Origin of the sequence: Streptomyces sp. NPDC059875 (assembly GCF_042731085.1) — a bacterium.
GTDB lineage: Bacteria > Actinomycetota > Actinomycetes > Streptomycetales > Streptomycetaceae > Streptomyces.
The window spans coordinates 115343-173013 of the sequence record NZ_JBHWJZ010000001.1; the positions used below are offsets into that span (position 1 = coordinate 115343).

General features: G+C 69.8%; 41 protein-coding genes (2 of these 41 running past the window's edge). 17 read left to right on the forward strand and 24 right to left on the reverse strand.

The annotated features are described in order from the left end of the window. Both ACFV9D_RS00455 and ACFV9D_RS00460 read left to right on the forward strand, forming a co-directional pair. Positions 1 to 404: the 3' end of a LacI family DNA-binding transcriptional regulator gene (locus tag ACFV9D_RS00455; protein WP_385138583.1), read on the forward strand. 613 nt of this gene lie to the left of the window's left edge; the window shows 404 of its 1017 coding nt (coding positions 614–1017); its start codon lies beyond the left edge, outside the window; its stop codon occupies positions 402 to 404. A gap of 76 nt (positions 405 to 480) precedes the next feature. Further along, a complete protein-coding gene (locus ACFV9D_RS00460) occupies positions 481 to 672 on the forward strand; it encodes a hypothetical protein (protein WP_385139441.1) in 192 nt (63 codons plus the stop codon). A gap of 35 nt (positions 673 to 707) precedes the next feature. Here the strand turns inward: ACFV9D_RS00460 and ACFV9D_RS00465 are convergent, their stop codons facing one another. The 7 genes from ACFV9D_RS00465 to ACFV9D_RS00495 all read right to left on the reverse strand — a co-directional run bounded on the left by ACFV9D_RS00465 (position 708) and on the right by ACFV9D_RS00495 (position 11664). Further along, positions 708 to 1424 (reverse strand): hypothetical protein, encoded by a 717-nt coding sequence (locus ACFV9D_RS00465; RefSeq protein WP_385138586.1) that lies wholly within the window; start codon positions 1422 to 1424, stop codon positions 708 to 710. A 37-nt stretch (positions 1425 to 1461) separates the two neighbouring features. Then, positions 1462 to 3666 (reverse strand): glycoside hydrolase N-terminal domain-containing protein, encoded by a 2205-nt coding sequence (locus ACFV9D_RS00470; protein WP_385138589.1) that lies wholly within the window; start codon positions 3664 to 3666, stop codon positions 1462 to 1464. Further along, on the reverse strand, positions 3663 to 5630 hold the full coding sequence (locus ACFV9D_RS00475) for a beta-galactosidase (RefSeq protein ID WP_385138592.1): 1968 nt from the start codon (positions 5628 to 5630) through the stop codon (positions 3663 to 3665). The genes ACFV9D_RS00470 and ACFV9D_RS00475 overlap by 4 nt, the downstream gene beginning before the upstream one ends. Beyond that, positions 5630 to 7852, reverse strand: coding sequence for a WD40/YVTN/BNR-like repeat-containing protein (locus tag ACFV9D_RS00480; RefSeq protein ID WP_385138595.1), 2223 nt, complete (start codon positions 7850 to 7852; stop codon positions 5630 to 5632). The genes ACFV9D_RS00475 and ACFV9D_RS00480 overlap by 1 nt, the downstream gene beginning before the upstream one ends. A 160-nt stretch (positions 7853 to 8012) precedes the next feature. Then, positions 8013 to 8939, reverse strand: a complete 927-nt coding sequence (locus ACFV9D_RS00485) for a carbohydrate ABC transporter permease (RefSeq protein ID WP_385138598.1) — start codon at positions 8937 to 8939, stop codon at positions 8013 to 8015. Then, complete coding sequence (locus ACFV9D_RS00490) at positions 8936 to 9988, reverse strand: ABC transporter permease (protein WP_385138601.1); 1053 nt, start codon at positions 9986 to 9988, stop codon at positions 8936 to 8938. Before ACFV9D_RS00490 ends, ACFV9D_RS00485 begins: the two co-directional genes overlap by 4 nt. Next, the gene (locus ACFV9D_RS00495; protein WP_385138604.1) at positions 9988 to 11664 is read right to left on the reverse strand and encodes an extracellular solute-binding protein; all 1677 of its coding nucleotides are present in this window, start codon (positions 11662 to 11664) and stop codon (positions 9988 to 9990) included. The genes ACFV9D_RS00490 and ACFV9D_RS00495 overlap by 1 nt, the downstream gene beginning before the upstream one ends. A gap of 323 nt (positions 11665 to 11987) precedes the next feature. On the opposite strand from ACFV9D_RS00495, the gene ACFV9D_RS00500 reads away from it, so the two are divergent. Next, positions 11988 to 14834, forward strand: a complete 2847-nt coding sequence (locus tag ACFV9D_RS00500) for a glycoside hydrolase family 3 C-terminal domain-containing protein (protein ID WP_385138606.1) — start codon at positions 11988 to 11990, stop codon at positions 14832 to 14834. Positions 14835 to 15038: 204 nt separating this feature from the next. Here ACFV9D_RS00500 and ACFV9D_RS00505 read toward each other — a convergent pair whose 3' ends face one another. Further along, the gene (locus ACFV9D_RS00505; RefSeq protein WP_385138609.1) at positions 15039 to 17180 is read right to left on the reverse strand and encodes a beta-galactosidase; all 2142 of its coding nucleotides are present in this window, start codon (positions 17178 to 17180) and stop codon (positions 15039 to 15041) included. Between the two features lie 390 nt (positions 17181 to 17570). Here ACFV9D_RS00505 and ACFV9D_RS00510 point away from each other — a divergent pair, with 390 nt between their 5' ends. Together ACFV9D_RS00510 and yicI are read left to right on the forward strand one after the other, a co-directional pair. Next, a complete protein-coding gene (locus tag ACFV9D_RS00510) occupies positions 17571 to 18989 on the forward strand; it encodes a GH1 family beta-glucosidase (protein ID WP_385138612.1) in 1419 nt (472 codons plus the stop codon). After that, positions 18986 to 21268 carry an alpha-xylosidase gene (gene yicI / locus ACFV9D_RS00515; RefSeq protein WP_385138615.1) on the forward strand — a complete coding sequence of 761 codons (2283 nt, stop codon included), beginning with the start codon at positions 18986 to 18988 and terminating at the stop codon, positions 21266 to 21268. The genes ACFV9D_RS00510 and yicI overlap by 4 nt, the downstream gene beginning before the upstream one ends. 555 nt (positions 21269 to 21823) lie before the next feature. Here yicI and ACFV9D_RS00520 read toward each other — a convergent pair. The 9 genes from ACFV9D_RS00520 to ACFV9D_RS00560 form a co-directional block, all read right to left on the reverse strand. Continuing rightward, a complete protein-coding gene (locus tag ACFV9D_RS00520) occupies positions 21824 to 23293 on the reverse strand; it encodes a non-reducing end alpha-L-arabinofuranosidase family hydrolase (RefSeq protein ID WP_385138618.1) in 1470 nt (489 codons plus the stop codon). After that, on the reverse strand, positions 23293 to 24042 hold the full coding sequence (locus ACFV9D_RS00525) for a cupin domain-containing protein (protein WP_385138621.1): 750 nt from the start codon (positions 24040 to 24042) through the stop codon (positions 23293 to 23295). The genes ACFV9D_RS00520 and ACFV9D_RS00525 overlap by 1 nt, the downstream gene beginning before the upstream one ends. Beyond that, positions 23994 to 24854 carry a PmoA family protein gene (locus ACFV9D_RS00530; protein WP_385138624.1) on the reverse strand — a complete coding sequence of 287 codons (861 nt, stop codon included), beginning with the start codon at positions 24852 to 24854 and terminating at the stop codon, positions 23994 to 23996. The genes ACFV9D_RS00525 and ACFV9D_RS00530 overlap by 49 nt, the downstream gene beginning before the upstream one ends. Then, positions 24851 to 25897, reverse strand: coding sequence for a Gfo/Idh/MocA family protein (locus ACFV9D_RS00535; protein WP_385138627.1), 1047 nt, complete (start codon positions 25895 to 25897; stop codon positions 24851 to 24853). Before ACFV9D_RS00535 ends, ACFV9D_RS00530 begins: the two co-directional genes overlap by 4 nt. Next, positions 25894 to 26934: an endo-1,4-beta-xylanase gene (locus ACFV9D_RS00540; protein WP_385138630.1), complete on the reverse strand. Its 1041-nt coding sequence runs from the start codon at positions 26932 to 26934 to the stop codon at positions 25894 to 25896. Before ACFV9D_RS00540 ends, ACFV9D_RS00535 begins: the two co-directional genes overlap by 4 nt. A gap of 30 nt (positions 26935 to 26964) precedes the next feature. Continuing rightward, a complete protein-coding gene (locus ACFV9D_RS00545) occupies positions 26965 to 28284 on the reverse strand; it encodes a glycoside hydrolase (protein ID WP_385138633.1) in 1320 nt (439 codons plus the stop codon). 93 nt (positions 28285 to 28377) lie between these two features. Continuing rightward, complete coding sequence (locus ACFV9D_RS00550; RefSeq protein WP_385138636.1) at positions 28378 to 29208, reverse strand: carbohydrate ABC transporter permease; 831 nt, start codon at positions 29206 to 29208, stop codon at positions 28378 to 28380. Further along, the gene (locus tag ACFV9D_RS00555) at positions 29205 to 30110 is read right to left on the reverse strand and encodes a carbohydrate ABC transporter permease (protein ID WP_385139403.1); all 906 of its coding nucleotides are present in this window, start codon (positions 30108 to 30110) and stop codon (positions 29205 to 29207) included. Before ACFV9D_RS00555 ends, ACFV9D_RS00550 begins: the two co-directional genes overlap by 4 nt. A gap of 76 nt (positions 30111 to 30186) precedes the next feature. Then, a complete protein-coding gene (locus tag ACFV9D_RS00560; protein WP_385138639.1) occupies positions 30187 to 31479 on the reverse strand; it encodes an extracellular solute-binding protein in 1293 nt (430 codons plus the stop codon). A 235-nt stretch (positions 31480 to 31714) separates the two neighbouring features. On the opposite strand from ACFV9D_RS00560, the gene ACFV9D_RS00565 reads away from it, so the two are divergent. The 4 genes from ACFV9D_RS00565 (at position 31715) to ACFV9D_RS00580 (ending at position 38081) form a co-directional block, all read left to right on the forward strand. Continuing rightward, complete coding sequence (locus ACFV9D_RS00565; RefSeq protein WP_385138642.1) at positions 31715 to 32728, forward strand: LacI family DNA-binding transcriptional regulator; 1014 nt, start codon at positions 31715 to 31717, stop codon at positions 32726 to 32728. A 514-nt stretch (positions 32729 to 33242) separates the two neighbouring features. Continuing rightward, complete coding sequence (locus tag ACFV9D_RS00570; protein ID WP_385138645.1) at positions 33243 to 34685, forward strand: endo-1,4-beta-xylanase; 1443 nt, start codon at positions 33243 to 33245, stop codon at positions 34683 to 34685. A 93-nt stretch (positions 34686 to 34778) separates the two neighbouring features. Then, complete coding sequence (locus tag ACFV9D_RS00575) at positions 34779 to 36077, forward strand: RICIN domain-containing protein (protein WP_385138648.1); 1299 nt, start codon at positions 34779 to 34781, stop codon at positions 36075 to 36077. A 252-nt stretch (positions 36078 to 36329) separates the two neighbouring features. After that, positions 36330 to 38081 carry an ABC transporter permease subunit gene (locus ACFV9D_RS00580; protein ID WP_385138652.1) on the forward strand — a complete coding sequence of 584 codons (1752 nt, stop codon included), beginning with the start codon at positions 36330 to 36332 and terminating at the stop codon, positions 38079 to 38081. A gap of 116 nt (positions 38082 to 38197) precedes the next feature. Here ACFV9D_RS00580 and ACFV9D_RS00585 read toward each other — a convergent pair whose 3' ends face one another. Then, on the reverse strand, positions 38198 to 39214 hold the full coding sequence (locus tag ACFV9D_RS00585) for a LacI family DNA-binding transcriptional regulator (RefSeq protein WP_385138655.1): 1017 nt from the start codon (positions 39212 to 39214) through the stop codon (positions 38198 to 38200). A 152-nt stretch (positions 39215 to 39366) separates the two neighbouring features. Here ACFV9D_RS00585 and ACFV9D_RS00590 point away from each other — a divergent pair, with 152 nt between their 5' ends. The 4 genes from ACFV9D_RS00590 (at position 39367) to ACFV9D_RS00605 (ending at position 44844) form a co-directional block, all read left to right on the forward strand. Beyond that, complete coding sequence (locus tag ACFV9D_RS00590; protein WP_385138658.1) at positions 39367 to 40674, forward strand: ABC transporter substrate-binding protein; 1308 nt, start codon at positions 39367 to 39369, stop codon at positions 40672 to 40674. Positions 40675 to 40691: 17 nt separating this feature from the next. After that, positions 40692 to 41639, forward strand: coding sequence for a carbohydrate ABC transporter permease (locus ACFV9D_RS00595; RefSeq protein WP_385138661.1), 948 nt, complete (start codon positions 40692 to 40694; stop codon positions 41637 to 41639). Continuing rightward, entirely contained in the window at positions 41639 to 42457 is an 819-nt protein-coding gene (locus tag ACFV9D_RS00600; protein ID WP_385138664.1) for a carbohydrate ABC transporter permease, read from the forward strand. Before ACFV9D_RS00595 ends, ACFV9D_RS00600 begins: the two co-directional genes overlap by 1 nt. A gap of 95 nt (positions 42458 to 42552) precedes the next feature. Then, positions 42553 to 44844 carry a beta-glucosidase gene (locus ACFV9D_RS00605; protein WP_385139406.1) on the forward strand — a complete coding sequence of 764 codons (2292 nt, stop codon included), beginning with the start codon at positions 42553 to 42555 and terminating at the stop codon, positions 44842 to 44844. A 145-nt stretch (positions 44845 to 44989) separates the two neighbouring features. On the opposite strand, the gene ACFV9D_RS00610 is transcribed toward ACFV9D_RS00605, so the two are convergent. From ACFV9D_RS00610 to ACFV9D_RS00630, 5 genes are all read right to left on the reverse strand, one after another. After that, a complete protein-coding gene (locus tag ACFV9D_RS00610) occupies positions 44990 to 46435 on the reverse strand; it encodes a GH1 family beta-glucosidase (protein WP_385138667.1) in 1446 nt (481 codons plus the stop codon). A 51-nt stretch (positions 46436 to 46486) separates the two neighbouring features. Continuing rightward, the gene (locus tag ACFV9D_RS00615) at positions 46487 to 47395 is read right to left on the reverse strand and encodes a carbohydrate ABC transporter permease (RefSeq protein ID WP_385138670.1); all 909 of its coding nucleotides are present in this window, start codon (positions 47393 to 47395) and stop codon (positions 46487 to 46489) included. A gap of 13 nt (positions 47396 to 47408) precedes the next feature. Beyond that, positions 47409 to 48413 (reverse strand): carbohydrate ABC transporter permease, encoded by a 1005-nt coding sequence (locus ACFV9D_RS00620; protein ID WP_385138673.1) that lies wholly within the window; start codon positions 48411 to 48413, stop codon positions 47409 to 47411. Between the two features lie 115 nt (positions 48414 to 48528). Next, positions 48529 to 49839 carry an extracellular solute-binding protein gene (locus ACFV9D_RS00625; protein ID WP_385138676.1) on the reverse strand — a complete coding sequence of 437 codons (1311 nt, stop codon included), beginning with the start codon at positions 49837 to 49839 and terminating at the stop codon, positions 48529 to 48531. Positions 49840 to 50190: 351 nt separating this feature from the next. Next, the gene (locus tag ACFV9D_RS00630) at positions 50191 to 51204 is read right to left on the reverse strand and encodes a LacI family DNA-binding transcriptional regulator (RefSeq protein WP_385138679.1); all 1014 of its coding nucleotides are present in this window, start codon (positions 51202 to 51204) and stop codon (positions 50191 to 50193) included. Positions 51205 to 51555: 351 nt separating this feature from the next. On the opposite strand from ACFV9D_RS00630, the gene ACFV9D_RS00635 reads away from it, so the two are divergent. Further along, positions 51556 to 52521 (forward strand): glycoside hydrolase family 6 protein, encoded by a 966-nt coding sequence (locus tag ACFV9D_RS00635; RefSeq protein WP_385138682.1) that lies wholly within the window; start codon positions 51556 to 51558, stop codon positions 52519 to 52521. A gap of 93 nt (positions 52522 to 52614) precedes the next feature. Next, positions 52615 to 53895, forward strand: a complete 1281-nt coding sequence (locus ACFV9D_RS00640) for a glycoside hydrolase family 6 protein (protein ID WP_385138685.1) — start codon at positions 52615 to 52617, stop codon at positions 53893 to 53895. Positions 53896 to 54042: 147 nt separating this feature from the next. On the opposite strand, the gene ACFV9D_RS00645 is transcribed toward ACFV9D_RS00640, so the two are convergent. Next, positions 54043 to 54165, reverse strand: a complete 123-nt coding sequence (locus ACFV9D_RS00645; protein WP_385138688.1) for a hypothetical protein — start codon at positions 54163 to 54165, stop codon at positions 54043 to 54045. A gap of 188 nt (positions 54166 to 54353) precedes the next feature. Here ACFV9D_RS00645 and ACFV9D_RS00650 point away from each other — a divergent pair, with 188 nt between their 5' ends. Then, positions 54354 to 56516 carry a glycoside hydrolase family 9 protein gene (locus ACFV9D_RS00650; RefSeq protein ID WP_385138691.1) on the forward strand — a complete coding sequence of 721 codons (2163 nt, stop codon included), beginning with the start codon at positions 54354 to 54356 and terminating at the stop codon, positions 56514 to 56516. 90 nt (positions 56517 to 56606) lie between these two features. Next, positions 56607 to 57671, forward strand: partial view of a jacalin-like lectin gene (locus ACFV9D_RS00655; RefSeq protein WP_385138694.1) — the 5' portion only. The gene runs 285 nt beyond the window's last position; 1065 of the gene's 1350 nt are visible here — the first part of the coding sequence; its start codon is at positions 56607 to 56609; the stop codon falls past the right edge of the window.

A 57671-nucleotide genomic window follows, 5' to 3' on the forward strand; every position in this document is an offset into this window, starting at 1 on the left:
CCCGGGCAGGTGAGTTGGGCGTCAGGGTGTTGCACCGGCCGTGCGGGGGCGGCTACGACGCGATGGCCGTCACCCTCGCCCGCATCCTCGACGAGCGCCCGGGCACCTCCGGATTCGTCGTGCAGAACGAGCAGGCGGTCGAACCGCTGCTCGTTCTGCTGCGCCAGCAGGGCCGCGCCGTGCCCGAGGACGTGTCGGTGGTCGCGATCTGCCCGGACCAGGTGGCCGTCCAGGCCTCGGTGCGGCTGACGTCGGTCTCCATCCCCGCGCAGGAGATGGGCCGGCACGCGGTGGAGCGTCTGGTCGCCAAGCTCGACGGCCGCGGCACCGACGAAGTCGTGCTCATCGCACCCGAGTTGACGGTACGGACGAGTACAGGGCGCGCACCCTCCGCCGCCTCCTGACCCCGACAGCTTTGTTCCGGCATCCCGTGGCGGAACACCGGCATCGCGCGAGCGGCTCAAGCCGTACGTTCTTCAGATGATGCGGGAGGCGCACGAGGAGGGCCTGCTGCCCATGCGGCCGCTGTTCCTGGAGTTCCCCAACGACCAGGCGGCCTGTCGGTGGACGACTCCTACCGCTTCGGCCGCGACCTGCCCGTCGCCCCGGTGCCGTCGGCGTGCCGCATTCGCGGACTACAACGCACTGCGGGCCGAGGTCGACCGCGCCTGAGGAGGACGCGGACCGACCTCGGCCCTGATGTCGGGTCAGCCGCCGCTGATGGTCAGGTTGTTGGTGTTGAAGTTGAGGCCGGCGGACGACGAGGTGATCTCATAGCCGAACTGGACGTCGCCGATGGTCTCGTTGCCGGGCATCCAGCCCTTGGTGTAGGCGATCCAGTGGAGGATCGGCTTGATGTCCACGGTGCCGGAGTTGGAGTCGGACGTCCGCAGGAACGAGAACACCTGGTTCGACCCGTTGGTGCCCTTGTAGACGTTCCAGTTGTGGCCGCCGAGCGTGACGTTGGCCTGCCAGGTGCCGATCGGGCCGACGGCTCCGTTGTCGTTGACCCAGAGCATGATCTCGTACTGGTGGTCGGTGTCCCAGATGTCGTACGACGTGTTGAACGCGCCGGACGACGGGACGCTGACGTTGTAGGAGCTGGTGAGCCAGCCGAGCGAGTCGATCGTCTTGTTGATCGGCTTCGTCGAGTTGGGGTAGGACTTGATGCCGCCCGTGTTGGGGTGGTCGGCCCAGACACCCCAGCCGGTCCCGGAGTTGGCCCAGACGCACTGACTGCCGGCGCCGGAGCCCCAGATGTTGTTGTAGAGCTTGTAGCCGTCCAGGCTGGTGTTGCCCCACTGATCGCAGGAATTCCAGACTGCTGCCGAAGCGGGGGCGGCTGCGAGGCCGACGGTGGCACCGAGAGCCAACGCCGGCGCCAGTACCGCCATGGTGGCCTTACGTATTGCGCTCTTGACCATGGTGTCCCTTCCACGGGTGGGGGGAATTGTGGGGGTACTACCACGCCTCAAGGCTGAGGACGTGGTCCTCTCCTGCGACGAGGTCGATCGACTCCGCGTCGCCGGAAGATGTCCTGACTTCGATACGGACGGTGCGAGTCGGCTTCAGGACCGCCCTCGCCCCGCCGGGCGCCCAGGTCAGTTCGACCTCGGCACCGAACCGCGTGCGTACCCCCGTGAGCCGGCCCGCCGGGAGAGCGTGCGGCAGCGCGGGCAGGAGGACCAGTCGGTGGGGGGTCGACTGGAGAAGCATCTCGATCAGCACGGCGGGCAGGGTGTGCGCGGCGTCGGCGTTGTAGACGTCGCGGTTCGGGTAATGGGCGCTCATCAGGGAGGCGTGGAAGAAGTCGCCGTCCAGGACCTGGCCGAGGACGTGGGCGACGCGGTCGCCGTCCCGGAGCCGGGCCGCGATGAGCGCGTGGTGCAGATGGCCGTGCGCGGAGTCGTTCTCGGCTCCGCGCAGTTCGAGGACGCGGTGGGCGGCGGCCGCCAGGTCGGGGGTGTCGTAGGGGGTGATCTCCTCGAGCGGCCAGACGCCGTAGAGGTGGCTGAGGTGGCGGTGGTCGTAGGAGTCCGCCAGGCCGGGCCAGGCCCATTCGGCCAGGGCCCCGTCCTCGTTGATCCGGTGCGGCGGGATCCGGTCGGCGAGGGCGCGCCAGCGGCCGGCGTCCGGGGTGTCCGGGTGGTAGTCGGCCGCGGTGCGCAGGGCGTGGCGGGCCGCCGAGAGGTCCATGGCGGCGTTGATCGTCACCCAGCTCGCGCCTGCGGGGCGGTTCTCGGGTGAGTAGGAGGGCACGACGACGAGCTGTCCGCTGTCGTCGGTGCGGGTGAGGAAGTCCTCGTAGAACACGGCGACTTCGGCGAGTGCGGCGGCGGTGCGCGGGTCGCGGACGCCGTGGGTCTCGTCGTGGTCGACGAGGGGCTTGAGCAGCCAGTCGGCGCCCGCGGTCCACAGGTGCAGTGGGTACTCGCGGCTGAAGTGGTACGAGTGGCCGGACTCGCCGTCGGTGTGGGCGGGGGCGACCACGCCCCGGGTGCCGAAGACCGCGCGGGCGTTGTCGCCCCAGTCGGGCAGCTGGCGTTGGATCAGCGCGGCGTGGGCCTCGGTGACCTCGGGCAGGTCGGCAGCCGCGGCGGAGGCGGTCTGGAGGTTGAGGTTGGCATCGTTGGTGAACGCCCCCGACCAGGCCGTGTTCCAGTCGCCGGTCCACAGGCCGGTCAGGCGGGGCGGGAAGAGGCCGCTGGCGGACAGCAGGTGGTAGCGGCCGGCCGCGAACAGCCGCTCCAGCAGGGCGGGGGCACGCGGGCGCTTCAGCAGCTCCGAGCCCGGCAGGGCCCGTTCGGCCGGGTCGGCGGCGAGGTCGAGGGTGACTCGCGCGTAGGCGGGGCGGTGGAGGGCAGCATGTCGGTCGAGTAGCTCGTCGTAGTCCATGGGCAGGTCGCGCAGAGCGCGGCCCTCCGCGGTCACGTCCAGTTCGCTGGTGTGCCGCCGGACGCGGGTGAGGAGCAGCAGGGACCGGGCTCCGTCGACGTGCGCGTGGGGCGGGGCGAGGGTCGTCGTGCCGCCGGTGACAACGACGAGCGTGACGCCGGTGAAGGCACGGTCACCCTCCGGGTAAGGGGCGCGCAGGCTCAGCAGGGCGCCCTCCGGGGCGACGACGGCGCCGTGGCCGACGGCCAGTCCGGCGGGGGCACCGGGGAGCCGGGGGTCGAGGGAGATGTCGAGGGTGAGGCCGGGCGCCGTCACATGCTGGACGATCACGTCGTCGGCGCGGGAGACGAAGACCCGGCTGGTCCAGCCGGCGCAGGTCGCCCGTACGACGCCCGTCGTGAAGTCGACGTCGCGGCGGTAGTCGCCACCGTCGCCGGCGGGCCGGACGAGGCTGACCTGGAAGGCGGGATGGAAGGGCTGCACCCATTGCAGCTCCCGGCCGTCCGTGAACCCTTCGGCGGCCGTGACATCCCCCGCGAGCAACCGGTCCTGAAGCGCGGGAAGCTCGGCGGCCAGCCGCGGCGGCCGTCGGTGCGCGCCGTCGCCGCTCGGCCGTACCAGGGTGTGATGCGTGACGACGACCCGCTCCGCGTTCGGGTCACCGAACACAAGTGCGCCGTGCCGGCCGTTGCCGCTCAGGAAGCCGTCCTCCCAGCGGGCGGCCGGGTGCGGCTCCCAGGTGCCGTGGACGGGGCCGGTGAGCGCGGTCATGACCGGAGCACCGCCGCCCCGTAGCGGCCGAGGGTCACCCGGTCGGTGACGGCCGTCCCCGCCAGCAGGTCGTGGTGGGTGCCGGGCACCTCGACGGTCACCGGCTCGAGGCTGTGGTTCAGCACGAACAGCACCTCGCCCCGCCGTACGGCCTCGACCTGCTCAGGGAGGCCGTCGAGCACCGGCCGGACCCCCGCGCCGTCCGCGATCCGGGCCAGCAGGTCGCGCAGCGCCCCGGGCTCCGGGAGCGTGGAGACGTACCAGGCCCGGCCCTTGCGCAGCACGGCGGGCAGTCCGTCGAGTTCACCGCCTTTGTACGGCACGGTCTCCTCGGCGGTGCCGTCGGCCTCCAGCTCCTCCGACCACAGCATGCCGGGGAACGCCTCGCAGGCGACGGTCTCCCCCGCGTCCAGCGGCCACCACTCGTGCAGTGTGCGGATGCCGAACAGGTCGCGCAGGCGGGCGTCCATGCCCCCGGGGCGCACGCGGTCGTCCTCGTCGGCGACGCCGGTGAGGAAGCCGCAGACGAGGGTGCCGCCCTGGCGGACGTAGGCGAGGAGGTTGTCGATCGCCGCGTCGGTGAGCGCGTACAGCTGCGGCACGACGACGACGGGGTACGGCGTCAGGTCGTGTTCGGGGTGGGCGAAGTCGGTGGTGAGGTGCGCCTGCCAGAGGGCTCGGTGCCAGGCGCGCAGGACGTCCGGGTAGTCCACCAGGGTGGACAGGCGCCCGTCCTGGGCGCCGGCCCACCAGGCGTGCCAGTCATGCAGGACCGCGATGTTCGCGGTGATGTTCCGGCCGCTCACCTCGGCGGCGATCCGCTCCAGCTCCGCGCCGAGGTGCCTGACCTCCTGGTAGGTCCGGCCCTCCTCCCCCGCATGGCTGACCATCCCGGAGTGGAACTTCTCCGCGCCCTGCCGGGACTGCCGCCACTGGAAGTAGCAGACGGCGTCGGCGCCCCGGGCCACGGCCTGGAGGGACCAGAGCCGGTTGAGGCCTCGTGGCTTGGGGTGGTTCACGCCCCGCCAGTTGACGGGCCCGGCCGCCTGCTCCATGAGCATCCACGGCCCGCGCGCCTGGGAGCGGGTCATGTCCTGGACGAGGGCGCCGCTCTGGGCGCCCAGCGGGTCGTGCGGGTCGGGGTAGATGTCGACGGAGACGACGTCCTCCTCCTCGGCCCAGCGCCAGGCGTCCTGGCCCATCCACAGCGGCATGAAGTTGCTGGTGACCGGCAGGTGCGGGGTGTGGCGGCGGACGATGTCCCGCTCGGCGACGTAGCACTCCAGGAGCATGTCGGAGGTGAAGCGCCGGAAGTCCAGTACCTGGGTGGGGTTGCGCATGTAGTGGGGCAGCCGTGGCGGCAGGATGCCGTCCCAGGTGTCGTAGCCCTGGCTCCAGAAGGCCGTGCCCCAGGCCTCGTTGAGGGCGTCGAGGGTGCCGTACTTCTCGCGCAGCCAGCGTCGGAAGGCGACCGCGGCCTCGTCGCCGTAGTCGACGGTGCAGTACTCGTTGTTGACGTGCCACATCGTCAGGGCCGGGTGGGCGCCATAACGGGCGGCGAGGTCCTCGGTGATGGCGGCGGCGTAACGCCGGTAGGCGGCGCTGGAGTGCGCGAAGTGCTGCCGGCCGCCCCACCACTCGGTGCGGCCGTCCTCGGTGACGGGCAGGGTGTCCGGGTGCAGTCGGCCCATCCAGGGCGGGGGCGAGGAGGTCGGGGTGGCGAGGACGACGCCGATGCCGTTGTCGTGCATCAGGTTCATCAGCCTGTCCAGCCAGCCGAACTCCCGTGCGCCCGGCTCCGGTTCCAGCTTCGCCCAGGAGAAGACGCCGAGGGTGACCGAGTTGACCCCGGCGTCCTTCATCAGCCGGACGTCCTCGTCCCAGGTCTCCTCGGGCCACTGCTCCGGGTTGTAGTCGCCGCCGAAGAGCAGACGGCCCCGGGTCGCGTCGCTCAGGTCGGGCATCAGACGAGGTCCCCGTACTGCACGCCGCGTCCATTGGTGCCGAGGTAGACCCGGCCGTACACGCGCGGATCGCCGGTGATGGCCCTGCCGGTCCAGCCCCACTGGTGCTGGTCATCGTTGATCCGCACCCAGGTCTTCGCCTCGTCGTCGGAGCGGTGGACGGCGTTGAAGCCCTCGGTCGCGCCGACCATGTAGATCGCCGGGTAGGAGGCGCCCTCGGCGGCCTTGCCGAAGCCCAGGGTGTGCGAGGCCCGGCAGCTGCCCACCTTGGTGAACGTGGCGCCGCCGTCGGTGGAGCGGTGCAGCCCGTTGTCCTTGGCGCTGAGCCACAGGTCGCCGGAGCGTCCTGGGGCCGCGTCCAGCTGGATCTGCGCGTCGCCCGAGGGCAGGCCGGTGGCCCTGGCGGTGAAGGTCAGGCCGCCGTCGGTGCTGGCGTGGAGCGCGCCGGCGGTCGTGTCGTAGGCGTAGAAGCACTTCGGGTCCACGGGGTCCGCGACCAGGACGGCGCCCTTCGGCAGGGAGCTGATCTCGGACCAGGTGGCGCCGTTGTCCGCCGAGCGCTGCGCCGGGTAGACGGTGCCGTCCCAGTGCGCGAGGGACCACAGCAGCACACTGCCGTCGGCGTTGGTGACGATCGGGCCGGGCGCGTCCTTGGCGACGGCGGGCTGCGAGGCGAAGGGCGCCCAGGTCTTTCCGCCGTCGTGCGACCAGGCGCCGTTGCCGTTCGAACCCCAGCCGGTGCGCACGACGTACGAGGGTCTGGCCGCGGCCTGGGCGAGTCCCGTCGCCGACCCGAACACGGGGTTCGATGCCATGCCGCGCGAGGGGGACGCCGTGAGCGACTCGTGGTACATCACGCCGATGTCCCCGTTGGCGCTGATCAGGTGCCCCTCTCCGACCGGCGGCGAGATCAGGTGGACGACGGCGGTCTCCTCCAGCCCGCGGATCTGCGGCGCCCAGCGCTTGAGGTCGCGCGTGCCGTACAGGGTCGCGCCGGTGCCGTAGACGATGTGCTCGGAGTCGAACGGGTCGAGGCCGAGGGCCTGGATCCACCAGCCGAACTTCGCCTCGTCCCCGCCCCACTTGAGGTAGGGGGTCTCGGACACGTCGAGGACGGCCTGGTCCTTCAGGGACGTCCAGGTGCGGCCGCCGTCGGTGGAACGGAAGACGGTGTCGGTCTCGGCCCAGCGGTTGTTGGTGGACACGACGAGCGTCCCGGGCCGGCGGGCGTCGACGGCGACACCGCCGTAGCCGAAGGAGTCGGTGGATCCGTCCGTCGCGGTTCCGCCCGGCTTCACCGGCGTGACGTCGGTCCACTTGCCGTTGACCGTAGGCAGTTTGTGCACGCTGCCGTCCGACTGCCCATTGGGGCCGGGGGCGTTGGCGTACGTCACGTACAGCTCGCCGGTCTGGTGATCGTAGGCCGCGCGGATCGGCACCTTGGCGGCGGCGCCGGTGGGCTGCCCGGGGACGGGCTCCCAGGTCTTTCCGTCGGACGTGCGGTACAGGTTGGGGCTGTCGGCGGTGCCGTCGGAGTCTCCCCAGCCGGCGTAGACGGTTCGGCCCGCGGCGACGAGGAGGGTGATGCCCTGGCCGGTGGCGCTCGGGGCGGCCGGGAAGCTCACGGCTGTCCAGGTGGCGCCCCGGTCGGTCGACTTGAGCAGGCCGTCGTGCCGGGTGCCGAGCCACAGCGTGTCGCAGTTCCGCGGGTCGACAAGGAGCCGTTCACCGCATCCACGCCCGTCCTCGTTGGCGCCGAGCTTCACGGTGAGGTCGGTGCGCTTCCAGGTGGCCCCCCGGTCCTCGGACCGCAGCACGGCCCCGTTGCCGGCCCAGGACTGGGTGTACGTGCCGAGGGCCAGGTACAGCCGGTTCGGGTGGCTCGGGTCGACGGCGATGGCCTCGACGCCGAGGAGGTTCCAGTCGTCCCACCCCAGGTGGTCGGTCAACGGGATCCAGCGGTCGGCCCGGTCGTCCCAGCGGTAGGCGCCCCCGATGTCGGTCCGGGCGTAGGCGAGCCCCCGCACCGACGGGTGGAACAGCACCCCGCTGATGAACCCGGTGCCGCCGATGGCGGCGTTGCGCCAGCGGTAGGCGGGGGCGGCGGTGGCGGCCGACTCGGCGGCCTGTGCCCGCCCGGGGAGGAAGGGGACAGTGGTGAGCGCGGCGGCGGCCGCGGTCCCGGCGAGAACGGCTCGTCTGCTCAGGTGGGACGCAGGCATGGACGTACCTCGTTCTGGAAGTTGGGGGGAGTGAAGCGCCTCGAAAGGGGCGCGGGGCTGTATCGATGTGCGGCTCCGCCGCGTGGGCGCGACCAGCCACGGCGCAGCCCGCAGGCAACAGACGACCGAGAGCCCTACGGCAGGTTTTCCGACTCGGGCGTCAGCCCTTGATGGCTCCGGTGAGCATGCCCTTCTTGAAGTGCCGCTGGACGAACGGGGAGGCGACCGCGACGGGGATCAGCGCGAGGACCATGACGGCCATCTGCAGCCCCAGAGCCGAGAGTTGACCGGTGCGGACCGCCTGCTGGAGGCCGGTCGGCGCCTCGGTGTTCTTCTGGACCAGTTGGATGAGCACGTTCTGCAGCGGCATCATCTCCTGGTCGGAGAGATAGATGGACGCGTTGAACCAGGCGCTCCAGTAACCGACCGCATAGAACAGCGAGATGACGGCCAGTACCGCGCGCGACAGCGGCATGATGATGGTCAGCAGGATGCGCAGGTCACTGGCCCCGTCGATACGGGCCGACTCGGTGAGTTCGGGCGAGATCCCCATGAAGAAGGCTCGGAGCACCAGGATGTTGAAGACACTGACCGCGCTCGGCAGGATCAGCGACAGATAGGTGTCGGTGAGCCCCAGCGTCTGCACGAGAAGGTAAGTCGGAATGAGGCCGGCCCCGAAGAACATGGTCGCCATCATGGTCATCAGGAAGAACCGGTGCCCCAGACTGCCCGGCCGGGACAGCCCGTAGGCCGCCAGCACCGACACCGTCATGGAGAACAGCGTGCCGAAGAGCGTGACACCGACCGAGACCATGATCGCCCGGCTGACCTGGCCACCGCTGAGCAGTTCGGTGTAGTTGACGAAGGTGATGCCTTGGGGGATCACGACGAGGCCGCCGACCCGGTCGATCACGGGTTTGGGAGAGAGGCTGGTGACGATCACGATCCACAGCGGACCGAGCACCCCCAGGCAGCAGAGCACGAGGAAGCCGCCCTTGGCGGTGAGTCCGGCTTTGCTCGGCGGCTCCTCCCACACGGGGCGGGCGGGCGCCTTCAGACTGCGGATGAGCTGCGTGTTGAGGCTCACTTCTTGTACACCCCCTGCTCGCCCAGCAGGTGCGCGAACTTGTTCGCGCCCAGGACGAGACACACTCCGATGACTCCCTTGACGACACCGACCGCGGCCGCATAGCTGAAGTCGCCGTTCTGGATACCCATGTTCCACACGTAGGTGTCGAGGACCTCGCTGGCCCCCGCACCGACCGCGTACCGCTGGAGCAGGAACTGCTCGAATCCGACGCTCAGCGCGTCGCCCACCCGCAGGACCAGCAGCAGGGCGATCACCGGGCGCAGCGCGGGCAGCGTGACGTGCCACATGCGTCGCCAGCGCCCCGCGCCGTCCATGGCGGCGGCCTCGTACAGGTCGGTGCTGACGGCGGACAGGGCCGCGAGGAAGACGATGATCCCCCAACCGGCGTCCTTCCACACGGCCTGCGCGGTGACCAGATACTTGAAGAGGTCCGCGTCGGTCATCAGGTCGAAACCGCTCCAGCCGTGCTGCTCCAGCGTCTGCGCGATGATGCCCGCGCCTCCGAGGATCTGCTGGAACACGGTGACCACGAGGACCCACGAGAAGAAGTGCGGCAGATACATGATCGCCTGCGCCACGGCCCGCACCCGGGGCCGGATCACGCTGTTGATGACCAGCGCGAGGACGATGGGGACCGGGAAGAACAGCACCAGTTGGAGCACGAACAGGACGAGGGTGTTCTGCGTGGCGCTCCAGAACAGCGGGTCGTCGAGCATCCGCGAGAACTGCTCCACGCCGACCCAGGGGCTGTGGAAGATCGCCGTGATGCCGTTGCCGGCGGCGTACGGATCGTAGTCCTGGAAGGCGACGACGTTACCGAGCAGCGGGACGTAGTTGAAGATCAGGAGCAGGACGATGACGGGCAGCGTCATCAGGATGAGCGTGCGGTCGCGGCGCAACCGGACCCGGAAGGGAACCTTGCCCGCTTTGCCGGCCCCGCGCGGCACGCTCTCCTTCACGGTGGCGGTGGCGACCGCGGCCGTCGGTTCCTCGACGGCCGCGGGGGGACGGGCCCGGTCCGGCCGGCTCCCGGCCGTGATGGACATCAGTTGCCACTGCCGTTCTTGTCGAGGAGCTCCTTGTACCAGTCGCGCAGCTGGTCGCCGCCGGAGGACTTCCAGGTGGAGATGGCCTGCTGTATGTCGGACAGCTTCTTGTTGCCGCGCACGAAGTCGATCTCCAGCTGCTCGAACTGGCTGGAGAGGGTGGCGTAGCGGGTCGGCTCGACGATGTTCATGCCGTAGGTGGACGTCTTCTTGATGAAGGCGCCCTGCCGCTGCTGCCACTCGACCTGCTTGCGGGCGATCTCGGGGAGGTCGGGGTGGGCGAGGTAGGGAGCCGGGGCCGCCAGCAGCACCCAGGCGTTGTTCACCTCCGAGTTGCCCAGGTCGTTCTTGACCGGGACGCCGTTCTTGACCGTGTAGTGGGTGCCCTCGACGCCGTAGTCGACGAACATCCGCTCCTTGGTGCCGTAGGGCGCGGCCGCGAAGTTGGCGGCGGCCAGCGCGTTCTCGATCGTCTCCTTCGAGGCGCCCTTGCGGATCATCGACCAGATACCGGCGGGCTGGGCGGCGTACAACGTCGGGTTGCCGCCGTCGGCGCCGAAGATGTCCATGCCCTCGATCTGGAACTCCGGGTTGGACTGGGCCTGTTCGGCGGTCTTGCCGTACCAGGCGGACATGTCGCCGTTGAAGACCAGGACCTGCCCGGCGGTGAACCGCTGGCTCACATCCCCCGTGTTCGCCTTGTCGTCGGGATGGACCACGCCCGCGTCGAACAGCTTGCGGACCCACTCCAGGGATTCGAGGTACTCGGGGTGTTCGATGCGGTAGGTCAGCTTGCCGTCGTCCCCGATGTTCCAGCCGAGCGGCCCGGCGGGGAGGACACCGAAGATGCTCGCCGCGATCCACCTCATGTCACCACAGGCCCACACCTTGGCCTTGGCGCTGGTGGCCTCCTTGGCCCAGCTGAAGAACTCGTCGGCCGACTTGGGAACGCTGTAGCCCTTCTTGTCGAAGATGTCCTTGCGGTAGAAGGGCACGATGCCGGGCGCGGCGGCGGCGGGCATCGGGATACCGCGCAGCGCGCCGCCGAAGATGCTCATGCGCCAGGAGTCGGAGGGGATCGCGGCCAGGTTCGGGTACTTCTTGACCTTGTCGCCCGCCAGGTAGGGGCCGAGGTCCATGAACTTCGCGGTCACCGCGCTCGAGATCTTGCCGACCAGCTCCCAGCTGGGCACGACCACCATGTCGGGTATGGAGCTGGAGGCGAGGACGGCGCCGAGCTTCTCGCCGTAGGTGTTGCCGTCCTGGTTCTGCCAGGTGACCTTGGTGCCCGCCGCCGCGTCGAGTGCCGTGTAGTACGCGCAGCCGGGCTTCGGCGGGGTGCCCCAGAGCGGGGACATGATCTTGAGGGGAGCGCCGGTACCGAGCTTGTCCGGGACCGAGGTGGCAAGGGCCGCGAGGTCGATCTTGCTGGTGTAGCCGGCGGCCGAACCGTTCTTCGACGGAAGGTCCGGCTTGGCGACCGTACTTGCGACGTACGTCGGAAGCAGCTTGTCGGCGGCCTTGCCCGCCGTGGCGCCCTCTCGCGACCCGCTGTCCGAACCGCTGCAGGCAGTGAGCAGCGGCATTCCCCCCGCCACCGCTGCGGTGGCGACCGCCGTGGAGACGAGAAAGCTTCTCCGGCTGGGTCCGGAGGTGGAGGCGGCGTTCGGCGTCATTGCGTCAACCCTTCATGGCGCACCTGGACATCCGGCGGTGGCCGTCGGCTGCGGTGTCGTGACTGGAACTGGCTGAGCTAAAGCGGACATCCAACCGCTGCGTCGCGAAGACTCGGTCGAAGCGCTTCGATGTTGCAGTGAGGTTAAGTGAACGCCCATAGACGCACAAGGGTCGCTTCCAAGATTCCTGTGCGGCGCTTGAGAGGACTCTCCATATGGCCTGCTTGATGCACCGGTGCTGATCCCTTGACACTCACCCTGGTGTTTGACGAGCATCGAAGCGCTTCGAAAATGCTTCTCCGCTCCACCTCAAGGGGTCCCACGTGTCCGCACACACGCCGCACACACCACCGCCTTTCCGTGATCCGCAACTGTCGTTCGCGAAGCGCGTCGACGACCTGCTGGCGCGGCTCACCCTCGACGAGAAGATCGGATTCCTGCACCAGTTCGCGCCCGCCGTGGAGCGGCTCGGCGTCGCCGCGTTCCGCACCGGCCAGGAGGCCCTGCACGGCGTGGCCTGGATGGGTCCGGCCACCGTCTTCCCGCAGGCGGTGGGCCTGGGAGCGACCTGGAACACGGATCTCGTCCGACGGGTCGGCGAGGCTGTGTCCAAGGAGGTCCGGGCGATGCGCGCCCGCGACGACCGCGTGGGCCTCAACGTCTGGGCCCCGACCGTGAACCTGCTGCGCCACCCTCTGTGGGGCCGCAACGAGGAGGGCTACTCGGAGGACCCGAAGCTCACCTCGGCCATCGCCACCGCCTACACCCGAGGCCTGCGCGGCGAGCACCCGAAGTACTGGCGCACCGCGCCCGTCCTCAAGCACTGGCTGGCCCACAACAACGAGACGGGCCGCGACATCACGTCCTCCTCGGTCCGCCCGCGCGTCCTGCACGAATACGACCTGCGCGCCTTCCGCGAGACGGTCGAGGCGGGCGCCGTGGCCGGTGTGATGCCGGCGTACAACCTGGTCAACGGCCGCCCGAACCATGTCTCGCCGTATCTGCGCGAGCATCTGCGCACCTGGACCGACGAGGATCTCCTTGTCTGCTCGGACGCGGGCGCGCCCTCCAACCTGGTCGACTCCGAGCACTACTTCGACACCCACGAGGAGGCGACGGCCGCCGCGCTGCTGGCCGGCGTCGACAGCTTCACCGACCACGGCACCGACAGCTCGAAGATCACCGCACGGGTCCGCGGCGCCCTGGAGCAGGGCCTGCTGACCGAGTCGGACGTCGACGCGGCGGTCCGCCGCCAGCTCTCGATCCGCTTCCGCCTCGGCGAGTTCGACCCGGAGTACGACCCGCACGCGCTCACCACGGCCTTCGACACCCCGGCCCACCGCGCCCTCGCCCAGGAGGCAGCCGAGCAAGCGGTCGTGCTGCTCAAGAACAGCGGTGGCCTGCTGCCACTCGCGCCCGGCACCCGGCTCGCGATGGTCGGCCTGCTCGCCGACGAGTGCAAGCTCGACTGGTACAGCGGCACGCTCCTGCACCGCTGCACGCCGCTGGCGGGCCTGTACGAGCGCTTCGGCTCGGACCGCGTGCAGTTCGCGGAGGGCGTGGACCGGATCCTGCTGAAGACCTCGGCCGGAACCTTCCTGCACGTCCCGGAGGCGGACGCCGACGACGAGGTGCGCGGCGCCGAAGGCGCCCTCGACCCGGCCCTGCTCGCCGGCCGGACGGACCTGCCCCCGCTCACCACCGACGCGATGACCGGCACCGAGTTCTCCCTCATCGACTGGGGCGAGGGCGTGCTGACCCTGCGCGCCCCCGACGGCCGCTATCTCTCCGTCGCCGAGGACGGCCATGTCCGAGCCTCCGCCGACCAGCCCGGAGGCTGGGTCGTCCAGGAGACGTTCCGCCTGGAACCGCACGAGAACGGGCACCTCCTTCGGCACATCGGTACGGGTCTCCCCATCTCTGTCGCCGCCGACGGCCTGAAGGTTGCCGACGGAAACGGGGAGATCTTCGAGGTCGTCGTCGTCGAACACGGCGAGGAGGCGGTGAACAAGGTCGCCTCGCAGGCGGACGTGGTCCTGGTGGTCGCGGGCAACGATCCGCACATCCACGGACGCGAGACCGAGGACCGTACGACCCTGGCCCTCCCCGCCCACCAGGAGCGCCTTCTGCGTGCGGCCCGCGCCGCCAACCCGAACACGGTGCTGGCGCTGGTGTCGGCGTACCCGTACGCGGTCGATCACGCGGAGGTGCCGACACTGCTGTGGACGGCCCACGGCGGCCAGGCGGCCGGCAGCGCCCTGGCCCGGATCCTGGCCGGCGACGTCTCCCCCGCCGGCCGCCTCCCGCAGACCTGGTACGCCGACGACTCCGACCTGCCCGACCTCCTCGACTACGACGTGATCGGCAGCCGCCAGACGTACCTCTACTTCGAGGGCACGCCTCTCTTCCCGTTCGGCCACGGCCTGTCGTACGCGACCTTCTCCTACGAAGGCCTCACGACTCGCGTCGAGGACGGGACACTCCACGTGTCCTTCACGGTCCGCAACACCGGTGACGTCACCGCGGACGAGGTCGCCCAGCTCTACACCCGGGCCGAGGAGCCGTCGGTGCCACGGCCCCGCCGGGAACTGGCCGCGCACCAGCGCGTGACGCTCGCACCCGGCCAGGCCACGGAGATCGCCTTCCGGGTGCCGGTGTCGGCCTTCGCGTTCTGGGACGTGGCGCAGGGACGTCAGCGGGTGGCACCGGGCCGCTACGAGATCCTCGTCGGAGCGTCCAGCGAGGACGTCCGCCTGGCCCGGACCCTCGACCTCGACGGCGAGCCGTCCCTCCCCCGGCAGGTCATGGCGCGCGGCCTGGACGCGGTGGACTTCGACGAGCAGAGCGACACGGAGATCGTGGACCGCACGAAGACGTCGGGTGACTCCGTCACCCCTGTGGCCGGCCGGCGCGGCGAGCTGGTGTTCCGTGACTGTGACTTCGGAGACGGGGCCGCCGGGATCACGGTGGAGGCCGCGGGCGAGGGCACGGTCGAACTCTCGCTGGGTGACGGTCCGGTACTGGCGGCGCTCGCGCTGTCCCCCGGTACGACGGGGCCCTACGACTACGCCACGGTGAGCGCCCCCGCCGTCGTGCCGGCCGGTGTGCACGACGTCCGACTCGGACTGCGTGGCCCGGTGCGGCTCGCGCGCGTCGCCTTCTCCGTCTGAGGTCCGCGTCGACCCCCTGTGCGTATGGGAGGCGCTACGCAGGAGTCCGGCACCGGAAGGCTTCGGTGCCGGACTCGGCTTCTTCAGGGCTGCGTTCGACATGGCCTTCGTCGCCCAGACCGTTCGGGCGCGGCTACCGTCCGGTGTCCACGGGCCCGACCGATCCGAGATGCGGTGGGACCAGAAGGTCCGCTGTGGCGGATGTCACCGGTCCTCCGCTGCAGCCCCCGGTGCGGCGACGAGGACGCGGACGTCCCAGGCGCCGAGCCGCACGGGCGTACCGGCCGGGAGCACGCTGCCGTCAAGGGCGTCGGTCAGGTCCACCGGGGCCTGGGCGGTGGCCGGCTGCCAGCTCCAGTTGTGGACGACATGGACGCGCCGACCGTCGGGGGCGGTGCCGGTGGCGACGGTGACCGAGTCCGGCAGGCCCTGCCAGCCGCTGCACGGGGAGGGCACGAGCCACGCGGCGAGCGCGCGGGCCGGCTCGCGGCCGGGCACGGTGCCCACGCACGTGACGCGGCCCGCGCCGTGGCGGCGGGTGGTGACGGCGGGCCAGCGCCCGAAGTGCGGGTGGTCGTACTCGGCCAGGACGTCGGCGTCCTCGACGGCCAGGCCCTCCACCCAACGGGTGGCCACCGCGTCGTCCGGCAGCTGGAGCGGGCTGTCCGGTGCGGTGCGCAGCGGCAGGTCGGCGTGCAGGTTGCTGAACTCGTCGTACCGGACGCCCGCGGCCTTCACCAGTCGCGCTGGTGTCACCTCGTGGCGTGCCCGCGCCTCGTGGTCGCCGTAGCCGGTGCGGGGACCGAGGACGAGGTGGCCCCCCGCCTCCGCGTAGGCGCCGAGCCAGTCGAGCATCCCGTCGTCCGCCACGTACAGCGCGGGAGCGATGAGCACAGGGTGCAGCTCGGCCGCCGACTCCGGTGCGAGCCCCGGGCGTTCGCCACGCGGGTCGTGCAGCTGACGGGCGTGCAGGATCCGTACCTGGCGTCCCGCCTCGAACGCGCCCCGGTAGAACGGCTCGAAGATGCCCTCGTACGCACCCGCGTCCGGACCGCCGTCGGGGCCGGCGAGCGGCGGGTGCTTGCGCATCAGCCACTTGCTCGGCGCCGAGTACACCATCGCGATGTCCGCGTCCGGTGTGATCCCGGCGACCAGGTCCCCGGCCCGCTCGAACTCGACTCCCAGCTGGGCGAGTTCATGGTAGGCGCGACCCGGTCGTCCGCTGTGCGGGAGGATCCCGCCCCAGTACGTCTCGGTGCCGAAGTGCAGCGTGTGCCAGTGCCAGTACTCGATCATGCGGGCCCCGCGCGCGACCAGCGCCCACGCTGCCTGCCGCCACTGCCCGTCGAAAGCGGGCCGGTTGTCCGAAGTGCCACCGATGGCCTGGGCGTTGGTCTCCGTGATCAGGAACGGCTCCTGACGCGAGGAGTAGATCCGGTCGGCGCTGTGGTGCAGCGCCCACGCCCCGTACGCCATCCACTGCTGCGGCAGCTTCTCGCGCGGCGGCTCGGGCATCGTGAGGCTGTCCTGCATGTCGTAGTACGGGTTGCCCGCGGTGACGTCCAGGCTGTCGGTGAGCTCGTCGTCCTCCAGGCCGGGAGAGCCGTAGGCGAGGCACGTGGTGACGAACTGGCCGGGCCTCGCGTACTCGCGCACGATGCCGGCCTGCCAGGCGATGAACTCGGTGGTCTGGCGCGCCTGGAACGCCTGCCAGGCCAGGTCGTACTGCGGCTGCGCGTTGCCCTCCGGGGTCCACAGGTCGGCCCAGGTGGACAGCCGGTGCGACCAGTACACCAGCCCCCACTCGCGGTTGAGGGTCTCCACGTCGCCGTACCGCTGCCGCAGGTCGTCCACGAACCGCTGGAAGACGCCGTGGTTGTGCGGCAGTCGCGGGCCGGACTCGTTGTCGACCTGGAAGCCGATGACCGCGGGGTGGTCGGCGTATCGGGCCCCGATCGCGCGGATCACCCGCTCCGCGTGGAATCGGAAGGCCGGGTGCGTGAAGTCGACCTCCTGCCGGGCGCCCCACCCGGCGCGGCGCCCGGTGGCGTCCTCGGCGGCGATCTCCGGGTACTGCCGGGCCAGCCACGGCGGCACCGCGTAGGTGGGAGTTCCGAGCACGACGGAGATGCCGCGCTCGTGGCCGCCGTCGAGGACGGGTTGCAGCCAGTCGAGTTCGAAGCGACCGTTCTCCGGTTCCCAGGTGGACCAGACCGACTCGCCGACGCGGATGACCGTGAACTTCGCCTCCGCCATAAGGTCGAGGTCGGTCTTGAGCCGCTCGTACGGCTGGTACTCGTGATAGTAGGCGGCGCCGAACAGCACGCGCGCGGGCAGATCGTTCATGCGGGGCCCTTCAGAGACATAGGGGTTCCGGCCGCCGTAGCCGAACCGGTCGAAGCGGATCACCGTGGAGCCCGCGGACGGAACAGCGGCTCATCCGGTGATTCATGGCGGCGGTCCCCTCGGGGGATCACGGATGGTCGAAGCGCTTCACCTAGGATGCAAGGTATTGAGGGTACTCATGGCGAAACAAGAGACCGTACGCAAGGGAACCTTCTTTCCTGCCAGGGGCATTGACATCACATCGTAGGCGGTGGGAGCGTCGAAGCGCTTCACCAATCGCTGTCTCTCCCGCTCGTTGAAGTGCCCCTCTCGTGGGTTCTGCTTTCGTACCCGCCCACCCGACTGGCCTGGCCGCACCGGCGCGGCCTGGCTCCGGAGCTCTGAAACACCGTGTCCGACGCATCCGTGCCCACCGTGCGCCCGTTCCCCGACCTGCCCGCCGGGTTCCGCTTCGGAGCCGCGACCGCCGCCTACCAGATCGAGGGTGCCCACGACGAGGACGGGCGCGGACCGTCCATCTGGGACACCTTCAGCCACACCCCTGGCCGCACCCTCGGCGGCGCCACTGGCGACACCGTCTGCGACCACTATCACCGCCACCGCGAGGACATCGCCCTGCTGCGCGGGCTCGGCGTCGACGGCTACCGCTTCTCGATCGCCTGGCCCCGCCTGCTGCCCCAGGGCGCAGGCCCGGTCAACGCCAAGGGCGTCGACTTCTACGACCGTCTGATCGACGACCTGCTGGCCGCCGGGATCGCGCCCGCCGTCACCCTCTACCACTGGGACCTGCCCCAGGCCCTGGAGGACCGCGGCGGCTGGCGCGTCAGGGAGACCGCCGAGGCGTTCGCGCAGTACGCGGCGCTCGCGGCCGAGCGCTACGGGGACCGGGTGGAGCGCTGGATCACCCTCAACGAGCCGTACTGCTCCGCCTTCGTCGGCTACGCCGAGGGCCGGCACGCGCCCGGCGCCCAGGAGGGCCGCGGAGCCCTGGCGGCCGCCCACCATCTGCTGGTCGCCCACGGCCTCGCGGTACGGGAGCTGCGCGCCGCGGGCGCCCAGGAGGTCGGGATCACCCTCAACCTCGACCGCATCCATCTCGCCTCCGCCCTCCCCGAGGACCGGGCAGCCCTGCGCCGTGCCAAGGTCCTCCACAACGAGGTCTGGACCGAGCCGCTCCTCGCCGGCCGCTACCCCGCGCACGAGGCCGAGACCTGGGCCGGCCTCGCCGACGGCCCCTGGCGGTTGCCGGGCGACCTGGAACTGATCGGCGCCCCGCTGGACTTCCTCGGCGTCAACTTCTACCGCCCCGTTACGTTCGCCGCCGCCCCCCACCGCGAGGCCGACCCCGAAGTGCGCACCGCCGTGGACATCGGCGTCATCGAGCTGGACCGGTACAGGGCCCGGCACACCACTCTGGGATGGCCCGTCGTCCCGGACGCGCTCACCGAGTTGCTCCGCGAACTCCACGCCGGCTACTCACGGCTTCCGCCGGTCTGGATCACCGAGAACGGCTCTGCCGAGGGCGACATCGTCGGCACCGACGGTCGGGTCCATGACACCGAGCGGATCAACTACCTCGCGGACCACCTCGTCGCCGTCGCCGACGCCATCTCCGCAGGGGTGGACGTGCGCGGCTACTACGTCTGGTCGCTGCTCGACAACTTCGAGTGGGCGCGCGGCTACGGCCAGCGCTTCGGCCTGGTCCACGTCGACTACGACACCCTGACCCGAACGCCCAAGGACAGCTACCACTGGTACCGGGGCCTGATCACCGCGCACCGCGCGCGGACGGAGGAATCCACCCCATGAAGTTCACCGACGGCTACTGGCTGATGCGTCCGGGCGTCACCGCCCGCTACGCCACCGAGGTCGCCGACGTCCGGGCCGACGAGCACCGGATGACCCTCTACGCGCCGGTGAAGCATGTGCGCAGTCGCGGCGGCATGCTCAACAGTCCGCTGCTGACGATCGAGTGCTGGTCGCCGGCCGAGGGCGTGATCGGGGTACGTGCCACCCACCACGCCGGTTCGGTGAACCGGGGGCCGGAGTTCGCGCTGCCCGGCGGGCAACCTGATGCCGGGAAGGTGCACCGGGACGGCACGGTGGTCGAGCTCAGTGCGGGTGAACTGTCACTGCGGGTGGACACCTCCGAGCCGTGGCGCCTGGAGTTCACCGCCGGTGGTCGGGTGCTGACCTCCGTGGGTGAGCGCGGGACCGGCTTCGCCACCGACTCCGAAGGCCGGCACTTCATGCTCGGACAACTCGCCCTGGGAGTCGGCGAGCTGGTCTACGGGCTGGGCGAACGGTTCACGCCGTTCACGCGGAACGGCCAGGTCGTGGACATCTGGCAGGCGGACGGCGGCACCAGCAGCGAGCAGGCGTACAAGAACGTCCCCTTCCACCTGACGAACCGTGGCTACGGCGTCTTCGTCAACCACTCCGGCAAGGTCAGTTACGAGGTCGGCTCCGAGTCGGTCGGCCAGGTCCAGTTCAGCGTCGAGGACCAGTCGCTGGAGTTCTTCGTCGTCCACGGCCCGACCCCGAAGCAGATCCTTGAGCGCTACACCGCGCTCACCGGCCGCCCCGCCCTGCCCCCGGCCTGGGCGCTGGGCCTGTGGCTGACCACCTCCTTCACCACCGACTACGACGAGGCCACCGTCAACCGGTTCGTCGACGGCATGGCCGAACGCGGCATCCCGCTGAGCGTCTTTCACTTCGACTGCTTCTGGATGCGCGGCTACCAGTGGAGCGACTTCGTCTGGGACTCCGACACCTTCCCCGACCCGGCCGGCATGCTGGCGCGCCTCAAGAAGCGGGGGCTGCGGGTCTCCGCCTGGATCAACCCCTACATCGCGCAGAAGTCGGCACTGTTCGAGGAGGGCATGCGAAACGGCTACCTGGTGCGGCGTCCGGACGGCAGCGTCTGGCAATGGGACCTCTGGCAGCCCGGCATGGCCCTGGTGGACTTCACCAACCCCGCCGCCCGCGACTGGTACACCGGCAGGCTGAAGACACTGCTCGACCAGGGCGTGGACTGCTTCAAGACCGACTTCGGCGAGCGCATTCCCACCGACGTCGTCTGGCACGACGGCTCCGACCCGGAACGGATGCACAACTACTACACCCACCTCTACAACCAGGCCGTCTTCGACCTCCTGCGCGCCGAGCGAGGCGAGGGCGAGGCGCTGCTCTTCGCCCGCTCCGCCACTACCGGAGGCCAGCAGTACCCGGTCCACTGGGGCGGCGACTGCGAGTCCCACTTCAACGCCATGGCCGAGTCGCTGCGTGGCGGCCTCTCCCTCGGCCTGTCCGGCTTCGGCTTCTGGAGCCACGACATCGGTGGCTTCGAGGGCACCCCGACTCCCACCGTCTTCAAGCGCTGGGTGCAGTTCGGGCTGCTCTCCTCGCACAGCCGCCTGCACGGCAGCAAGTCGTATCGCGTGCCCTGGGACTACGGCGAGGAGGCCGTCGAGGTCACCCGCGAGTTCACCCTGCTCAAGCACCGCCTCGCCCCCTACCTCCAGCGTGCCGCCCAGCAGGCGCACGCCACCGGCGTCCCGGTGATGCGCGCCATGGTGCTCGAGTTCCCCGACGACCCGGCCGCCGCCACCCTCGACCGGCAGTACATGCTCGGGGACGACCTGCTCGTCGCCCCGGTCTTCACCGACGACGGCACAGTCGAGTACTACGTACCGGAAGGCACATGGACCAATGTTCTGACGGGCGCCCAGGTCACCGGTCCCCGCTGGGCCCGTGAGCAGCACGGCTTCCACACCTTGCCGCTGCTGGCCCGCCCGGACTCGGTCATCGCGCTGGCCGCCGACGACCAGCACCCGGTCTCGGCCTGGGCGGACGGCGTCGAACTGCGGGTCCACGCCTTCGCCGACGGAGCCGAGCGCACCGTCCTGATCCCCAGCACCGACGGCACCGGTGAGACCGCCCGCTTCCACCTGCGCCGCCGGGGCGACCATCTGAACGTGACCACTGACAGCCCATACCCGTGGCGGCTGCGGATCGGCGGCCCGAACGCAACCGCGCACACCCAGCCGGCCGGCACCTCGGAGGCCGACCTGCCGTACCCGGCCTGAACCCGACAGTCAGGACGGGGCCCCGTGGGGCCCCGTCCTCGGCGCGGCGGGTCCGGCTCAACGACGGCCGCCCCGCCGTCGTCAAACTCGCCCCGCCGGACGGAGCCGCCGTACTGCGGTACGAACGAGGCATCCTCGGCCACGCCTCCGGAGACACGGCCTTGGCCGACCCACCTCAGCCCACGGTCCGCGGATACCGCTGGCCGAAGTGCGCCGGCACGCTCATCCCTCGCACCACGAGCACCGCCGGCCGGCCCATGGTGATCGCGGGCGGCTCGGGCACGGTACGGCGGGCGACCGGCGCCGACCTCTGGGGCTACAACCAATCAACGAGAGAACCTCCCCGACACACATTTCGAACGCTTGTGGAACTGGTCGACGAGCACTGCCTACGACGTACGGATCGGCGATGACGTCGGCACCTTTGGCGTAGAAGCGGAAGAGGGCCTCGATGCTCTGGCCCGCGCCGACGTTCTCGCGTGGGCGTGGCGGGCTCGGCCTTCCGCCGAGCCCGCCGTGTCGGCTCCGGACCGGAGCCGCACCTGTGTCATGCCGTCAGCGCTGCAGCGTCAGCAGACCCGGTCGGTAGGGCAGGAGACCGTAGTCGCCGCCTGAGTTGGGGCTGCGTCCCTGGTAGAGCAACTGCAGATTGCACGGGTCGACGGTCATGGTCTGATCGGGGCTGGTGCGGATCAGTTCGCCATGGCTGATGTCGTTGGTCCAGGTGGCGCCGCTGTTGGCCTTGCCCGCGAAGGGGTTGCTTTCGGTCGCGGCCTGGGGTGTCCATGAGCCGTTCAGACTGGTGGCCGTGAACGAGCGGAAGTACCGGCCCTGCGAGCCGATCGCCTCGACGATCATGAGGTAGCGGTCCTGGCCCTGGAGCTTGTAGACCTGCGGGGCTTCGAACAGGTTGTTCGTCGTGTCGCTCATGATGACTGTCGAGTTGGCGCCGAAAGTGCCCGGGAAGTTCCCGATCGGCATGCTGGCCCGGTAGATCTTGCCGTTGTCACCGGCGAAGAACAGGTACATGTTCGTCCCGTCACCGATGAGCGTCTGGTCGATGGGTCCTGTTCCGGAGCCGGTGATGCTTCCGGAGAAGAGCACCTGCTCCGCCGACCAGCCGTTCGGGTTGGTGGGGTCGCTCGATGTCCGGTAGGAGAAGGCCGTCCCACCCCACTGATAGGCGAGCACCCAGATGTTCTTCGGGGCGAAGTAGAAGAGCGTGGGCGCGACGGTGGAATTCGACATCGCGTTCTGGCCGGCCGTGCCCATATCCGACCAGTTGGTGAACAGGCCGAAGTTCATCGAACCCCACCTCGTCCCCGTGTCGTGCGTCGTCGCGTAGACGAGCTGCCTGCCGTTGTAGGGGACGACGGTGAAGTCCTTGAGCGAGGCCCAGCCCGGCTTGGGCTGCGCCAGCGCGCCCGTTGATGTCCAGCGGTACGTCGACGGAAGAGCACACGTGCCGGGGTTGCCGCCGCCGACCTTGACGAGCTGCCACTGCTGGTTGCCGCCGCCCCAGTCGTCGTACTGGACGATGTTCGCGTTGTCGGCGGTGGAGGCGCCTTGTACTTCGAGGGCCTTGTTGCTGTGGCGCGCGATGAGCCTCACGTAGCCGTCCGAGCTGTCGGCCAGCCGCCACTGCTGGTTGGTGCCGTTCAGGTCGGCCCACTGGACGATCGAGCCGCCGTTGGCGGTGGACGCGCTCTGGACGTCCAGCACCTTGCCGGAGTGGCGGGACTTGAGGCGGTAGTAACCGCCTCCGGAGTCGACGAACTGCCACTGCTGCTGGTTCTGATCGTTCCTGGACCACTGGGTGATGCGGGCGCCGTCGTTGGTCGCCAGGTTGTAGACGTCCAGGGCCTTGCCGCTGTTGCGGTTGACCAGCACGTACGAGGCGTTGGTGTCGATGGTCGTCGCCGCGCCGGCGGGCTGGGCACTGAAGAACGTGGCCAGGAGCAGTAAGGGCGCGAGGACGGCGAGCAGGCGTTTCAGGTGGACCGAGGAGGGATGGCGAGACCACATCAGAAGAGCTCCTTCGGGGGGTGGGGGTGAGGAGGGACGGGATAGGTGTGAAGGCGGCCGCACATGCCGAAGAGTTGGTGCTCCGGGCGCTCCAGTCGTGACACTTCACCGTGGCCGAGGTGAGAGAGGTCTCCGGCCTTCAGCCGTTCCAGCTGACGGCCGGTGGTGACGGCTGCGGCCAGGGGGCCGTCACGCCAGCGGATCCTCCAGGCGTCCAGGAGCTCCCTTTTCAGGCGGTGGGCTGCGATGTGGAACTCCCGCAGCCCGCCTTCGCGCAAGGCCAGGAAACCCTCGAGTGCCAGGTCGCGGCGGCGGCGCGCTGCCGCGGCCTGGTCGCCGGTCAGGGCGGCCGCCGCCCGGTAGGCGTGGGGATCGGTCAGCACAGGAGCGGGGAAGGTGAAGACGGCGTCGCCTGCCTCGGGGAGTCCGCTGTTCTGCATGAGCACCACGAGGCGCAGACCGCCGGCGTTGACGAGGCGGTGGATGGTGCCGGGGGTGAACCAGACGACGTCGCCGGGGTGCAGCGGGGTGTCGGCGAAGCCGGAGGTGGTGAGGGTCTGGACGCTGCCCGCGCCGCCGACGACGACGTAGGCTTCGGAGCAGACGAGGTGCATGTGGGGTGTGCCGCCGCACAGCCCGTCGGCGGCCTCCCAGTCGTACACGGTCAACCCGGAGATCCCCACGCCGCCGGGGAGCGGGGTCACCACGGGTGTTCCGCGACATGGCGGGTCAGGCGCCCGGGGGTCCATGCGCCGTCGGCCACGACGATCCGGTAGCGGCGCGACAGGGTGTCGCCCGGGGCCAGCGGCAGTTCCTTGTCGAACGCCAGGGACGGGTTGACGGCGGGGATGGGCTCACTGCGGACGAACCAGTGGCAGGGAGCGTCCGGATCGTCCAGGAAGAGGAGCGTGGAGGAGCGGTCGACCTCGTCGTGCGTGCCGATGAAGGCCAGCCAGTCGCCCTCCTCGCCCATCGCGGGGCCGATCACGTCGCCGCCGGTGAAGTCGCGCGGGCCGCGCCAGAACAGGCCGGAGTATCCGGCGAGCTCTCTGCCCTGTGTGCCGGGGCTGCCGAACATCAGAGGGGTGTCGAGGACGTTGGTCAGCGCGGTGGTGACGTCCAGGGTCCAGGAGTCGGCCTCGACGTCGCGTGCGGTCAGCGTGCGGCGCTCGTCGATCCAGTGCTCCCCTGCCATCGTGTGCCAGGCCAGGTCCTCGGTGATCACGGCGCGGTCGTGGCCCGTCTCGGCGGACACGGTGCGGCTGCGCATCGTGCCGAGGTTCGGCAGGTCCACGTAGCCCTGGCCGCGCAGGTAGGTGCCGCCGCCCCAGAAGTTCTGCCCCGACACCCATGACGCCGTGATCTGGACGCCCTTGTGCCAGCGGTGGTCGTGCGGCCGGTACCCGGTGACAACGTCGCCGGCGAGCGTGCGCACCGGATGCAGGTAGGGCTTCGGCGCCTCGAAGGGGTCCATGACCGGCCGGTGCACGTACCGGAAGAGGTCGACGTCGCGAGCTCGGACGATCAGCGAGTCCTCGTTCTCGAGGAGTTCGAACGTCATCGGAACACCTCCGGGCGGCCCCCGTTGAGTGAGTCGTAGAACGGGTCGGCGGCGTCGATCTCTCCGCGCCGGACCGGCAGGCCGGTGATCGCGGCCTTGTACAAGGCGGTCACCAGTTCCATCGTGGGCCTGCCGAGGTCGGGCCGGATCCCCGCGTCGTAGCCGTCCAGGAAGTCCGCGAGCTGGGCGGTGTGCGAGCTGGGCACGTCGTCCGGCGGCTCCCACTTCACGCCGGACGACCCGGCGGTGAACGTCCAGTCCGCGTTGGAGTAGCCGTACAGATGCCGGAGCTCGACCGTGGCGTCGGTGAGATCGAACCGCAGGTAGCTCTCCTCGCGTGGGGAAAGGACGCTGTTGACGACCGTCGCGATGGCTCCGTTCTCGAACCGGACCAGGGCCGCGGACACGTCCTCGGTCTGGACATCGCGCTCGAGGCGGCCGGCCATCGCGCGCACCTCGGCCCATTCGCCGAGCACCGCGAGCATCAGGTCCATCTGGTGGATGCCGTGGCCCAGCGTCGGGCCACCTCCCTCGCTCTCCCAGGTGCCGCGCCAGGGCACGTCGTAGTAGGCGTCGTCGCGGTACCACGCCGTGACGCACTGCGCGACCAGCGGACGGCCCAGCGTCCCGGCCGCGATCCGGTCGCGCAGGTACCGGGCCCCCGAACCGTGCCTGTGCTGGAACACCGCACCCGCGACGGCGGGCCCCTCGGCGGCACTGATCCGGTCGAGCTCGGCCAGCGACAGCGCCACCGGCTTCTCGCACCACACCCACGCCCCCGACTCCAGGCAGGCCACCGCCTGGTCGGCGTGCAGGAACGGCGGCGTGCACAGGTGCACGAGGTCCGGCCTCTGCTCCTGGAGCATCGTGTGGACGTCGGTGTACACCGCGGGAATGCCGTGTTCGGCCGCGAACGCCTCGGCGCGCGCGGCGTCCACGTCGACGGCTGCCACGATCTCGGCCCGGTGCGCCTGCGCGCGGAGGGCGGGAACGTGGCAGATGCCCGCGATCCCGCCCGTTCCGACGATCGCCGTTCGTATCATCCGCCCAGCACCTCCTTGATCGAGTGATAGGCGGGCTTGGGCAGCAGGTTCTCGTCGTAGGGCAGCGCCGCGCCCTCACCGGGGAAGACGGAGGGGATCCACGAGTACTTGTCCGTGTAGTCCCAGATGGTGATGCCGACGCACTTCCTGACCGCCAGGCAGGCCTTGACGTAGTCGGCGTACCACGTGGCCTGAGTGGCGAGCTTCTCCGGGGTCGCGGGGAGGGTCATGCGGATGTCGAGCTCGGTGATCGCGACCTCGACCCCGAGGTCGGCGAAGCGCTGTATGTTCTGCTGGACGTCGGCGGGGAAGCCGTACTGGAGCGCCAGATGGCCCTGGATACCGAAGCCCTCCACCGGGACGCCGTCGGCCTTCAACTGCTTGATCAGGGTGTAGTAGGCGTCGCTCTTCGGGCCGATCCAGTCGACGTTGTAGTCGTTGAGGTACAGCTTGGCGTGCCGGTCGACCTCGTGGGCCCAGCGCAGGGCGTCGGCGATGTAGCCGGGGCCGAGCGTCTTGTAGAAGAGCGTCTCGCGGTAGGTGCCGTCCTCGTTGAAGGCCTCGTTGACGACGTCCCAGTGGATCACCTGGCCCTTGTAGTGCCGGACCACCGTCTGTATGTGGTTCTTGAGGATGCCGCGCAGCTCGTCGGCGGTCCAGGTCCCCTCGGTGAGCCAGGCGGGGAGCTGGTTGTGCCAGATGAGGGTGTGGCCGCGGACCTTCTGATGGTGGGCCTTGGCGAAGGCCACCACCTCGTCGCCGGCGGTGAAGTCGAAGACGCCGCGCTCGGGTTCGGTGGCGTACCACTTCATGGCGTTGCCGGGGGTGGTCTGCCCGAATTCGCTGCCGAGGAGCTTCAGATAGGAGGCGTCGGTGAACTCGGGGTTGTCGGTTGCGGAGCCGAAGTACTTGTGGTGCTTCTTGGCCAGTTCGCCGAGCGTCCTGGGACGGGGCTCGGCGGCTGCGGGCGCGGCGGCGAGGCCGGCCGCGAGGCAGATGGCGGCGGACAGGGCGGCGAGATTCCGGGATAGAGGCATGCCAAACACACTCCTCGGGTGCTGGGCGGTTCAGTCGAGGACGATCGTGGTCAGGGCGCGCGGGGCGAGCGTCGCTGTGAGGGTCGTGCCGTGTGTGGAGACGATGTCGGCCGGGGTGAGCGAGCGGGTCTCGTCGGTGACGTAGCCCTCGGGGTGCCGGTCGTGTCCGCCGCGGAGAGAGAACTCGGCGGAGCTTTCGGTGGTCGCGGTGTTGAGGATCTCGATCACGCGGCTGCCGTCGGTGTTACGGAAGGCCGTGATCTTCAGGGCCGGGTCGGCGTACATGACGGGTACGCGGACGGCGCCGGGGCGGATGAACCGGCTGAAGGCGGCCAGCGCCCAGTACCGCTTGGACACCCGGTAGCCGTCACCGGGGTTGGCGAGCTGGATGAGCCCTCGGGTCGCACCGAGGGACGCGCCGGTCCAGTAGACGTAGGCATTGGCGTTGCCGACGGTCAGGGTGTTCTGGATGTCGGCCGCGACGGTGAGACCGTCGTAGCCACTGCCGTCGTCCCAGTTCTCGTTCCAGGTGGAGCCGTCCGGCGACCACTCCGACATCCACACACGCTTGTCGGTCGGCTGCGGGACCTCGGTCGGACCGCTGTAGCGGTGGCCGGTGATGGTCCGCACGGCCTTGTCGGCCGCGGGGTCCGCCTCGATGGCCTCGGTGAAGGCGACCTGCCGGTCCCAGCCCGCGGCGTCGCAGCAGACCACCCCGGTGTTCAATCCTGATGCGCGAACGGTCGGGCCGAGCACCTTGAGGAAGTCGACGGCCTGCTGCGGGGTGAACCGCATCGAGGCGTAGGTCGCCGTCCAGTCGGGTTCGTTGGTGAACCCCAGGTCGGTGATCCTGATGCCTTCCTGACGGTAGAACTTCGCGTACTGGACGAGGTAGTTGGCGTAGGCCTGGCGCCATTCGGGCAGCAGCTCGCCGCCGTCGTTCTCGCTGCCGTTGGTCTTCATGAAGGCCGGGGCGCTCCAGGCGTCGGCGAAGAACCGTTTGACGCCGTAGGCCTTGGCCTCCTTGGCGAGCCAGACCTGGCCGCCGTCCCAGCCGTCCCAGACGTACTTCGGCGTGGCGTCCGGCCCGCCGGGATCGGCCGGCAGGATCGTCGGCATGTGGTCGTAGACCCTGTCGGTCGACGACCCGATGCCCAGGCGCAGGATGGAAAGGCCGGCGCCCTTCTCCTTGCTGAGCAGCAGGTCGAGCACCTCGCGCTGCTTGGCCGGGCTGAGACCGCGCGCGCCGTGCAGCAGGTCGGCCCGCTGGAAGGCCATCGAGAAGCCGAATCCGTCGATGGGCTGGAGTTCCGCGCGGAAGTCGATGTCGGATGGAGCGGGGTCGGCCACGGCCTGTGACGATAACGCGAACATCAGTGCCAATGTCAGTGCGGTCAGGCGTTTCACCATGTCTCCTCGGGGATGGAGGTCGCGCAGAAGGGGTCAGCCCTTGGTGGCGCCCGCGGTGAGGCCGCCGATCAGCTGCCGCTCGGCGACGGCGTAGAAGGCGAGGGCGGGGACCATCGCGAGCACGATGTAGGCGAGGACGAGCGCGTAGTCGGTCGAGTACTGGCCCTGGAACTGCTGGACGCCGACCGGGATCGTCTGCCATTTCGGGTCGTTGAACACCAGCAGCGGCAGGAAGAAGTTGTTCCAGCTCGCGACGATCGCCAGCACCGAGACCGTGCCGAGCGCCGGACGCGCCATCGGCAGCAGGATCTTCCAGAAGAAGCGGAACTTGCCGCAGCCGTCCACGATGGCCGCCTCCTCGATCTCCGCCGGGATGGTCCGGAAGAAGCCGCGAAGGATGATGATCGTCATGGGAAGCCCGAAGGCCGCCTGCGGGAGGATCACCCCGAGCGGGTTGTCGAGCAGGTCGAAGTTGCGCAGCATGAGGAACAGCGGCAGGACGGCCACCGCGAACGGGAACATCAACCCGATCGTGAACAGCGTGTAGAACAACTCCTTGCCCCGGAAGGCGTAGCGGGCCAGCACGAAGGCCGCCATCGCGGCCGCCGCCACCGTGCAGCACGTCGTGCCGATCGCGATGCCCGCGCTGTTGGCGATCTGCCGCCAGAACATTCCGTCGCCGAGGATGCCGGTGTAGTTGCCGGTCTTCCACTGCTCCGGCAGCCCGAACGGGTTGGTCGTCAGCTCGCCGGTGCTCTTGAACCCGGAGATCACCGCGTAGATCAGCGGTACGACGACGAACGCGCCGATCAGCCAGACCACCGCGTGCAGCGACAGGCCGCGTGCCGTCCTGCGGGCGTTCATCGATCGCCTCCCGAGGTGACGGCCCCGCTCAGGTCACGGCGGAGCACGTAACGCTGGTAGAAGAGGGAGAAAACCAGACTGATCATGAACAGCACCACGCTGATCGCACTGGCGTAGCCGACCTGGTACCGCTTGAACCCGAACTGGAACATCGAGATCGCCATCGTCTCGGAGGAGTGGTTGGGCCCGCCCGCCGTCATGACCCAGACGAGGTCGAAGAGCTGGATGGACCCGATGATCGAAAGGAAGACGCTGATCCGGATCGTCGGGCCGAGCAGCGGCAGCGTCACGTGCCGGAAGCGCTGCCAGGCGCCGGCGCCGTCGATGGAGGCGGCTTCGAGGATCTCGCCCGGGATGCTCTGCAGCCCGGCGAGGAAGAGCATCATGTGGAAGCCGAAGTACTTCCAGATCATGACCACGAACAGGGTGGGCATGACCGTCGAGGGATCGGCGAGCCACGTGCCCTGCAGCCCCTCCAGGCCGAGGACGCCGACGAGATGGTCGGCCATGCCGTCGCCGGGAAGGAAGATCATCGTGAAGAGGACCGCCGTGACCACCTCGGACAGGATGTACGGCGCGAAGAACAGCATCCGGTAGACGGCCCGGCCGCGCAGCCTCTGGTTGAGCAGGACCGCGGTGAACAGCGCGAACGGCAACTGCACCGTGATCGACAGGACGATCAGGTACAGCCCGCGCCCCAGATCACCGAGGAAGACCTCATCGTCGAACAGCTTGGTGTAGTTCGCGAAGCCGACGAAGTCGTCCATGGGGCCGACTCCGCCCCACTTGAAGAAGCCGGTGTAGACGGCGACGACGATCGGAGCAAGGACGAAGACGAGGAAGAGGACCAGAGCCGGGACGAGGAACCAGGCGACCGACGCCCAGCTTCCCCACCCGCGCAGGAGCGACCGGGCCGGGGTGGGCGGGCGCAACGGCACGACGTCCTCCGTTCGCTCCTCGGCCAGGGTGGATGCGGAGCTAGGCACCCTTCGCAGCCTCCGTGATCGACCTGGTGACCTGCTCGGGCGTCTTCCTGCCCGCGATGAGGTCGGCGACGCTGTCGTTGACCTCCTGGCCGACCGCCGGCGGGTAGGCCTGGTCGAGGAAGAGCTGGAAGCCCGTCGCCTTGACCAGGCTGTCGGCCACCACCTTCCGGTTGGCGTCGGTGAGCTGGCGCTCCGCACCCTTGACCACCGGCAGATAGCCGTTGGAGGCCAGCAGCTTGGACTCGTTCTCCAGAACGAGGAACTTCAGGAAGTCCAACGCCTCCTTCGGGGCGCCCTTGCGCAGAGCGAAGCCGCCGCCACCGCCGAACACCTCGGTGACCTGGCCGACACCGCCGTCGACCGTCGGGAAGGGGAAGAAGCCCAGGTCCGCTCCGAGGTCGGCGCCCGCGTCCTTCTGCACCGACGGTCCCCACTGCCCCATCAGTTCCATGGCGGCCTTGCCGTTGCCCATGGTCGCGGCCTGGCCGCCGGGGGTGGCGTAGCCGGCCCCGAGGAAGGCTGTCTGGAACGGCTGGAGGTCGACCAGCTCCTTGAGGTGGGTGCCCGCCTGCACGAAGCCGGCGGCGGTGAAGTCCTTGGTGGTCGCGGCCTGTTGCAGCGCGGGGAGGCCCGCGACGCGCATCGCGAGGTAGGCCCAGTAGTAGTGGCCTGGCCATTTCTCCTTGCCCGCGAGGGCGATCGGAGTGATGCCCGCCGTCTTGAGCTTCCTGACGTCTTCGAGGAGCTCGGCCCAGGTGGCCGGCGGAGCGGTGATCCCGGCCTTGGCGAAGAGCTTCTTGTTGTACCAGAAGCCGACCATGCCGACGTCGTAGGGCACCCCGTAGGTCCGGCCCCCGAACTGATAGGCCTGCAGCGAGACCGGGATGAGGTCGGACGACCAGCCGAACACGTCGGTGAGGTCCTCGACCAGCCCCGCGTCGACCTGCTGCTGCAGCACGCCGCCGCCCCAGGTCTGGAAGACGTCGGGGAGCTTGCCCGAGGAAGTGGTCGCGGTCAGCTTCGACTTGAACGCCTCGTTCTCCAACGAGGTCGTCCTGATCGTGATGTTCGGGTGAGCGGACGTGAACGCCGAGGAGATCTGCGGGAAGAGGGACTTGCCCGGTTCCGTCGTGGCGATGTTCCACCACTCGAACGTCACCTTGCCGTCGGCCGCCGGCTTGCCGCCGGAGTCGTCGACGCCGCAGGCCGCGGCCATGGAGACGGACAGTGCGGTCAAGCCCGAGAGCGCCAGGAAGCTTCGTCGGCTCAGGGGGGTGCTGGCCATGGGACCTCCGGAGTGGGGAATGCCGGTTTCGCGCCCGAAAATGTTTCGAAATACTCTCGAATTCTGTGCTGCCACAAACTAGAAACGCGGGGCTCCTCGGTCAAGACCTGTCGCCAACTTATCTAGAAGCAGCGACTGTTCTCGGGCTTGACAAGCAGTCGCGCCGACCAGAAACTCTTCGAAAGTTTGCGATACCTGTCGCCAGCTGAAGGCGTCCGCGCGCAGAGGAGAGAAGTTGAGCGAGCAGCGTCCGACCCTGGCCGTCATCGCCGCGGAGGCAGGGGTCTCCCAGGCCACCGTGTCCAAGGTGATCAACGGCCGCTCCGATGTCGCACCTTCGACACGCGAACGGATCGAGGGCCTGCTGCGATCTCACAACTACCTCCCGCCCGGCCGGCAGGGCAGGGCCCGCAGATCGGGCCTCGTCGACCTGATCATCGGCGGTCTGGACAGCGCGTGGGCGGTGGAGATACTGCGCGGCGTCGAGGCCGAGTGCGCCCGGCGGAGCGTCGGCACCGTCGTGTCGCTCGTCCCGCCGGGCGAGGCCACGCCGTCGAGCTGGGCCACACTGCCGGTCCTGCACCACAGCGACGGTGTCATCCTCGTCACCACCTCGGTCACCCACGCCCAGCGCGCCCAGGTCGAACGGGCCGGGGTGGCGCTGGTCGTCATCGACCCGATCGATCTGCCTGGCAACGGTGTGCCGAGCATCGGCGCGACCAACTGGGCGGGTGGCCTCGCCGCCACCGAGCACCTGCTGGAGCTGGGGCACCGCCGGATCGCCACGATCGGCGGGCGCAAGGAGATGCTCTGCAGCCAGGCCCGCATCGACGGGTACCGGACCGCGCTGGAGCGGGCCGGGATCGAGGTCGACCGCGACCTGATCCGGTTCGGCGACTTCCAGCACGAGGGCGGGTTCCAGGGCGCCCGGGAACTACTCGCCCTCCCCGAGCCACCGACCGCCATCTTCGCCGGTAGCGACCAGCAGGCGATGGGCGTCTACGAAGCCGCCCGGCAGGGCGGACTGAGCATCCCGCGGGACCTCAGCGTGGTCGGCTTCGACGACCTGCCGATGTGCGAATGGCTGTCACCGCCGCTGACGACGGTGCGCCAGCCGCTGGAGGAGATGGGCCGGCTCGCCGCCCGCACGCTGTTCCAGCTTCTGGAGGACCAGCCCTTGGTCAGCCCTCGGATGGAACTCTCGACCGAACTCAAGGTCCGGCTCTCCACGGCCCCGCCCCGTCCTTAGGAGAGCCCATCGACCGGCCTCCGGGGCGCCGGATATCGGCGTCCCGGAGATGCGAACCGGACTAAATGCTCGCTTATGGCGGGATCTCTCCTCAGGAGCCGCCATTCACATCCAGCGCCCATTTATCGGCTCTGACATCCGCGCCTGACCCGGATTCCTCTCTGCTTGTCCGAATGCGAATGCAATGGACCATCGAGGATGTCAACACGGGCCGGTCAGGGGCCTCCTCATCGAAAGATTTTCGGCACACCTTGATACTGCCGGAAGCCGCTACGGGAGCTGCTCCAGGGGAAAGAATCCCGAAATTTTTTCGAAACTCTTGACATGTTTCTGCAGGGTTTCCACACTGAGTCACAAGGCGGTGACGCCCCCTGTCCGAATTCCCGGGCACCCGCCTTGAAATCGTTACGCCCTGGTGATGCGTGCCCTTTATCAAAGGGACAAGGGCGTCGTTCACGCAGTTCATTCTGCCGCGCTCAAATCCTTCCGTGATTTCCATCCTGGAGGCTCATTCATGCGCTCAAGTACCATTCCACCGTCCACCGTCCGCCGGAAGATCGGCAGCGTCTGTGCGGCTCTGATCGTCGGCGTCCTCGGTTCGGCCGCCGTGCTGGTGGCGCCGCAGACCTCACAAGCCGCCGAGAGCACACTCGGCAGCGCGGCGGCACAGAGCGGCCGCTACTTCGGCACCGCCATCGCCTCGGGCAGGCTCAGCGACTCGGCGTACACGACGATCGCGAGCCGCGAGTTCAACTCGGTGACGGCCGAGAACGAGATGAAGATCGACGCCACCGAACCCCAGCAGGGCCAGTTCAACTTCGCCGCCGGTGACCGCGTCTACAACTGGGCGGTGCAGAACGGCAAGCAGGTACGCGGCCACACCCTGGCCTGGCACTCCCAGCAGCCCGGCTGGATGCAGAGCCTCAGCGGCAGCGCGCTGCGCCAGGCGATGATCAACCACATCAACGGCGTGATGGCCCACTACAAGGGCAAGATCGTCCAGTGGGACGTCGTGAACGAGGCTTTCGCCGACGGCAGTTCGGGAGCCCGGCGCGACTCCAACCTGCAGCGCTCCGGCAACGACTGGATCGAGGTCGCCTTCCGCACCGCGCGCGCCGCCGACCCGGCCGCCAAGCTCTGCTACAACGACTACAACGTCGAGAACTGGACCTGGGCCAAGACCCAGGCCATGTACGCCATGGTCCGAGACTTCAAGCAGCGCGGCGTGCCGATCGACTGCGTCGGCTTCCAGTCGCACTTCAACAGCGACAGCCCGTACAACAGCAACTTCCGCACCACCCTGCAGAGCTTCGCCGCCCTCGGCGTCGATGTGGCTGTCACCGAACTCGACATCCAGGGCGCCTCGGGCACGACCTACGCCAACGTGACCAACGACTGCCTGGCGGTCCCGCGCTGCCTCGGCATCACCGTCTGGGGGGTGCGCGACACCGACTCCTGGCGACCGGAGCACTCGCCGCTGCTGTTCAACGGCGACGGCAGCAAGAAGCCCGCCTACACCTCCGTTCTCAACGCACTCAACGCCGCCTCCCCCAACCCCAATCCGCCCCCCACGCCCGGTTCCGGACAGATCAAGGGCGTCGCTTCGAACCGCTGCCTGGACGTGCCCGGTGCCAGCACCACCGACGGCACCCAGCTCAACCTGTGGGACTGCAACAACCGCACCAACCAGCAGTGGACCCACACCGCCGAAGGTGAGCTCCGGGTCTACGGCGACAAGTGCCTGGACGCCGCCGGCACCGGCAACGGCGCCAAGGTCCAGATCTACAGCTGCTGGGGTGGCGACAACCAGAAATGGCGCCTCAACTCCGACGGATCCATCGTCGGCGTCCAGTCCGGCCTCTGTCTTGACGCCGCCGCCAACGGCACCGCCAACGGCACCCTGATCCAGCTCTACTCCTGCTGGAACGGCAGCAACCAACGCTGGACCCGCACCTGACCTGCCACAGCGAAAGGTGAACCGATGAAGACCTACGGTGCGGCTTCCCCCGCCCATCCACAAAGACATCGCTGGTGGTCCCGGTTAGCTGCCGTGGTGGCGGCGACCCTTGCGCTCGGCATGCTCGTCGCGGTGAAGCCGACGCCCGCCGAGGCGGCGACCGTGGACACCAATGCCTGGTACGTCCTGGTCAATCGCAACAGTGGCAAGGCGCTGGACGTCTCTGGCGTGTCCACCGCCGACGGCGCGCGGGTCAACCAGTGGACGCGCAGCGACGGAGCCAACCAGCAGTGGCAGTTCGTGGACTCCGGCGGCGGGTTCTACCGGCTCAAGGCCCGGCATTCGGGCAAGGTCCTCGACGTGGCCGGCGCCTCGACCGCCGACGGTGCCGCGATCGCGCAGTGGGCCGACGGCAACGGAACCAACCAGCAGTTCCGCCTGGCCGACTCCGACGCGGGCCACGTCAGGTTGATCAACCGCAACAGCGGCAAGGCCGTCGAGGTGCAGGGCGGCTCCACCGCCGACGGCGGCAGCGTCGTCCAGTACACCGACTGGGGCGGCGCCAATCAGCAATGGCAGATGGTCAAGCTGCCGTCCGGTGGCGGCGGATGCGGCAGCGCCCCGACCCTGGCGAGCGGTACGCACACGATTCAGAGCAGCGGTAAGAGCCGCGGCTTCATCCTCAGGGTTCCCGACAACTACAACAACACCCATCCCTACCGGCTGATCTTCGCGTTCCACTGGAGGGGCGGAACCGCCGGCGAAGTCGCCTCGGGCGGAACGAGCGGGAACGCCTGGTCCTACTACGGCCAGCAGGAACAGTCCAAGAACAGCGCGATCCTCGTCGCCCCCCAGGGCCTCGGCAACGGCTGGGCCAACTCGGGCGGTGAGGACGTCACCTTCGTCGACGACATGATCCGGCGCATCGAGGGCGGACTCTGCGTCAACCCGGCACAGCGTTTCGCCACGGGATTCAGCTGGGGCGGCGGTATGAGCTACGCACTCGCATGCGCCCGGGCGAACACCTTCAGGGCTGTCGCGGTCATCTCCGGCGCCCAGATCAGCGGGTGCAGCGGCGGCACCCAGCCCATCGCCTACTTCGGAATCCACGGCATCGGCGACTCCGTCCTCAGCATCGCGCAAGGACGGTCCCTGCGTGACAAGTTCGTCAGCAACAACGGCTGTACTCCCCAGAGCCCGCGCGAGCCGGCCCCGGGCAGCCGGACGCACGTCACCACCACCTACTCGGGCTGCCGTGCCGGGTACCCGGTCCAATGGGCCGCGTTCGACGGAGGCCACCTGCCCGGTCCGGTCGACGGCTCCCCCGACGAGAGCGGCGTCGCAACCTGGACCAAGGGAGAGATCTGGAGGTTCTTCGCACAGTTCCAGTGACACGCCCGCACCATGGAGTGGAGCCAGGATGATCCTGGCTCCACTTCGTCGTCGTCTGCCTCAGGCCGAAGGACGGAGGAGCTCCTTCCAACAGGAGCGCATCTGCCCGAGTCGCACGGTGACCTGGCCGCGGCGCCGGCGAACTGCGTCACCTGCGAGGCGCTGGAGGCATCGTCCCAAGGACCGGCGCGACCACAGCCTCATGACCGCTCCCGTGGGCCCGTACGAGAGCGAGGCCAATGAGCAGGATCAGTGCCGCCCGGGTGGCGGGCGGGCACCGGCCGCGGGGCAGCCGGCGCCGCGCTCCTGACCGTCGTGGCCCTGCTGCCCTGGCTGTCCCGGACCGACCCCGCCCTGACCGTCCTGCGCGCCCGCTCCGCCGAGCAGGACCCCGCGCCCGCCGACCTCGCCGCCGTACGCGCCGAACTCGGCCTCGACGAAGGCCCCTTCGCGCACCTCGCCGACTGGCTCGGCGGGCTGCCACGCGGCGAGGCGGGCACCTCGTGGGTGTCCGGAGAACCCGTCCTGCCCCAGGTGACGGCGGCACTCGGCGTCTCCGTCACGCTGATGCTGGGCGCTCTCCTCGTCACCCTGCTCGTGACCGCCCTCCTCGCTACCCGCACCGTGCACCTCGGAGCACGGCGACGGTTGCGCCGCGAGCGTACGGGTGCCTCCGCCGCGGTCGTGGCCGCACTCCCCAAGTTCCTGCTCGCCTCCCTCCTCTCCCTGGTGTGTGGGGTGTGGCTGGGCTGGTTGCCATCCGGCGGCTGGGAGGGACCGGCGTCGATGGTGCTGCCCGCCCTCGCGCTCGGCGTGCCCTCCGGAGCGGTGATCGGCGGTCTGCTCGACCAGGCCCTGCCCGCCGCCTTCCACGAACCGTGGGCCTGGACCTGGCACGCCGTCGGATTCCCGCCCGGACACACCGCCCGGCACGCGCTGCGCCGCGCCCTGCCCGGCGTACTGCCCCAGCTGCTGCCCACCGTCGTGGCCCTCGTCGGCGGCGCCGTCGCCGTGGAACGCGTCTTCGACATCCCCGGCCTCGGCCGCCTCGCCCTCGACGCCGCCATCGCCCAGGACCTGCCTCCGCTGCAGACCGCGACACTCGCCCTCGTCCTACTCGGCACCACCGCCGGCCCCCTCGTCCAGGCCCTGCGCCGCGCTCTCCTCGGCGGGCCCCTGCGCGACGGCGCCCTGCCGGCCCTGCCACGAGCAGAACTACCGGCGGGCCGGGGCCGACGCCTCGTCGCCACCGGCTGCGCCCTGGCTCTCCTCACGCTCGTGGTGGCCGGGTTGCTGCGCGACCCCCTCTACGTCGACACGGCCGCCCGCCTGCTTCCGCCCTCCCCCGCCCATCCGCTCGGCACCGACTCCCTCGGCCGCGACCTGCTGGCGTGGCTGGGCCACGGTGCCGTGCGCACAGCGACCGTCGCACTCGCCGTGACCGCGCTCAGCGCGCTGACCGGCCTCCTGCTCGGCCTCGTCCCGCGCTTCAGCACGGGCCTGACCGACGTCGTCGCGACCATGCCCGCCGTCCTTGCCGGACTCCTCGTCACGGCGGCCACCGGCCCGTCCGTGTGGGGCGCGGCGCTCGCCGTGTGCATGGTGGGCTGGAGCCCGTACGCAGCCCAGACCGCCGCCCTGTTCGAACAGGAGAGGGCGAGCGGCCACATCGCCGCCGACCTCTCCCTCGGCGCCGGACGGCTCCATCTCCTCCGCCGCCACCTCCTCCCCGCCATCACCGGACCCCTTCTGCGCAATGGCCTGCTACGCCTGCCCACCGCCGTCCTGGTCCTGGCCTCCCTCGGCTTCCTCGGCCTCGGCGAACAGCCCCCCACCCCGGAATGGGGACGGCTCCTCTCCGAGAACCAGCCCTACGCCGAACTCGCCCCCTGGACGGTGCTGGCCCCGGCCTGCGCGCTGATTCTGCTCTCCGTCCTCGCCGTCACGGCCATGGCCACGGCCCCGCAGGGCGGGCGGCGGCGCGGACCTGTCAGCCGCGTCTGAGCCGATCCGTCCCGTGGCCGAGCGCGCCACCCGGCCGCCGAACCTCGGCGTACTCAGCCGTCCGGCATGGCGGTTCACGACGTCGATCCCGCGGATCGCGTCCCGGCAATCGCCGACTACGCCGACGGCGGGGCGGTGCTCTTTCTGACGACGAGGCTTGTCGCGAGCTCCATGCGCGTCACCGAGGGCTCCCCTGCACGCAGGCGGAGCAGCATCTGTACCGCTTCCTCGCCCATCTCGCGCAGCGGCTGGTGGATCGTGGTGAGCGGGGGGCTCGACCAACGCGCGATCATCACGTCGTCGTACCCGACGACGGACAGGTCCTCGGGCACGCGCAGCCCGCACACCCGGGCCGCCTCCATGACGCCGAGCGCCTGCAGGTCACTTCCGGCGAAGATGGCCGTGGGCCGGTCCGGCCTCTGCAGCAGCTCCATCGCCCGCGCGTATCCCCCTTCGACGTGGAAGTCGCCGAACCGGACGAGGGAGGCGTCGTGCTCCAGGCCGGCCATGTTCAGGGCGGACCGGTAGCCGTCGAGCCGGGCCAGGGAACACAGCATGTCCTCGGGGCCGGTGACGATGCCGATGCGGCGGTGACCGAGGTCGATCAGGTGACGGGTCGCGGCGACGCCGCCGGACCAGTTCGCGGAGCCGACGGACGGCACGTCCGGTTCGGGGTCGCCCGCCGGGTCGACGATCACGAAGGGGATCGACCGCGCGTCGAGCTGGCGCTTGACGGCGTCGGGGAGGGAGGAGAACACCAGGACCACGCCGATCGGCCGGCGTTGCAGCACTCCTTCGATCCAGTCCGGCGCAGGTGCATGCCGGGTGCCGCTCTCGGTGAGCACCACACTCGCCTGGTGGGCCTTGGCGAGGTTCTCCACCCCTCGGATCAGCTCCATCGACCACACGCTGTCGAGCTCGTGGAAGACGAGTTCGATGAGGGGCGCCTCCCGGGCGACGCGGGTGGTCCGGCGGTACGAGTGCGCCTCGAGAAGCCGCTCCACCTTGCCACGCGTGGCCGGTGACACGTCCTGCCGGCCGTTGAGAACTTTCGAAACTGTCGAAAGCGATACACCGGCCTGCTGCGCCACTTCCGCCAGCCTGATTCGCCTGTTCTCCTCGCCGTCTCGCATCTGAGCAGCATAAAGCACAGCTCTGCGCGTCGACATAGTCACGCTTTGATAACTCTCCGCCGGAGGGTTGACCCCTTCGTCGCAGCCGCCTTAGCGTCCGGCAGCGTGAAGTTTCGAACTTCACAGCGAAACTCTTTCGAAAGGGTGAGGCGATGAAGCGGCACATACGGCTCTTGAGAACCGCTGTGGTCGGCGGGGCGTCACTGGCCATGACCCTGTCCCTGGCGGCCTGCGGCGGCTCGGGGGACTCCGCCGACGGCGACTCGGACAAGATCCATGTCCTGGTGTACGGCGATGCCGCCAACAAGGTGGAGAAGCAGCTGGTCGACACCTTCAACAAGACCTCGAAGGTCAAGGCGGTCCTCGACACCATCCCCGGTGCCGACTACCAGTCCAAGCTGCAGACGATCATCAGCGGCAAGCAGGCGCCGGACGTGTTCTTCAACTGGGGCGGGGGCAGCATCAAGCCCTACGTCGACGCCGGCCTGCTCATGCCGCTCGACGACTTCATCGCCAAGGACCCGGGCCTGAAGTCCAACTTCCTGCCGTCGGTCTTCAACACCGCGGTCGTCGACGGCAAGCCCTACGGCATACCCATGCGCGGCACCCAGCCCGTCCTTCTGTTCAACAACAAGAAGGTGCTGACGGAGGCCGGTGTCAACGCCCCGCGCACCTGGGACGAGCTCCTGGCCGCCGTCAAGGCGCTCAAGGCCAAGGGCGTCACCCCCATCGCGCTCGGCGGCGGCGACAAGTGGCCCACCCAGATGTGGTTCCAGTACATCTACGACCGGGTGGCCGGCCCCGACCTCTTCCAGAAGGCCGTGGCCGGAGACAAGAGCGTCTGGGCGAGTCCCGACAGCAAGAGGGCCCTCGGCATGCTCAAGGAGCTGATCGACGCCGGCGCCTTCGGCACCAACTACGACTCGGTCAAGTTCACCGACGGCGGCTCCCCCGCCCTGCTGGCCACCGGAAAGGCCGCCTTCGAACTCATGGGCTCCTGGGAGTACTCCACCCTCCAGGACGCCTACCCGGACTTCGTGAAGAACGACCTCGGCTACGGCGCCTTCCCGACCGTCGAGGGCGGCAAGGGCGACCCGGCCAACCTGGCCGGCAACACCAACAACTTCTACTCGGTCCTGAAGAACACCGAGCATCCCGAGGCCGTGGCCGAGTTCCTGAAGCTCATGTACTCGGACGAGTTCGTCAAGAGCCAGCTCGGCATCGGCAACCTGCCCACCACCACCAACACCCCCCAGTTCCTGGACGGCTCCGCCAGCCCGGCCTACTCGAAGTACCAGTACGACCTGGTGAAGAAGGCCCCGGCCTTCCAGCTCTCCTGGGACCAGGCCTACCCGCCCGCCGCCACCACCACCATCCACCAGGCCGTCCAGCAGTTCTTCAACGGACAGATGAGCCCCGACGCCTTCGTCGCCGCCATGCAGAGCCTGCCCGCGGCCTGACCCCCGGAACGCCTGACATGACCACTGCCACAGCCCCCGCCGCGGAGAGCGCCGAGAAGGCCGGCCGCCCCGCGCGGCCCAGCCGCCCCGCGACCGGTGTGGGCCGCCCGGGATTCGCCTGGGCGGCGCCCGCCGCCGTCTTCTTCGGCCTGTTCGCCATCGTGCCGCTCTTCCTGGTCGTCGTACTGTCCTTCACCCGCTGGAACGGCCTCGGCTCCCCGGAGTTCGCGGGCCTGGACAACTGGACCCGACTGCTCGACGACCCCGTGATGATGAAGAGCCTCTGGCTGAGCCTGCTGCTGACCGTCCTCGGCGTCGTCGTCCAGACACCGATCAGCATCCTGCTCGGCGTCTGGGCCGCCGGCCCGCAGCGCAACCGGGCCGTCCTCTCCGCCATCTACTTCGTCCCGCTCCTGCTCTCCATCACCGCCGTCTCCGTCCTGTGGCGCGCCGTGCTCGACCCCAACTTCGGTGTCCCCGCTCAGGCGAAGTGGCTCTTCGGCGACGGCAACCTCTTCGGCATGCAGGCCGGCGCCGTCGGAGTCCTCGTCTTCGTCAGCACCTGGCAGTTCACACCCCTGCACACCCTGATCTACCAGGGCGCCGCGCGGGCCATCCCCCACGTCCTCTACCAGGCCGCCCAGATCGACGGCGCGGGCACGGTCCGCCAGTTCTTCCACATCACGCTGCCGCAGCTGCGCAACTCCATCGTGACCTCGATGATCCTGATGGTGGTCGGCGGACTCACGACCTTTGACACCGTCCTGATCCTCACCCAGGGCGGACCCGGCACCGACACCACGAACAGCGCCTACTACATGTACCAGAAGGCCTTCAAGAGCTTCGACTTCGGAGCGGCCTCCGCGATCGCGCTGCTCCTCGTCCTCGTCGCCACCCTCGTCTCCCTGGTCATGGTGCGCCTGACCGGCTACGACAAGATGCGCAGCACCATGGAGGGCGTGTGATGAGGGCCCGCCCCAACTACCTGGCCGGTTTCGGCTCGCTGATCTGGCTGTTCGTGGTCGGCCTGCCGCTGTACGTCATGCTGGTCGCCACCTTCCAGTCCCGTACGGACTACGCGGCGAACGGCCCCCTCGCCCTCCCCGAACACTTCACCCTCGACAACTACGTCAACGACCTCGGCGACGGCTTCGCTCAGTACTTCCTCAACACGCTGATCGTCACGGTCTGCGTGGTCGGCATCGTCCTGCTCCTCGTGCCGCCCCTGGCATACGCCATCGTCCGAAGCGACGGCAAGGCCACCAGCCGGATCTTCCGCCTCTTCCTGCTCGGCCTGGCCATCCCGTCCCAGGCCGTGATCGTCCCGATCTTCTACCTCATCAACGAGGCAGGGCTCTACGACAACCTCCTCGGCGTCATCCTGCCGACCGCCGCCTTCGCCATGCCCGTCTGCGCCCTGATCCTCTCCGGCGTCATGCGGGACATCACGCCCGAGCTGTACGAGGCCATGACCGTCGACGGGGCCACGCCCTGGAGGATCTTCGTCCAGCTGGTGCTGCCCCTGTCGAAGAGCGGTCTGTCCACGATCGTCGTGTTCTCCTCGCTCCAGGCCTGGAACGGCTTCCTGTTCCCCCTCGTCCTCACCCAGTCCTCGGAGAACAAGGTCATCACGATGGGCCTGTACGACTTCCAGACGGAACACGGCGTCGACATCCCCGGTCTCCTCGCGGCCGTCGTCCTCTCCATGCTCCCCATCCTGCTCGTCTATCTGTTCGCCCGTCGTGCCCTGGTCCAGGGTCTGATGGGAGTCGGAGGAAAGTGACCGACGACGTGGCCACACAGCCTCAAGCCCCGCACCCCACCTGGCGCGACCCCGCACTGAGCGCGGAAGCCCGAGTCGACGCACTGATCCGCGAGATGACCCTGAAGGAGAAGACCGCCCAGCTGTACGGCGTGTGGGTCGGCGCCTCCGACGAAGGCGCCGAAGTCGCGCCGCACCAGCACGACATGGAGGAGCCGGTCGACCTCGACGACCTGCTGCCCGACGGTCTCGGCCAGCTCACCCGTCCCTTCGGAACCGTCCCCGTCGACCCCGCCCTCGGCGCCCTTTCGCTGATGCGGACGCAGCAACGGATCACCGCCGCCAACCGCTTCGGCATCCCGGCCGTCGCGCACGAGGAATGCCTCGCCGGCTTCGCGGCCTGGGGCGCCACCGCCTATCCCGTCCCGCTCTCGTGGGGAGCCACCTTCGACCCGGAGCTCGTACGGGAGATGGCCGCGGCCATCGGCCACGACATGCGCGCGGTCGGCGTGCACCAGGGGCTCGCCCCCGTCCTCGACGTCGTCCGCGACGCGCGCTGGGGACGCGTCGAGGAGACCATCGGCGAGGACCCGTACCTCGTCGGGACGATCGCCACCGCCTACGTCCAAGGGCTGCAGTCCGCCGGGATCGTCGCCACGCTCAAGCACTTCGCCGGCTACTCCGCCTCCCGGGCGGGCCGCAACCTCGCCCCGGTCGGCATGGGCTCCAGGGAACTGGCCGACGTGATCCTGCCGCCGTTCGAGATGGCGGTCCGGGAGAGCGGCGTCCGGTCGGTGATGCATGCCTACACGGACACCGACGGCATTCCCTCGGCCGCCGACGAGCAGCTCCTCACCGGACTCCTGAGGGACACCTGGGGCTTCACCGGAACCGTAGTGGCCGACTACTTCGGCATCGCGTTCCTGAAGACCCTGCACGGCGTCGCCGGCACGTTCGGCGACGCGGCCGGTACCGCCCTCACCGCAGGCGTCGACGTGGAGCTCCCCACGGTCAAGGCCTTCGGAGCGCCCCTCCTGGACATGGTCCGGCAAGAGAACGTCTCCGAGGCGCTCGTGGATCGGGCCGTACGGCGAGTCCTCCTCCAGAAGGTCCGGCTCGGGCTCCTCGACCCCGAATGGAGCCCGGTACCCCCGGCACTGCGCGGGGTCGACACCACAGCCGCCCCCGACTCCCTCCGGGGCACTGTCGACCTGGACACGGCCGCCAACCGCGGGCTGGCCGGCCGCATCGCCGAACGGGCCGTCGTGCTGCTCCGCAACGACGGCACCCTGCCGCTCGACCCGCGCACCCCCCGCCGGATCGCCCTGATCGGCCCCAATGCCGAGGCTCCCACGGCCGTCCTCGGCTGCTACTCCTTCCCCGTCCACGTCGGCGGACAGCACCCCGACGCCCCTCTCGGCATCGACCTGCCCACCCTGCACGAGGCCCTCGTCGAGGAGTTCCCCACCGCCGATGTCCTCGTGGCGCACGGAACCGGCATCGACGACGCCGGGACCGAGGGCTTCGCCGAGGCGCTCGCACTCGCCCGCCGCGCCGACGTCGTCGTGGCGGCTCTCGGTGACCGCGCCGGGCTCTTCGGGCGGGGCACCAGCGGCGAGGGCTGCGACGCCGAGTCCCTCGTCCTTCCCGGAGTGCAACAGCAGCTGCTCGACGCCCTCCTCGACACCGGAACACCGGTCGTGACGACCCTGCTGACCGGCCGGCCCTACGCCCTGGGCCGTGCGGCCGACGAGTCCGCCGCCGTCCTGCAGTCGTTCTTCCCCGGCGAGGCCGGAACAGCCGCCATCGCCTCCGTCCTCAGCGGACGGACGAACCCGAGCGGCCGACTGCCCGTCAGCGTGCCCCGCCACCCCGGCGCCCAGCCGTCGACCTACCTGGCCTCCCGCCTCGGCCACACCAGCGAGGTCTCCAGCATCGACCCGAGTCCGGCCTTCGGCTTCGGACACGGCCTCACCTACACCACCTTCCACTGGAGCGACCTGGCCGTGGAGGACACCGAGATCCCCACGGACGGCGAAGTGCGGCTCGCTTTCACCGTGGCGAACACCGGCGACCGCGCCGGCACCGAACTCGTACAGCTCTATCTGCACGACCCGGTGGCGTCCGTGGTCCAGCCCGTACAGAGACTCATCGGGTACCTACGCATCGGCCTCGCCCCCGGCGAGAGGAGGCGGATCCGCTCGGTCGTCCCCGCGGACCTCGCGTCGTTCACCGGCAGGACGGGGACGCGCACCGTCGAACCGGGAGAGCTCGAACTGAGGCTCAGCGCCTCCAGCACGGATACGCGGCTGACCGCCCGGGTGACCCTGTCCGGTCCGGTGCGTCAGGTGGACCATCACCGGCGCCTGCATGCCGACTTCGAGGCCCTCCCGCACGCCGTCCAGTGATTCCGCCAGGGACGGGTGGTACCCGGCCGGCCCCGCCGCCCTTTCGGGCAGCGGGGCCGGCCTCATGCGTGCGGTCGGGGCGTGCAGCACGTCACGGTGTCCATGGTCCGGCAGGGAGGCGAAACTTTCGAAACCCGCCCGGAGCTCAGAGAGCCGGCACCGAGTTGGCGCCGATGGCCCCGGCGTACCAGCGGGCACTCGCCTTCGGAGTGCGCAGCTGGGTGGCGTAGTCGACGTGGACGGCTCCGAAGCGCTTCTCGTATCCGTAGGCCCACTCGAAGTTGTCGAGCAGGGACCAGAGGAAGTAGCCGCGTACGTCGGCACCGTCGGCGATGGCCTGGTGGACGGCGGCGAGGTGCCGGTGGAGGTAGTCGATCCGGTCGTGGTCATGGACCTCCCCGTCTGCCGTGGGGCGGTCGGGGAAGGCCGCGCCGTTCTCGGTGACCGCCAGGGCGAGGCCGGGGTGGGCACGGGACGTGTCCATGAGGAGGTCGTACAGGCCGGTGGGGTCGATGCTCCAGCCCATGTCGGTGGTGTCGCCGGGCGGGAGGTGGAAGTTGACGTCCTCGGAGCCGGGCCACGGGGAGTGGTCGCTCTCGCCGTGGGCGTGGTTGACCGCGGCGCCTCCGGGGCTTGGAGCGGAGACGACGGCGGGAGTGTAGTAGTTGATGCCGAGGAGGTCGATGGGGGTGGCGATGGCGGCCTCGTCGCCCGGCCTGACGAGGGTGTTCCAGTCGACGATGTGGGCGGTGTCGGCGAGGAGGTCGGCCGGATAGAAGCCGGAGAGCATCGGCCCGGTGAAGATGCGGTTGCCCACGGCATCGATGCGGCGGGCGGCGTCGAGGTCGGCGGGGTCGGTGGTGAGCGGGCGGACCTGATGCAGGTTGAGAGAGACCGCGAGCTGGGCTTGGGCAGGCAGGGTCGCCCGCAGGGCGGCGGCAGCACGGCCGTGGGCGAGGTTCAGGTGGTGGGCGGCGCGCAGCGCGTGGGCGGGGTCGGTGCGGCCGGGGGCGTGGACGCCGGAGCCGTAGCCGAGGAAGGCCGAGCACCAGGGTTCGTTGAGGGTGGTCCACAGCGCGACCCGGTCGCCGAGGGCGTCTGCGGCCAGGGCCGCGTACTCGCCGAAGCGTTCGGCGGTCTCGCGTACCGTCCAGCCGCCTGTCTCCTCCAGTGCCTGCGGGAGGTCCCAGTGGTAGAGGGTGGCCACCGGCTGGATTCCGGCGTCGAGAAGTTCGTCGACGAGCCGGCGGTAGAAGTCGAGGCCGGCGGGGTTGGCGGGACCCCGGCCACCCGGCTGGATGCGGGGCCAGGACAAGGAGAAGCGGTAGGCCTGGAGGCCGAGGTGGGACATCAGGCTGACATCGGTGCGGTAGCGGTGGTAGTGGTCGCAGGCGATGTCGCCGGTGTCGCCGTTCGCGACCTTGCCGGGGGTGCGGGAGAACGTGTCCCAGATGGAGGGGGTGCGGCCGTCCTCGGCGGCGGCGCCCTCGATCTGATAGGCGGCGGTGGCCGCGCCCCACAGGAAGCCGGGCGGGAACTGCAGTCGGTCGACGGCTGCGGGGACGCGGGTGGTGACGGGGGTTGCGGGCATGGCGAAGCATTCCTTCGACGGGAGATGTGGGACTTAGAGAGAAGGAGGGGGTCAGCCCTTAATGGCGCCCTGGGTGATGCCGCCGACGATGTGACGGCCGAAGAGGGCGAAGACAAGGAGGAGGGGCAGGGTGCCCATGAGCGCTCCTGCGGTGATGACGGACCAGTCGGTGGACCACCCGGTGCCCAGTCCGGCAAGAGCGACCTGGACGGTGGGGTTGGTGGAGCCGTTCATGACGATGATCGGCCAGAGGAAGTCGTTCCAGGACTGGACGAAGGTGAGCATGCCCAGGACCGCCATCGCCGGGCGGGCGACGGGGAAGACGACATGCCAGATGACGCGCAGGGAGTTGGCGCCATCGACGCGGGCGGCTTCCAGGAGTTCGGTGGGCAGCGCCTGGGAGAGGAACTGGCGCATGAAGAAGACACCGAAGGCGGTGACGAGCACGGGCAGGATCAGCGCCCCGAGGTGATTGCCCAGCCCCAGGTTCTTGCTCAGGATGAAAAGGGGTACGACGCTGAGCTGCGCGGGCACGGCGAGGGTGGACAGCACGAGGCCGAGCAGGACCTTCTTCCCCCGGAAGCGGAGTTTGGCGAAGGCGAAACCCGCGAGGACGGAGAAGGTCACCGTGCTGACGGTGACGGCTCCGGCGACGAGCGTGGAGTTGAGCAGGGCGACGCCCATGCCGCGCCCGCCGGCGTTGTGCCATACGTAGGCGAGGTTGTCGAAGAGGTTTCCGCCGGGCAGCATCGGCGGCGGGCTGGAGACGACGGCGTGGCTGTCGGTGGAGGCCGCTACCAGCGTCCAGTACAGCGGGAACAGCGAGGCCAGGGCCGCGAGGACCAGCACGATGTGGGCGAGCCTCCCGGCCCGGTGCTGGCCGCCGGCCCTGCCGGCGCGGGCGGACGGTCGTGCCGCCGCGTGGTGACGGCGGTCGGGGACGAATGTGGTGGTGGTCATGTCGTTCTCCACGTCACTGGGAGGCGCGCAGGCGGCGGGTGATCAGCGCGTTGACGAGCCCGATGAGCAGCAGCAGGCCGAACATGACCCAGGCGACCGCGCTGGCGCGCCCGAGCATGCTGGAGTGGAAGCCCTGGTCGTACATGAGGATGCCGAGGGTCTCGTACTGGTGGTCGGTGCCTCCCTGGTGGCCGCTCTGGCCGCCGAACAGGTAGGGCTCGCCGAAGAGCTGGGTGGCGCCGATGGTCGAGACGATCACCGTGAACAGGATCGTGGGGCGCAGGGCGGGGATCGTGACATGCAGGAACTGCTGCCAGCGGTTGGCGCCGTCCAGGGCGGCGGCCTCGTACAGGTCGCGCGGCACGGCCTGCATGGCCGCGAGGTAGATGAGGGCGTTGTAGCCGGTCCAGCGCCAGGTGACGATCACGGAGATCGCGAACTGCGAACTCCAGCGGCCGGCCTCCCAGTGCACGGGCCCGGCGCCGAACAGACCGAGGAGCCAGTTGGCCATGCCGCCCTCAGGGCTGAAGATCAGGGCGAAGACGAGGGTGGCGGCGGCGACGGACGTCGCGTACGGGGCGAGGAGCGCCGTCCGCAGGAATCCGCGGGCGCGGAGCCGGTAGTTGAGCAGGTGGGCGAGGCCCAGCGCCATCAGCAGCTGGGGGACGGTGGACAGCACGCCGAGGGTGAAGGTGTTGAGGAGCGCGTTCCAGAAGTAGTGGCTGACCTGGCCGGTGAACAGGTCCGTGTAGTTGCGCAGGCCGACCCATTCGGCGCGGTCGACGTTGTAGAGGCTCACCCGGTGGAAGGAGAGCCATCCGGTGTAGAGCAGCGGGAAGAGGCCGAAGGCGGCGAAGACGAGGAAGAAGGGCGCGATGAGGGCGTACGGCGTGCCTTTGGTGTCCCAGCGGTGCAGGCGGCTGCGCCAGGCCGAGGGTCCGGCGGGGCGGGCCGGGGGCGGCTGGGTGTCTTGCCGGCCTGCGGGGCCGTTGCGGCTGGGTGCGGTCGTGGAGGCCACGGGGGTTCCTTCGGTGGTCACGGCCGGTCGCGTCGGTACGGGGAAGGGGCGGCCGGCCCCCCAGTGACCGGCCGCCCCCTCCCCCGCGGCGACGGCCGGGGAGGGGCGGGAAGGGTTACTGGATGGTGCTGTCGATCTGGCGGACGGTGGCGTTCCAGGCCTCTTCCGGGTTCTTGCCGTTCTGCTCCATGAGCAGGACACCGGTGCCGAACGCCCCGGTCAGGTCACCCGCGCGGGGGCCTGTCTCGGCGGGCTTGATGGCCTGGGCGGCGGTGGAGAAGATCTGGCCGGTGGCGGCGTCGGGGCCGATGTAGGCGTTCTTGTAGTCGACGACGCCGGGCAGGTCGTAGGCGGCCTGGTTGGCGGGGATGGTGCCGACCTTCTGGAAGACCTTCGCCTGCTGCTCGGGCGCGGTGAGCCAGGCCACGAGCTTCTTTGCCTCGTCGACGTGCTTGCCGGAGGCGGGCACGGCCAGGAAGGAGCCGCCCCAGTTGCCGGCGGCCGGGGGCTGGGCGATGTTCCACTTGCCCTTGTTGGCGGGGCCGGAGAACTGCTGGATGTTGGCCTGCTGCCAGGAGGGGCAGACGGTGGTGGCGAAGGTGGATTTGGAGAACGCGGTCTGCCAGGGGGTGTCGAACATCTTCAGGCCCTGGCTGGTCTTGCCCTGAACGGCCTTGACGGCCAGGTCCCAGGCGGTCTTCACACTGGCCGAGTCCTTGTAGGCGAGCTTGCCGTCCTTGTAGTACTGGACGGGGCTGCTGGAGACGACGGCGTTGAACAGTCCGCTGGCACTGTCCATGAAGAAGGTGCCCTGGGGCGCCTTGGCCTGGTACCGCTTGCCCGCCTCGACGAACTTCGCCCAGTCACCCGACCACAGCTTGCCGACCGAGGCGGGGTCGGAGGGCAGGCCCGCGGCCTTGAACAGGTCCTGGCGGTAGCAGATGGCCATCGGGCCGACGTCGGTGCCAAGGCCGATCGTTCTGCCGTCGGCGGTGGTGGCCTGGTCCCAATTCCAGGGCAGGTAGTCCTTCTTGTCGACGCCGGGGGCGTCGGACAGGTCGGCGAAAGCGTCGGCGAGGTCCTCGGAGGTGGCTAGCGATATGCGGCCGACTTCGAGGGCCTGGACGTCGTCGAGGCCGCCGCCGGAAAGCCGGGTCTGCAGGGCGGTCCAGTAGTTGCCCTCGACGGTCGTCGGGTTCTCCTTGATGGTGATCCCGGGGTGCTGCTTCATGTACTCGTCGTACAGACCGGCTTCCTTGTACCCGAAGGTCCCGAAGGTGCCGACGGTCAGGGTGATCTTCCCGTCGGCGGAGACGGAGCCGTCGCCGGAAGACGAGCAGCCGGTGAGGGCGAGCGCGAAGGCCACGGCCGCGGAAACGAGGGCGGCGGAGCGGGTGCGGACGCGCGGCACGGACGAGCGGGACATGGCATCTCCTCGATGCGTCAAGGGGGTTGAGGGGTACGCCGGGCAGAGCCTCGCCTCGTCGGCGATCGGCGCAGGGGGTTGGCCTTCGAAGGCCGGGGCCAGAACACATCCTGGGAGCTTGCTTCCGGACTGGGAGCGCTCCCAAAAGGTGGCATCGAAACCCTGCCGTCCCCTTGACGGCCTGTCAAGGTGGTCGGCCGGGGGCGGCTGGGCACTGCTCACGGGTGAGCACGGGGGTGAACGCAGGGGTGAGTGCGGGGTTGAGCACGGGAGTGAACGCAGGGGTGAGCGCGGGGTTGAGCTCAAGGTTGAGCACGGCGGCGATCGCGAGGGCGACCGCCGGGCGTCTCGTCAGGCGCTGGCGCGGGTGACCAGGCGCGTGGGCAGCATCAGCGGGGTGGGGTCCTGTCCGTTGATGAGCGCGACGAGCATGCGCGCCATCTCCCGTCCGAGACCCTCTATGGGCTGGTGAACCGTGGTCAGCGGCGGATCGGCCATCCGGGCCACGGCGAGGTCGTCGAAGCCGACCACGGCGACGTCACCGGGGACTTGCCGACCGGCCTCGCGCAGCGTGCGCAGCGCGCCGACTCCCATGTTGTCGCTGGCGGCGAACACCCCGTCCAGGTCGGGGTGGTTCACCAGCAGGACGGCCATGGCATCGGCTCCACTGGACTCGGTGAAGTCGCCGACCTCCGGCGGGTACGGTTCGAGGCCCGCCGCCAGCATGGCATCCCGGTAGCCGCGGTACCGGGCGCGCCCGACCTCGGTGTCCAGGCGTCCGCAGATGGTGGCCACGCGGGTCCGGCCGGCCGAGATCAGGTGCTCGGTCGCCGCGCGCGCTCCGCCGATGTTGTCGACGTCCACGTACCACCGGGGGTTTAAACCGACCGGGCGCCCGCCGAACACGACGGGCATCTCCGCCTCCTGGGCCATGCGGGCCAGCGGATCGTCCTCGCGCAGCGCCATCAGCATCACGCCGTCGGCCCCCTTGGACCGCAGAAGCTGCTCCACTCGTCTGCGACCCCGGTCGGAGGCGGCAAGGCACAGCATCAGGTGCAGATCGGCGTCTTCCAGCGCGGCCGATGCCCCCACGATCACCTGGGCGAAGAACGGATCCGCGAAGATCGACGGATCCTCTCCCGAGACGACCAGGGCCGCCGCGCCCGTCTGACGAGTCGCCAGCGCACGTGCCGTCGGATTCGGTACATAGTCGAGTTGATGGACGGCCCGTTCGACCGCCTCGCGTTTGGCGCGGCTGACGTGCGGGGCGTTGTTGAGCACACGGGAGGCCACCGACCGTGAGACACCGGCCAGTTCGGCCACCTCGTCGAGTGTCGACTGCCGGCGTGGGACACCTTCAGCCATGATCTGCCTTCCTGCCGTGCTCTGAACTGATGGAAGACTGGGAGCGCTTCCAGTTCCAGGACTGTAAAGCCTTCTTGCCGCCGTGTGAAGTGCGGGTTACATGACGGCTCTTGACAGTGCTTAACGGTGCGTCACACGATACGGCCACACCCCAGGCATGCAGAGCGTGCACTGGAATCGCTTCCAGTGGGAGCGCTTCCACGAATCCCCGTACGTCCGAGGTGTGCTGTTGTCCCCGCCGGTGCGCCACCGCCGCAAGGGGACGCCGTACCACCGCACTTCCTCAGTGCGTCGCCGGCTCGGGACGAGACTGCGCGACGCGTCCGCCGTCAGGAAACCGAGGTACAAGTCATGCGCCGCAGAGTCCGCGCCCTCGTGGCAGCCCTTTCCGCGCTGCCGTTGGCGCTCGCCTTCGCGCCGTCCGCCCACGCGGCGGACCCGACCACAATGACCAGCGGGTTCTACGTGGACCCGAACTCCAGCGCGAAGCAGTGGGTCGCCGCCAACCCCGGTGACGGCCGGGCGCCCGCGATCAACGCGTCCCTCGCCAACACCCCCATGGCCCGCTGGTTCGGCTCCTGGAGCGGCACCATCGGCACCGCCACCGGTGCGTATGTGGGGGCGGCGGACTCCTCGGACAAGCTGCCCGTGCTCGTCGCCTACAACATCTACAACCGCGACACGTGCGGCGGGCACTCCGGAGGCGGCGCCGCCTCCCCGTCCGCTTACGCGACCTGGATCGCGCAGTTCGCCGGCGGGATCGCCGGCCGCCCGGCCGCCGTCGTCCTCGAACCGGACTCCATCGCGGACTACGGCTGTCTGAGCCAGGCGCAGATCCGCGAACGCCAGGGCATGATCAGCGGAGCCCTCACCGAGTTCAACCGCCAGGCGCCCAACACCTGGGTCTACCTCGACGCCGGCAACCCCGGCTGGGTAAGCGCGGCGACGATGGCCCAGCGCCTCCACGAAGCCGGCCTCCGGCAGGCCCACGGCTTCTCCCTCAACATCTCCAACTACTACACGACCGCGCAGAACACCGCCTACGGCAACTCGGTGAACAGCGAACTGGCCGCCCGCTACGGCTACACCAAGCCGTTCGTCGTCGACACCAGCCGGAACGGCAACGGCTCCAACGGCGAGTGGTGCAACGCCGCGGGCCGCCGCATCGGCACCCCGACCCAGCTGGGAGGTGGCGCCGAGATGCTGCTGTGGATCAAGGCCCCGGGTGAGTCCGATGGCAACTGCGGCGTCGGGGCCGGCTCCTCGGCCGGTCAGTTCCTCCCCGAGGCCGCCTACAAGATGATCTACGGCTACTGACCTCAGACTCCTGTGGCCCGGACTTCGCCGCCCCGCGACCGGGCCACAGGCACCACCGCCCCGCCTCCCCCCATCCTTCGACCAGGAGTCCTCATGAAGCCACGTAGCCTACGGCGCCGCGCGACTGCCGCCCTCGCGGCGCTCGCGGCCTGCGCCGCCCTCACCGCGACGCAGGGGCAGGCGCAGGCCGCCCCCACCGGGGACGGGATCACCCCGACCACCCGGTTCTACGTGGACCCGCACAGCAAGGCCGCCAAGCAGGCTCTCGTCGACTTCAGGAGCGGCGACTTCGCGAACGCCGTGAACATGGCCAAGCTCGCGAGCTGGCCGCAGGCCGAGTGGTTCACCGAGGGCACGCCCGACGAAGTACGGGTCAAGGTGAGAACCCTCGTCCGCGAGGCCCGGGCGGTGAACCGGACCCCCGTCCTGGTCGCGTACAACGTGCCCGGCCGGGACTGCACCCAGTACTCCAGCGGCGGAGCCGCGTCCTCGGCCGCCTACCGGAAGTGGATCGACGCCTTCGCCGCCGGCATCGGCGACGGCAAGGCGGTCGTCGTGGTCGAGCCCGACGGCCTTGCCCTCCTCCCCAGGGACTGCGGGCCGACCGTGGACCCGACCGGCGAACTCACGGCGACCCGCATCGCCGATCTCGAATACGCGGTCAGGACCATCAAGTCCAAGGCCCGCACCGCGGTCTACCTGGACGCGGGCAACGTCCTGTGGCGGCCCGTCGGCGACATGGCGCGGCGGTTGCTGGACGCCGGCGTCCGTCACAGCGACGGCTTCGCCCTCAACGTGTCCAACACCCACCCCACCGACCACAACGCCAGGTACGGCACCTGGATAGCGAAGTGCATGTGGTTCGCCACCGAGGGACCCGAGGAGGCGCGCGGCCACACCGACTGGTGCGCCACGCAGTACTACTCGTCCGCCGCACCCAACGACGGCGCCCCGGGCAACGCGGTCGACTCCGCCGATCCCGCCACCTGGCGCTGGACCGACGCCTGGTTCGACCAGAGCGTGGGCACCCCTCCGAGCGACGCGCTGCAGCACTTCGTCATCGACACCAGCCGCAACGGTCTGGGCGCCTGGACCCCGGAGCCCGGCAAGTACAGCGGGGACCCGGAGATCTGGTGCAACGCGCCCGGTCGCGGCCTCGGTCCGCGCCCCACCGCCGACACCGGCGTCCCGCTCGTCGACGCCTACCTGTGGATCAAGATCCCCGGTGAGTCCGACGGCAGCTGCACACGCAACACCGGCGGCACGATCGACCCCGAGTACGGCATCGTCGACCCGCCCGCCGGCACCTGGTGGCCTGACCAGGCCCACACGCTCGCCCGCAACGCGTCACCGCGGCTGACGCTCAACCACTGAACTCGACCGGGGCTCCGCGCTGTACGGCGCGGAGCCCCGGCTTCGTACGGCTCAGGCCGCCCAGGGGAAGTAGGTCTCCTGAGTCCGAGCGGGTCGGTGTGCAGGACTCCGTCCGGGCCGCCGATCCGCCGCGGTGCTCATCCGCGGTCAGAGCTCCGGCGCGAGCCCGCGCTCGCGCAGCCAGGACAGCTGCACCGGCGGGTTGGAGCCGCCGCCGTGGTCGGCGAAGGGCCCGCACCATAGCGCGCCGAACGTTACGCCCAGCGACATCGCGCTCCGCGCATTGACCGGGCGGCCGACTTCTCGCCGCTCCGGTCGAGCCCGTTGACGGTGACGACGGGCGTCATTACGGTGCGCTCGAGATCTCCGGCCCATCGACCATGGTTCGACACGTCGTCAAGTGGGAGCGCTCCCACCTCTCCTTGGCGGCCATCCGCGACGACACACAGGAGCCGCTCATGCCCCGCACCACTCCGACGTTACGCCGCCCCATACGCCTCTCCACCGCACTGCTGGCAGGGACTCTCCTTCTCGGCGGTCTCACGACCGCACCGGCCGCCGCGGACGTCCTCGTCTCCGCGGCGGCGACCACGGCCGTACGCGTCAACCAGGTCGGCTACCTGCCGGACGGCCCCAAGCGCGCCACCGTCGTCACCACGGCGACGGGCGCGCTCACCTGGCAGCTGCGGAACGCGTCCGGGACCGTGGTCGCCTCCGGCTCGACCGTCCCGCGCGGCGCGGACACCCCCTCCGGGCAGTCCGTCCAGGTGGCTGACTTCTCCTCGTACCGGAGCACGGGTTCGGGATACGTCCTGGCGGTGGACGGCAACAGCAGCGCACCCTTCGACATCCGCGCGGACCTCTACGACACGCTGCGCTCCGACGCGATGGCGTTCTTCCACCACCAGCGCAGCGGCATCGCGATCGACGCCTCCCTGGTGGGCTCCGCCTACGCACGCCCGGCCGGACACCTTGGCGTCGCGCCCAACAAGGGCGACACCTCCGTCCCCTGCCAGGCCACCGTGTGCGACTACACCCAGGACGTCAGGGGCGGCTGGTACGACGCGGGCGACCACGGCAAGTACGTCGTGAACGGCGGCATTTCGACCTGGCTGGTCGTCGACTCCTTCGAGCGGGCCAAGCGAGCGGGCAAGGACGCGGCGCTGGGCGACTCGACCCTGCGCGTCCCCGAGCGCGGCAACGGCATACCCGACGTCCTCGACGAGGCCCGCTGGGAGCTCGACTTCCTGATGCGGATGCAGGTGCCCGAGGGCAAGCCGTACGCGGGCATGGCGTTCCACAAGATCCACGACGCGGCCTGGACCGGCATGCCGATGCGCCCCGACCAGGACGCCCAGCCCCGCGAGCTGCACCGCCCGTCCACGGCTGCGACCCTGAACCTCGCGGCGGCCGCCGCGCAGTGCGCCCGGGTCTTCCGTCCGTACGACGCCGCGTACGCCGACCGCTGCCTGTCCGCCGCCCGCCGGGCCTGGACGGCGGCGCAGACCAACCCGGCCTTGTACGCACCGGATTCGGACAGCACGGGCGGCGGTGCCTACGGGGACACGCGGGTCACCGACGAGTTCTACTGGGCGGCCGCAGAGCTGTACGCGACGACCGGCGAGAGCGTCTACCGGGACGCGGTCACCTCCTCGTCCTGGCACACCTCCGCCGACGCCTTCAGCCCGTACGGCTTCGGCTGGGCGGACACGGCCGCGCTCGGCCGAATCGTCCTCGCCACCGTCCCCAACGGGCTGCCCACGACGGACCTGGTCCGGGTCCGTTCCTCGGTGACCGCCGCCGCCGACGGCTATCTGTCCAGGATGGCCGCCCAGGGCTACGCGGTGCCCGTCCCGGCGGACGGGTACTTCTGGGGCTCGAACGGCGAGGTCGCCAACGACGCGGTCGTCATGGCCGTCGCCGGTGAGCTGACAGGCGACGGGCGCTACCGCGCCGGCGCGCTGGAGACCATGGACTACCTGCTCGGCCGCAACGCCCTCGGCCTGTCGTACGTGACCGGCCACGGCGAGACGTCATCCCAGAACCAGCACCACCGCTTCTGGGCCCACCAGTTGGACGCCGCGCTGCCCCATCCTCCGGCCGGCTCTCTCGCGGGCGGTCCCAACAGCGCGCTCCAGGACCCGATCGCGCAGGAGAAGCTGACCGGCTGCGCCCCCGCCGCCTGCTACATCGACCACATCGACTCGTACTCGACCAACGAAGTGGCCGTCAACTGGAACGCCCCGCTGGCCTGGCTCGCCGCTTACGCCGCCGAGCGGACCTCCACCGGCGGCGAACCGCCCACCGCAGCCTGCGCGGTGACGTACACGGTGAGCAACGTCTGGAACACCGGCTTCACCGCGACCGTCACCGTCAAGAACACCGGCCCGACGGCCGTCGACGGATGGCAGCTGGTCTGGTCCTACCCGGGCGGCCAGCGCGTCACCAGCGCCTGGAACGCGACCGTCACCCAGACCGGCACCGCCGTCAGCGCCCGCAACGCCGACTGGAACCGGGCCATCGCTGCGGGTGCGACCGCGAGCTTCGGAGTCCAGGGAACGTACAGCGGCACCAACCCCTCCCCCACGACCTTCGCACTCAACGGGAGTGCCTGCACCTGATCCACTGACGGCCAGGCCCGGGCGGACGACTCCGCCCGGGCCTGGCCGGCGCCGCACCACCGCCGAAACCCCCACCCCCCGGAGGCCCCCATGCGACGACTCCTCGCCGGTCTGACAGCGGCGGCAGTCGCTCTGACCGGGCTCACCGCGATGACGCCGACGGCAACCGCGACGACGGCCACCGAATCCGGCGCCTTCAGCGTGCTCACGTACAACGTGGCCGGGCTGCCCGAGAGCCTCTCCAGCGCCCCGACGCCGCGCGAGTCCAGCACGACGGAGATCGGCCGGCGGATCGCGCCGTACGACATCGTCCACGTCCAGGAGGATTTCAACTACCACGCCCGCCTGTACGCAGCCGACACCACCCATCCGTACCGCACCACCACCAGCGGTGGGGCGGGCATCGGCAGCGGCCTGAACACCCTGTCGAAGTCCCCATACGACGTGGATGACTTCGAGCGGGTCCGCTGGAACTCCTGCCAGTTCGACTCCGGCGACTGCCTCACCCCCAAGGGCTTCACCTTCGCCCGGCAGCGCCTCGCCGAGGGTGCGTACGTCGACTTCTACAACCTCCACACCAACGCGGGCACGAGCGCCGGGGACCTGGCGGCACGGGCCGACAACCTGGACCAGCTCGCCGCCTTCATCAGGACCCACTCGGCGGGCAACGCGGTCGTCGTCATGGGCGACACCAACACCCGCTACACCCGCACCGGCGACACCATCACCGAGTTCGCCACCGCCAACGGCCTCACCGACGCCTGGGTCGAGCTGATCCGCGGCGGCACCCCGCCCGCGAAGGGCAGCGACCCCCTGGTCTGCGACCAGTCCCAGCCGACCGTGCCCAACTCGTGCGAGGTCGTCGACAAAGTCCTCTACCGCGGCAGCAAGCTCGTCTCCCTGAACGCCACTTCCTACAACAACGAGCACGCCTCGTTCCTCACCGACGACGGACTCATGCTGTCCGACCACGACCCCATCACGGTGGACTTCTCCTGGTCGCGCAACCCGGCCTTCCAGCTGAGCGAGCAGTTCGGCGGACCGCACGGCGGCCCCTTCAACGACATCGAGCGCGTCCCCACCGGCGCCCGCGCCACCACCATCGCTCTGAGCGCCGGCTCCCGGATCGACCGACTGAGCATCATCCTGGACAAC

Coding starts and splice junctions, on each gene's coding strand:
- yicI (WP_385138615.1), top strand. CDS start 18,986: ATGAAGTTCACCGACGGCTACTGGCTGATGCGTCCGGGCGTCACCGCC.
- ACFV9D_RS00525 (WP_385138621.1), bottom strand. CDS start 24,042: ATGGACCCCCGGGCGCCTGACCCGCCATGTCGCGGAACACCCGTGGTG.
- ACFV9D_RS00520 (WP_385138618.1), bottom strand. CDS start 23,293: ATGTGGTCTCGCCATCCCTCCTCGGTCCACCTGAAACGCCTGCTCGCC.
- ACFV9D_RS00475 (WP_385138592.1), bottom strand. CDS start 5,630: ATGCCCGACCTGAGCGACGCGACCCGGGGCCGTCTGCTCTTCGGCGGC.
- ACFV9D_RS00505 (WP_385138609.1), bottom strand. CDS start 17,180: ATGAACGATCTGCCCGCGCGCGTGCTGTTCGGCGCCGCCTACTATCAC.
- ACFV9D_RS00650 (WP_385138691.1), top strand. CDS start 54,354: ATGCCCCGCACCACTCCGACGTTACGCCGCCCCATACGCCTCTCCACC.
- ACFV9D_RS00595 (WP_385138661.1), top strand. CDS start 40,692: ATGACCACTGCCACAGCCCCCGCCGCGGAGAGCGCCGAGAAGGCCGGC.
- ACFV9D_RS00640 (WP_385138685.1), top strand. CDS start 52,615: ATGAAGCCACGTAGCCTACGGCGCCGCGCGACTGCCGCCCTCGCGGCG.
- ACFV9D_RS00460 (WP_385139441.1), top strand. CDS start 481: ATGATGCGGGAGGCGCACGAGGAGGGCCTGCTGCCCATGCGGCCGCTG.
- ACFV9D_RS00610 (WP_385138667.1), bottom strand. CDS start 46,435: ATGCCCGCAACCCCCGTCACCACCCGCGTCCCCGCAGCCGTCGACCGA.
- ACFV9D_RS00635 (WP_385138682.1), top strand. CDS start 51,556: ATGCGCCGCAGAGTCCGCGCCCTCGTGGCAGCCCTTTCCGCGCTGCCG.
- ACFV9D_RS00550 (WP_385138636.1), bottom strand. CDS start 29,208: ATGAACGCCCGCAGGACGGCACGCGGCCTGTCGCTGCACGCGGTGGTC.
- ACFV9D_RS00535 (WP_385138627.1), bottom strand. CDS start 25,897: ATGATACGAACGGCGATCGTCGGAACGGGCGGGATCGCGGGCATCTGC.
- ACFV9D_RS00645 (WP_385138688.1), bottom strand. CDS start 54,165: ATGTCGCTGGGCGTAACGTTCGGCGCGCTATGGTGCGGGCCCTTCGCC.
- ACFV9D_RS00480 (WP_385138595.1), bottom strand. CDS start 7,852: ATGCCTGCGTCCCACCTGAGCAGACGAGCCGTTCTCGCCGGGACCGCG.
- ACFV9D_RS00490 (WP_385138601.1), bottom strand. CDS start 9,988: ATGTCCATCACGGCCGGGAGCCGGCCGGACCGGGCCCGTCCCCCCGCG.
- ACFV9D_RS00570 (WP_385138645.1), top strand. CDS start 33,243: ATGCGCTCAAGTACCATTCCACCGTCCACCGTCCGCCGGAAGATCGGC.
- ACFV9D_RS00465 (WP_385138586.1), bottom strand. CDS start 1,424: ATGGTCAAGAGCGCAATACGTAAGGCCACCATGGCGGTACTGGCGCCG.
- ACFV9D_RS00590 (WP_385138658.1), top strand. CDS start 39,367: ATGAAGCGGCACATACGGCTCTTGAGAACCGCTGTGGTCGGCGGGGCG.
- ACFV9D_RS00615 (WP_385138670.1), bottom strand. CDS start 47,395: ATGACCACCACCACATTCGTCCCCGACCGCCGTCACCACGCGGCGGCA.
- ACFV9D_RS00630 (WP_385138679.1), bottom strand. CDS start 51,204: ATGGCTGAAGGTGTCCCACGCCGGCAGTCGACACTCGACGAGGTGGCC.
- ACFV9D_RS00540 (WP_385138630.1), bottom strand. CDS start 26,934: ATGCCTCTATCCCGGAATCTCGCCGCCCTGTCCGCCGCCATCTGCCTC.
- ACFV9D_RS00560 (WP_385138639.1), bottom strand. CDS start 31,479: ATGGCCAGCACCCCCCTGAGCCGACGAAGCTTCCTGGCGCTCTCGGGC.
- ACFV9D_RS00600 (WP_385138664.1), top strand. CDS start 41,639: ATGAGGGCCCGCCCCAACTACCTGGCCGGTTTCGGCTCGCTGATCTGG.
- ACFV9D_RS00470 (WP_385138589.1), bottom strand. CDS start 3,666: ATGACCGCGCTCACCGGCCCCGTCCACGGCACCTGGGAGCCGCACCCG.
- ACFV9D_RS00530 (WP_385138624.1), bottom strand. CDS start 24,854: ATGACGTTCGAACTCCTCGAGAACGAGGACTCGCTGATCGTCCGAGCT.
- ACFV9D_RS00585 (WP_385138655.1), bottom strand. CDS start 39,214: ATGCGAGACGGCGAGGAGAACAGGCGAATCAGGCTGGCGGAAGTGGCG.
- ACFV9D_RS00625 (WP_385138676.1), bottom strand. CDS start 49,839: ATGTCCCGCTCGTCCGTGCCGCGCGTCCGCACCCGCTCCGCCGCCCTC.
- ACFV9D_RS00495 (WP_385138604.1), bottom strand. CDS start 11,664: ATGACGCCGAACGCCGCCTCCACCTCCGGACCCAGCCGGAGAAGCTTT.
- ACFV9D_RS00605 (WP_385139406.1), top strand. CDS start 42,553: ATGACCCTGAAGGAGAAGACCGCCCAGCTGTACGGCGTGTGGGTCGGC.